General features: G+C 66.9%; 53 protein-coding genes and 1 tRNA gene (1 of these 54 running past the window's edge). 25 read left to right on the top strand and 29 right to left on the bottom strand.

What is annotated here, in order from left to right; genetic code table 11:
- Window positions 1-1,012 (top strand): ATP-binding cassette domain-containing protein (locus ABD225_RS12085; RefSeq protein ID WP_344085531.1); only part of this gene is annotated, 1,012 nt, incomplete at its 5' end.
- A 3-nt stretch (window positions 1,013-1,015) separates the two neighbouring features.
- Here ABD225_RS12085 and ABD225_RS12090 read toward each other — a convergent pair.
- The 3 genes from ABD225_RS12090 to ABD225_RS12100 form a co-directional block, all read right to left on the bottom strand.
- Window positions 1,016-1,363, bottom strand: coding sequence for a hypothetical protein (locus tag ABD225_RS12090; RefSeq protein WP_344085534.1), 348 nt, complete (start codon window positions 1,361-1,363; stop codon window positions 1,016-1,018).
- A 280-nt stretch (window positions 1,364-1,643) separates the two neighbouring features.
- On the bottom strand, window positions 1,644-1,991 hold the full coding sequence (locus tag ABD225_RS12095; RefSeq protein ID WP_344085537.1) for a hypothetical protein: 348 nt from the start codon (window positions 1,989-1,991) through the stop codon (window positions 1,644-1,646).
- A gap of 151 nt (window positions 1,992-2,142) precedes the next feature.
- Window positions 2,143-3,416, bottom strand: a protein-coding gene (locus ABD225_RS12100; RefSeq protein ID WP_344085540.1) for an IS3 family transposase whose coding sequence is annotated in 2 segments (ribosomal slippage) — window positions 2,143-3,143 and window positions 3,143-3,416 — 1,275 coding nt in all. Because the reading frame shifts where the segments join, the coding sequence is not laid out codon by codon here.
- 505 nt (window positions 3,417-3,921) lie between these two features.
- Here ABD225_RS12100 and ABD225_RS12105 point away from each other — a divergent pair.
- Genes ABD225_RS12105 through ABD225_RS12115 form a run of 3 tightly spaced genes read left to right on the top strand, consistent with a single transcriptional unit; the run spans window position 3,922 to window position 6,808 of the window.
- Window positions 3,922-5,022 carry a peptidoglycan-binding protein gene (locus tag ABD225_RS12105; RefSeq protein ID WP_344085543.1) on the top strand — a complete coding sequence of 367 codons (1,101 nt, stop codon included), beginning with the start codon at window positions 3,922-3,924 and terminating at the stop codon, window positions 5,020-5,022.
- Window positions 5,019-5,690, top strand: a complete 672-nt coding sequence (locus tag ABD225_RS12110) for an ABC transporter ATP-binding protein (RefSeq protein WP_344085548.1) — start codon at window positions 5,019-5,021, stop codon at window positions 5,688-5,690. Before ABD225_RS12105 ends, ABD225_RS12110 begins: the two co-directional genes overlap by 4 nt.
- Entirely contained in the window at window positions 5,687-6,808 is a 1,122-nt protein-coding gene (locus ABD225_RS12115; RefSeq protein ID WP_344085551.1) for an ABC transporter permease, read from the top strand. The genes ABD225_RS12110 and ABD225_RS12115 overlap by 4 nt, the downstream gene beginning before the upstream one ends.
- Window positions 6,809-6,918: 110 nt before the next feature.
- On the opposite strand, the gene ABD225_RS12120 is transcribed toward ABD225_RS12115, so the two are convergent.
- A complete protein-coding gene (locus tag ABD225_RS12120; RefSeq protein WP_344085554.1) occupies window positions 6,919-7,161 on the bottom strand; it encodes a hypothetical protein in 243 nt (80 codons plus the stop codon).
- A gap of 248 nt (window positions 7,162-7,409) precedes the next feature.
- Between ABD225_RS12120 and fgd the strand changes: the two genes are divergently transcribed.
- From fgd to ABD225_RS12140, 4 genes are all read left to right on the top strand, one after another.
- Entirely contained in the window at window positions 7,410-8,426 is a 1,017-nt protein-coding gene (fgd, locus tag ABD225_RS12125) for a glucose-6-phosphate dehydrogenase (coenzyme-F420) (RefSeq protein WP_344085557.1), read from the top strand.
- A gap of 226 nt (window positions 8,427-8,652) precedes the next feature.
- Window positions 8,653-9,609, top strand: coding sequence for an ATP-binding cassette domain-containing protein (locus ABD225_RS12130; RefSeq protein WP_344085560.1), 957 nt, complete (start codon window positions 8,653-8,655; stop codon window positions 9,607-9,609).
- A complete protein-coding gene (locus tag ABD225_RS12135; protein ID WP_344085563.1) occupies window positions 9,602-10,456 on the top strand; it encodes an ABC transporter permease in 855 nt (284 codons plus the stop codon). The genes ABD225_RS12130 and ABD225_RS12135 overlap by 8 nt, the downstream gene beginning before the upstream one ends.
- A complete protein-coding gene (locus ABD225_RS12140) occupies window positions 10,453-11,256 on the top strand; it encodes an ABC transporter permease (protein ID WP_344085567.1) in 804 nt (267 codons plus the stop codon). The genes ABD225_RS12135 and ABD225_RS12140 overlap by 4 nt, the downstream gene beginning before the upstream one ends.
- A gap of 84 nt (window positions 11,257-11,340) precedes the next feature.
- On the opposite strand, the gene ABD225_RS12145 is transcribed toward ABD225_RS12140, so the two are convergent.
- Window positions 11,341-13,092 carry a DUF429 domain-containing protein gene (locus tag ABD225_RS12145; protein ID WP_344085570.1) on the bottom strand — a complete coding sequence of 584 codons (1,752 nt, stop codon included), beginning with the start codon at window positions 13,090-13,092 and terminating at the stop codon, window positions 11,341-11,343.
- Window positions 13,093-13,199: 107 nt separating this feature from the next.
- On the opposite strand from ABD225_RS12145, the gene ABD225_RS12150 reads away from it, so the two are divergent.
- From ABD225_RS12150 to ABD225_RS12160, 3 genes are read left to right on the top strand one after another with little or no spacing between them, the layout of a single operon-like run.
- On the top strand, window positions 13,200-14,828 hold the full coding sequence (locus tag ABD225_RS12150; protein ID WP_344085573.1) for a wax ester/triacylglycerol synthase domain-containing protein: 1,629 nt from the start codon (window positions 13,200-13,202) through the stop codon (window positions 14,826-14,828).
- The gene (locus ABD225_RS12155; RefSeq protein WP_344085576.1) at window positions 14,825-16,270 is read left to right on the top strand and encodes an HAD-IB family hydrolase; all 1,446 of its coding nucleotides are present in this window, start codon (window positions 14,825-14,827) and stop codon (window positions 16,268-16,270) included. The genes ABD225_RS12150 and ABD225_RS12155 overlap by 4 nt, the downstream gene beginning before the upstream one ends.
- A gap of 5 nt (window positions 16,271-16,275) precedes the next feature.
- Window positions 16,276-18,624, top strand: coding sequence for a glycerol-3-phosphate 1-O-acyltransferase (locus tag ABD225_RS12160; protein WP_344085579.1), 2,349 nt, complete (start codon window positions 16,276-16,278; stop codon window positions 18,622-18,624).
- Here ABD225_RS12160 and ABD225_RS12165 read toward each other — a convergent pair.
- The 7 genes from ABD225_RS12165 to ABD225_RS12195 form a co-directional block, all read right to left on the bottom strand.
- Entirely contained in the window at window positions 18,615-19,811 is a 1,197-nt protein-coding gene (locus tag ABD225_RS12165; RefSeq protein ID WP_344085582.1) for a pyridoxal phosphate-dependent aminotransferase, read from the bottom strand. The two genes, ABD225_RS12160 and ABD225_RS12165, sit on opposite strands and share 10 nt — an antisense overlap.
- Window positions 19,812-19,850: 39 nt before the next feature.
- On the bottom strand, window positions 19,851-20,075 hold the full coding sequence (locus ABD225_RS12170) for a helix-turn-helix domain-containing protein (RefSeq protein ID WP_344085585.1): 225 nt from the start codon (window positions 20,073-20,075) through the stop codon (window positions 19,851-19,853).
- Window positions 20,075-20,707: a DUF2975 domain-containing protein gene (locus ABD225_RS12175; RefSeq protein ID WP_344085588.1), complete on the bottom strand. Its 633-nt coding sequence runs from the start codon at window positions 20,705-20,707 to the stop codon at window positions 20,075-20,077. Before ABD225_RS12175 ends, ABD225_RS12170 begins: the two co-directional genes overlap by 1 nt.
- Before the next feature lie 103 nt (window positions 20,708-20,810).
- Window positions 20,811-21,821, bottom strand: coding sequence for an NAD(P)H-dependent glycerol-3-phosphate dehydrogenase (locus ABD225_RS12180; protein ID WP_344085591.1), 1,011 nt, complete (start codon window positions 21,819-21,821; stop codon window positions 20,811-20,813).
- 147 nt (window positions 21,822-21,968) lie between these two features.
- Window positions 21,969-22,526: an HNH endonuclease gene (locus tag ABD225_RS12185; RefSeq protein WP_344085594.1), complete on the bottom strand. Its 558-nt coding sequence runs from the start codon at window positions 22,524-22,526 to the stop codon at window positions 21,969-21,971.
- Between the two features lie 152 nt (window positions 22,527-22,678).
- Window positions 22,679-23,281 carry a hypothetical protein gene (locus ABD225_RS12190; protein WP_344085597.1) on the bottom strand — a complete coding sequence of 201 codons (603 nt, stop codon included), beginning with the start codon at window positions 23,279-23,281 and terminating at the stop codon, window positions 22,679-22,681.
- Entirely contained in the window at window positions 23,278-24,927 is a 1,650-nt protein-coding gene (locus tag ABD225_RS12195; RefSeq protein ID WP_344085600.1) for an ABC-F family ATP-binding cassette domain-containing protein, read from the bottom strand. Before ABD225_RS12195 ends, ABD225_RS12190 begins: the two co-directional genes overlap by 4 nt.
- A gap of 256 nt (window positions 24,928-25,183) precedes the next feature.
- Between ABD225_RS12195 and ABD225_RS12200 the strand changes: the two genes are divergently transcribed.
- Complete coding sequence (locus ABD225_RS12200; RefSeq protein ID WP_344085603.1) at window positions 25,184-25,804, top strand: DedA family protein; 621 nt, start codon at window positions 25,184-25,186, stop codon at window positions 25,802-25,804.
- Between the two features lie 26 nt (window positions 25,805-25,830).
- On the opposite strand, the gene ABD225_RS12205 is transcribed toward ABD225_RS12200, so the two are convergent.
- On the bottom strand, window positions 25,831-26,124 hold the full coding sequence (locus tag ABD225_RS12205) for a DUF1905 domain-containing protein (protein WP_344085606.1): 294 nt from the start codon (window positions 26,122-26,124) through the stop codon (window positions 25,831-25,833).
- A 260-nt stretch (window positions 26,125-26,384) separates the two neighbouring features.
- On the opposite strand from ABD225_RS12205, the gene ABD225_RS12210 reads away from it, so the two are divergent.
- Window positions 26,385-27,530, top strand: coding sequence for a tyrosine-type recombinase/integrase (locus ABD225_RS12210; protein ID WP_344085609.1), 1,146 nt, complete (start codon window positions 26,385-26,387; stop codon window positions 27,528-27,530).
- Between the two features lie 195 nt (window positions 27,531-27,725).
- Here ABD225_RS12210 and ABD225_RS12215 read toward each other — a convergent pair whose 3' ends face one another.
- From ABD225_RS12215 to ABD225_RS12230, 4 genes are all read right to left on the bottom strand, one after another.
- Window positions 27,726-28,457: an NYN domain-containing protein gene (locus ABD225_RS12215; protein WP_344085612.1), complete on the bottom strand. Its 732-nt coding sequence runs from the start codon at window positions 28,455-28,457 to the stop codon at window positions 27,726-27,728.
- Between the two features lie 66 nt (window positions 28,458-28,523).
- Window positions 28,524-28,715, bottom strand: coding sequence for a helix-turn-helix domain-containing protein (locus ABD225_RS12220; protein ID WP_344085615.1), 192 nt, complete (start codon window positions 28,713-28,715; stop codon window positions 28,524-28,526).
- A gap of 164 nt (window positions 28,716-28,879) precedes the next feature.
- Entirely contained in the window at window positions 28,880-29,920 is a 1,041-nt protein-coding gene (locus ABD225_RS12225) for a restriction endonuclease (protein WP_344085618.1), read from the bottom strand.
- A 28-nt stretch (window positions 29,921-29,948) separates the two neighbouring features.
- Complete coding sequence (locus ABD225_RS12230; protein WP_344085621.1) at window positions 29,949-34,715, bottom strand: DEAD/DEAH box helicase; 4,767 nt, start codon at window positions 34,713-34,715, stop codon at window positions 29,949-29,951.
- A gap of 528 nt (window positions 34,716-35,243) precedes the next feature.
- Between ABD225_RS12230 and ABD225_RS12235 the strand changes: the two genes are divergently transcribed.
- Complete coding sequence (locus ABD225_RS12235; RefSeq protein ID WP_344085624.1) at window positions 35,244-35,684, top strand: hypothetical protein; 441 nt, start codon at window positions 35,244-35,246, stop codon at window positions 35,682-35,684.
- Window positions 35,685-35,692: 8 nt separating this feature from the next.
- Here ABD225_RS12235 and ABD225_RS18735 read toward each other — a convergent pair whose 3' ends face one another.
- Window positions 35,693-36,118 (bottom strand): helix-turn-helix domain-containing protein, encoded by a 426-nt coding sequence (locus ABD225_RS18735; RefSeq protein WP_425564410.1) that lies wholly within the window; start codon window positions 36,116-36,118, stop codon window positions 35,693-35,695.
- Between ABD225_RS18735 and ABD225_RS12240 the strand changes: the two genes are divergently transcribed.
- The 3 genes from ABD225_RS12240 to ABD225_RS12250 are packed head-to-tail and all read left to right on the top strand — an operon-like array spanning window position 36,006 to window position 38,487.
- A complete protein-coding gene (locus tag ABD225_RS12240) occupies window positions 36,006-36,422 on the top strand; it encodes a hypothetical protein (protein ID WP_344085627.1) in 417 nt (138 codons plus the stop codon). The two genes, ABD225_RS18735 and ABD225_RS12240, sit on opposite strands and share 113 nt — an antisense overlap.
- 41 nt (window positions 36,423-36,463) lie before the next feature.
- A complete protein-coding gene (locus ABD225_RS12245; RefSeq protein WP_344085630.1) occupies window positions 36,464-37,552 on the top strand; it encodes a DUF262 domain-containing protein in 1,089 nt (362 codons plus the stop codon).
- Window positions 37,552-38,487, top strand: coding sequence for a hypothetical protein (locus ABD225_RS12250; RefSeq protein WP_344085633.1), 936 nt, complete (start codon window positions 37,552-37,554; stop codon window positions 38,485-38,487). The genes ABD225_RS12245 and ABD225_RS12250 overlap by 1 nt, the downstream gene beginning before the upstream one ends.
- Window positions 38,488-39,034: 547 nt before the next feature.
- Here the strand turns inward: ABD225_RS12250 and ABD225_RS12255 are convergent.
- Window positions 39,035-39,111: transfer RNA gene (locus ABD225_RS12255), tRNA-Pro, on the bottom strand.
- Window positions 39,112-39,209: 98 nt separating this feature from the next.
- Complete coding sequence (locus ABD225_RS12260) at window positions 39,210-40,145, bottom strand: metallophosphoesterase (protein ID WP_344085636.1); 936 nt, start codon at window positions 40,143-40,145, stop codon at window positions 39,210-39,212.
- Window positions 40,146-40,308: 163 nt separating this feature from the next.
- On the opposite strand from ABD225_RS12260, the gene ABD225_RS12265 reads away from it, so the two are divergent.
- On the top strand, window positions 40,309-40,764 hold the full coding sequence (locus ABD225_RS12265) for a GatB/YqeY domain-containing protein (RefSeq protein WP_344085639.1): 456 nt from the start codon (window positions 40,309-40,311) through the stop codon (window positions 40,762-40,764).
- 606 nt (window positions 40,765-41,370) lie between these two features.
- On the opposite strand, the gene ABD225_RS12270 is transcribed toward ABD225_RS12265, so the two are convergent.
- Complete coding sequence (locus tag ABD225_RS12270) at window positions 41,371-43,821, bottom strand: transglycosylase domain-containing protein (RefSeq protein ID WP_344085642.1); 2,451 nt, start codon at window positions 43,819-43,821, stop codon at window positions 41,371-41,373.
- A gap of 153 nt (window positions 43,822-43,974) precedes the next feature.
- Here ABD225_RS12270 and ABD225_RS12275 point away from each other — a divergent pair, with 153 nt between their 5' ends.
- Window positions 43,975-44,286, top strand: coding sequence for a WhiB family transcriptional regulator (locus ABD225_RS12275; protein ID WP_344085645.1), 312 nt, complete (start codon window positions 43,975-43,977; stop codon window positions 44,284-44,286).
- A gap of 33 nt (window positions 44,287-44,319) precedes the next feature.
- Here the strand turns inward: ABD225_RS12275 and bagB are convergent, their stop codons facing one another.
- Together bagB and bagA are read right to left on the bottom strand one after the other, a co-directional pair.
- Window positions 44,320-45,471, bottom strand: coding sequence for an ArsA family ATPase (bagB, locus tag ABD225_RS12280; RefSeq protein WP_344085648.1), 1,152 nt, complete (start codon window positions 45,469-45,471; stop codon window positions 44,320-44,322).
- Window positions 45,472-45,473: 2 nt separating this feature from the next.
- Complete coding sequence (bagA, locus tag ABD225_RS12285; RefSeq protein WP_344085651.1) at window positions 45,474-46,469, bottom strand: ATPase BagA; 996 nt, start codon at window positions 46,467-46,469, stop codon at window positions 45,474-45,476.
- Between the two features lie 40 nt (window positions 46,470-46,509).
- Here bagA and sp36 point away from each other — a divergent pair, with 40 nt between their 5' ends.
- The 4 genes from sp36 (at window position 46,510) to ABD225_RS12305 (ending at window position 48,904) form a co-directional block, all read left to right on the top strand.
- A complete protein-coding gene (gene sp36, locus ABD225_RS12290) occupies window positions 46,510-46,665 on the top strand; it encodes a Sp36 family protein (RefSeq protein ID WP_344085653.1) in 156 nt (51 codons plus the stop codon).
- A gap of 72 nt (window positions 46,666-46,737) precedes the next feature.
- Entirely contained in the window at window positions 46,738-47,208 is a 471-nt protein-coding gene (locus tag ABD225_RS12295) for a RidA family protein (RefSeq protein WP_344085656.1), read from the top strand.
- Between the two features lie 8 nt (window positions 47,209-47,216).
- On the top strand, window positions 47,217-48,107 hold the full coding sequence (locus ABD225_RS12300; protein ID WP_344085659.1) for an NUDIX hydrolase: 891 nt from the start codon (window positions 47,217-47,219) through the stop codon (window positions 48,105-48,107).
- Window positions 48,104-48,904, top strand: coding sequence for an MBL fold metallo-hydrolase (locus ABD225_RS12305; protein WP_425564409.1), 801 nt, complete (start codon window positions 48,104-48,106; stop codon window positions 48,902-48,904). The genes ABD225_RS12300 and ABD225_RS12305 overlap by 4 nt, the downstream gene beginning before the upstream one ends.
- Before the next feature lie 97 nt (window positions 48,905-49,001).
- On the opposite strand, the gene ABD225_RS12310 is transcribed toward ABD225_RS12305, so the two are convergent.
- Both ABD225_RS12310 and ABD225_RS12315 read right to left on the bottom strand, forming a co-directional pair.
- Window positions 49,002-49,682, bottom strand: a complete 681-nt coding sequence (locus ABD225_RS12310) for a Crp/Fnr family transcriptional regulator (protein ID WP_344085662.1) — start codon at window positions 49,680-49,682, stop codon at window positions 49,002-49,004.
- 143 nt (window positions 49,683-49,825) lie between these two features.
- Entirely contained in the window at window positions 49,826-50,362 is a 537-nt protein-coding gene (locus ABD225_RS12315; protein WP_344085666.1) for a hypothetical protein, read from the bottom strand.
- Window positions 50,363-50,441: 79 nt separating this feature from the next.
- Here ABD225_RS12315 and nth point away from each other — a divergent pair, with 79 nt between their 5' ends.
- Complete coding sequence (nth, locus tag ABD225_RS12320; protein WP_344085669.1) at window positions 50,442-51,173, top strand: endonuclease III; 732 nt, start codon at window positions 50,442-50,444, stop codon at window positions 51,171-51,173.
- Window positions 51,170-51,814, top strand: coding sequence for an NUDIX hydrolase (locus ABD225_RS12325; RefSeq protein WP_344085672.1), 645 nt, complete (start codon window positions 51,170-51,172; stop codon window positions 51,812-51,814). Before nth ends, ABD225_RS12325 begins: the two co-directional genes overlap by 4 nt.
- Before the next feature lie 16 nt (window positions 51,815-51,830).
- On the opposite strand, the gene ABD225_RS12330 is transcribed toward ABD225_RS12325, so the two are convergent.
- From ABD225_RS12330 to acs, 4 genes are all read right to left on the bottom strand, one after another.
- Window positions 51,831-52,247 (bottom strand): phage holin family protein, encoded by a 417-nt coding sequence (locus ABD225_RS12330; protein WP_344085674.1) that lies wholly within the window; start codon window positions 52,245-52,247, stop codon window positions 51,831-51,833.
- A 5-nt stretch (window positions 52,248-52,252) separates the two neighbouring features.
- A complete protein-coding gene (gene nhaA / locus ABD225_RS12335) occupies window positions 52,253-53,614 on the bottom strand; it encodes a Na+/H+ antiporter NhaA (protein ID WP_344085677.1) in 1,362 nt (453 codons plus the stop codon).
- 354 nt (window positions 53,615-53,968) lie between these two features.
- Entirely contained in the window at window positions 53,969-54,865 is an 897-nt protein-coding gene (locus ABD225_RS12340; protein WP_344085680.1) for a phenylalanine 4-monooxygenase, read from the bottom strand.
- 184 nt (window positions 54,866-55,049) lie between these two features.
- Window positions 55,050-56,651 carry the 3' portion of an acetate--CoA ligase gene (acs, locus tag ABD225_RS12345; protein WP_425564411.1) on the bottom strand. It continues 279 nt past the right edge of the window, so 1,602 of the gene's 1,881 nt are visible here — the last part of the coding sequence; its start codon lies off the right edge, out of view; its stop codon occupies window positions 55,050-55,052.

Raw genomic sequence — 56,651 nt, forward strand, 5'->3', positions numbered from 1 at the left:
CCTGCACTCGTCAACACCGACGAGCTACAGCTGGGACCAACGAGTTGCCCGCTCAAGTTCGATGAGCCTCTATGGCGGGTCGTATAACGCCTATCTCGAGGAGCGATCGATCGCGCGGCGGCGGGCGCGCGAGAGCTTCGAGGAGTATGCCGCGCGGCGCTCCTCCCTCGAGGATCGGGCTCGGCGGCAGCGGGCCTGGATGGACAAGGGCACGCGAAATGCCTTGCGCAAGAGGAACTCTGGGTCCGAAGCGGACAAGCACATCTTGGCGAAGGCGCGGGCGAGCTTGGAGAAGCAGGCGGCCAAGGCGCGCCAGACCGAGCGGATGATCGAGCGGCTCGATGTCGTCGAGGAGCCGCGCAAGGAATGGGAGCTGCAGTTCACCATCGCCTCCGCTGGCCGCTCCGGCGAGATCGTGGCGACGGCAACGCGGGCGGTCGTGCAAAGGGGCGCTTTCACGCTGGGGCCGCTGGATCTGCAGCTGAACTTCGGGGACCGGGTCGCGATCACGGGTCCGAATGGCGGGGGCAAGACGACGCTGCTCGGGTTGCTCTTGGGGCGCCTCCAGCCGGATGACGGCTCGGCGGGGTTGCGCGCATCGGTCGTCGTCGGTGAGGTGGATCAGGCTCGGGCCGCCTTCCAGAGCGGGCTGACGCTCGGGCGGGCGATGGAGGAGGAACTGCCCGACTGGTCGCAGGCGGACGTGCGCACGCTGCTGGCGAAGTTCGGGCTGCGCGCCGACCAGGTCTCGCGGGCGGCGGCCACGCTCTCCCCCGGCGAACGGACATGGGCGGCGCTGGCGCTGCTGCAGGCTCGCGGGGTGAATCTGCTGGTGCTGGACGAGCCGACCAACCACCTCGACCTGCCCGCCATCGAGCAGTTGGAGCAGGCGCTGGATGCCTTCGACGGCACGGTGCTGCTGGTCACCCACGACCGCCGGATGCTGGAAACCGTCCGCCTCACCCGCCGCTGGCAGGTAGAGGACGGCCAGGTGCGTGAGATCGAGCCGTAGGGACTACCAGCCCGCCGGCTCCTGCGGGCATTGTTCATACAACTGGTTGATATCTTTCGGATTCTTGACCGCGCCGTAGGCATACCATTCGGGCGCTCCATTGCGCCTGGCCTGATCGAGATATTCTGCCTCCGAGGGCGCCTCAACCAATGGTGGGTAGCCTTCCTTCGTCAGGCATCCCATCAGCCAGACGTTGTGAGCGTACATTCGCCGCCAACCCTCGACATCCACCGTAGGCCGGGGGTAACTCTTGAGAAAGTCAGATGTACAGGATTTCATGTCTCCCAGGAGCTTGGATTCTTGCGCCTGGGAGACCTCATAATTGATGACATTGTTTTCATCCAACTGCACATCCCACCCCTTGTCGACCAGGCATCGCGCTTGCATACGCGTTTGTAAATCGGAGTGCTGCGCCTGACTTAAGCTAGTCCCGGGCCTAGGGATTTCAGACTCCGCTTTCGAAGCCGAACTAGATTTAGCGCCCTCCCGGCACCCCGCCATGAGGAATAAGGAAACACCAAAAAGGACACAACAAGTCGTGGCCCTACTCGCTACAGGTCTCATAACCTCCACGATCCTGAAAAACGGGAACATTCATATCCCAACCTGGGGATATGCAGTAGCGCCTCCATTAGGCTAGACAGTAGGCATACGTCTCACTCATGTAAAGATAGCCGGGATCAATCTGCACAGACCACAGCGAAACGTTAGTGAACCCATAATTGGAGTAGTCGCCATGCCTGTAGTTCTTGCTCGGAAAAAACTGACCTTTGACAGTTCCAGTTGCCGTCTTCTGCGAGTGGCCTTGCTGGCCAGGCCCGCTATCACCTTTCACAACAACATCTTCACCAGTACGGCATCCTTTAGAACCACTGTCGAAGCCACCCGTCGCCTGCGCCTGACTCACACCCGAAGCCAAAAGCGCTGCCGCACACGCCGCCAAAGCGATCCCTGCTCGCTTACCGAACATACCTACCACACTTCCTATCCTGGCTCGCATCGCAGCGGTCGCCACTACTTCACGAAAGTACTCCCCTACTACCCCAGTGGCAATACTTTCAGGCGGACAAGGATGCTGGCACCTCCGGCGGCACCGATCGATCTGAATCGGCACGGGTTCTCTGCCGCTGTCATACGGGCTGCGGCTCGGGTTTGAGGGCAGCGTAGTGGGCTTGCTCGTATTCCACTGGTGGGACCATGCCGATGCCGCTGTGGAGCCGGTCGTGGTTGTACCAGTCGACCCATGCGGCGGTGGCGAATTCGACGTCTGCGAGGGTCTTGTAGGGGCCTTGGTGGAAGATCGTGGTGCGGATGCACTCGGTCTTGTAGAGCCCGTTTCCGGACTCCATCATGGCGTTGTCGAGGGCGTCGCCGACCGACCCGATCGAGGCTGCGATCTCGGCCAGTTCGAGGTGGCCGGTGAGCCGGATCGAGGTGTACTGGGAGCCGGCATCGCTGTGATGGATCAGGGTGCCCGCTCGTACCGGGTGACCATCGCGGACGCGTTGCCACAGCGCCATCCGCAGCGGGGTCATCACAAGGTCGGTGTGTTTGGACGTCGCGGCGTGCCAGGCCACGATCCGTCGCGAGAACACATCGAGGATGAACGCGACGTACACGAACCCGGCCCAGGTCCGGACGTAGGTGAAGTCGGTGACCCACACAGTGTCCGGTGCGTCAGCAGTGAAGTTGCGTCCGAGGAGGTCGTCGGCGCGGACCCCGGCACTGGCTTGTACCGTGGTCCGGACCGTCTTGGCTCGGCGGATTCCCTTGTGGCCCAACAGGTTCAGGCAGCGAGCCAGCTGTGTGTGGCTGACCTCCAGGCCTTGGCGTCGCAGGTGGACAAGCATCTTGCGTCGCCCGTACAACAACACCGGGGTCGCGGCGTCCTTGATCCCGTCTTTCCACACGTAACACGCCGCCAGGACCGCGTTCATGACGTACGCGTCGGCCACACTCCGCGCCGACGGGCGAGCTCGGCGCCAGGCCCGGTAGGTCCGCGCGGCGACCTGGCAGCCCTGCTCACGCAGGACCCGACAGACCGACTCGACCGCGTGGCCCTGGCTGCGCATGGAGTCGATGAACCCCATGATCAGCGGGTACGGGGGTCGAGTTCCCCCGCGAAGAAAGTTGTGGCCGCCGTCAGAATGGCCACGTCCTCACGCAGGCGCGCGTTCTCGCTCTTCAGCCGCTTGATCTCGGCGTGTTCCTCACTCGAGGTCCCCGAGCGCGTCCCGGCGTCGATCTCGGCCTGCAAGGCCCAGCGGCGCACGGTCTCCGTTCCTAGACGCTCCTGCTTAGCCACCGCCGCCGCAGCCGCGGTCAACGAGGTGAACTCACCCCGCCGCTCCAACACCCGGCGAACCACCCGCTCCTTCACCGCGGGATCAATCTTCTTCGGCATGACGCCATCCTTCCTGACTCAAAAGACAGCGGCATCAAACTCGTGCCGATTCAATCTGTGCATGCCGTCCGGCAGGAGCGCAGGTCGACACCGAACGCGCGTACATGAACCCGTCTAGGTCGCAACATAGGAAACGCCCGCCCCCACAGCTCGCGCTGGCCTGTGGTGCGCTGCCGAAGGTCTGATTGGCACTTCGATTGCGCTTCACACCGAGCTCGACCCACTTCCCCATGGTGGCCGGGTTCAGATCCAACAAGACCGCGACATGAGGCCCAGCACTCGCAAGTGAACTCCCCCGACCCGAGCGATCCGGTGCATCCGAACCCGCCCGCTCGGCGAAACTTCAAGTCGCACTTCCCTCGGCCCAGTCATATGCACCCAGGACGATTCACTGACTTCGTCAAGAGCTATTAGCTCTAACCTGGGACCTCCGCAGACGCGATGGGCACGACGTGAGTGGCGACACTCCTTACCGCTTTCGTGCGTATGAACCATACTTGGCCCCATGGTTCGCAGGATTTGGCTCGTGGTGGCGTTACCCGTGGCACTCCTGCTGGGGTCAGGGCTCGGTTGGGCGGGCCGCGTCCTCCTAGCTCCCCCGACAGCCCCCGCTTCGGAGGCGGCCTTCACCCTGGTGACGGTGTCGAACGACTCGGTGGGGCGCAGCTTTTCGCTCAATGCCTCGGCCTCCTGGCGGGCTGCGAGCACGACCTCCACCTCCCGTGGCCAGGATTCCGGCAGCGCCGACTCCCCGCCTCCCACCGAGGGTCACGGTGTCGTGACCCATATCTGGCTCAAGGGCGCAACGACGGTCGAGCCCGGTGACCCGCTGTATGCCGTGAACCTCGCCCCGGTCGTGGCCGCGGAGGGCGCGGTCCCGTCATTCCGTGACCTGCAGATCGGCTCCACCGGCGCCGACGTCCGGCAGGTCCAGGAGTTGCTGCGGGCCGCCGGCCACCGGACGAGCGAGGCAACCGGGGTGTATGACCGGGCCACCGCCAACGAGGTGTATGCCTGGAAGAAGGCTCACGACATCCCTCCGGATGGCGTCTTCGAAGCGGTCCGGGTCGTCTTCATCCCGAAACTGCCGGCGCGCGTCGCCCTGGTCGACGCCGTATCGGTCGGGGCACCGGCTCCAGCGGGGGCCTCAGGTGTGCGAGTCCTTCCGAACGAACCGAGCTTCAGCATCATGCTGCCGGCCGGGCAGGCGCAGCAGGTGCGCACGGGGCAACAGGTGAGCTTGTCCATCGAGGGCGCACAGTGGGAGGCCACCATCGGCGAGCTTGGCGCACCGAGCGAGGAGGGCGAGGTCAGGGCAATTCTCGCCCCAGCCAAGGGCGAAGAAACCATCTGCGCCAAGGAATGTGACCTCATCCCGCTCTCCGGCGCCAGTGGCATCGACGCGCAGATCGTCATCGTTCCGCGCGCGAGCGGACCCGTCGTGCCGACGGCCGCGCTGCGGCTGCCCGATGGCGCCCGCACCGAAGTGGTCGATGAAGCCGGCAAGGCCATCCCCGTGACGATCAAGGCCTCGGCCGGCGGACTCGCCGTCGTGGACGGCGTGGACATCGGGACGCGGGTCAAGGTGCCGCAGGAGAAGCAGTGACTCCGGCGGCGGAGACTCCCCTGCTGCACGCGCGCAATATCGGTTTCCGGTATGGCCGTCGCGAGAGCGACTACCGCTTCGACGACTGGACGGCGAGCTTCCCGCGCGGTGCCGTCACGGCGTTGACAGGGCCATCGGGATGCGGCAAGTCGACGCGACTCTATCTGCTGGCGCTCATGCTGCGCATCAGTTCCGGCAGCATCGAACTCGATGGCGAACGCGTCGACGATCTGCCCGATGGAGCGCGAGCTGCCTTGCGCGCCAATCGATTCGGCTTCATCTTCCAGGACGCCGCCCTGGATACGAGCCGCACGGTGCTCGACAATGTCGTCGAGACGGCGCTCTATCGCGGGGAACGCAAGCGCGATCTGCATACCCGGGCGCGTGAACTGCTCGATGAACTCGGCGTCGCCGTTCCCGCCGACCGCAAGCCCGGGGAAGTCTCCGGCGGGCAGGCCCAGCGCATCGCCACCTGTCGCGCCCTGATCGGTCGCCCAGATGTCATCGTCGCCGACGAGCCCACGGGCAACCTCGACCCCGCGAGCGCGCAGGTGCTCCTCGGGGCCTTGCGACGGCATACGGACCAGGGGGCCGGGGTCATCATCGTGACCCACGACCCCGGGGTCGCGGCGTGGGCCGATCACCGGATCGAGCTGAGCGCCTCATGAGCGCGCGCACCGTGATCCTCGGGCTGGTGCGCGAGGCGCTCGCTGCCATACGGACCCAGCACGCGGTCACTGCCGTGACGGTCTTGCTGCTGGCCGCGTCCAGTTTCACCGTCGTCACCACCGCCGGGCGGGCCGCGGCGAGCCAGGCCGCGGTGCTCTCGACCATCGACGCACGCGGAACCCGCACGATCCTGGTGCAGGCCAAGGGGGCCGTGGAAGGCGTCGATGAGCAATTCCTAGCAACGCTTGCGCGCGTGGCCGATGTCGAAGCGGCGACCGGCTTCGGGCCGGTCACCGATGTTACGGCGGCGGCGAATCCGGACGGGCCGCGATTGGGTGTGCGGCAGGCGTATGGCGTCATCGGCGGCCGGTTGCTGACCCAGCCGGAGCCAGGGCCGGCCGGGGTGCTGCTGTGGACCTCGCCTGCGGCCTCCCGGGTGGTCGGTCTGCCACCGGGGGCGGGCAGCGTGCGCGCCGTGGATGGCGGCGAATACCTCATCTCCCGCTCCCTCGAGGTGCCGGACTATCTGTCCGGCTTCGAGCCGCTGGCCGTCATCCCGGCAACGCCCCGCGAACCCGGAGCAGCGCCGCGCCCGGTGTCGACGGTGGTCGTCTTGACCCGGTCGCCGGAGAGCGTCGGTGTGGTCACCACGCTGATCACCCGGCTGCTGCGCGAGGCGCCACCGGACCAGCTGACGATCCAGACGTCGGAGGGGCTCGCCGCCCTGCGCAAGGCGGTGGGTGGCGAAATCACCCGCAGCTCGCGGGGTCTCATCCTCGGCGTGCTGGGCGCTGCGGCCCTGACGAGTGCGCTGACCGTCTTCGGCTACACCATGTTGCGGCGCAAGGATTTTGGGCGCCGCCGGGCGCTGGGCGCGACCCGGATGACGATCGTCCTGCTCATCGCACTGCAGGTCATGCTCACGGCGGCATTCGCCGCGGCGCTCGGGGTGGGCGTGGCGCTGGCATACCAGGCGCTGCGGCATCAACCGGTGCCGCCGGCCGGCTTCAGCGCCGCCGTCGCCATCGCGATCACGGCGCTGGCCACGCTGGCTGCCGTGCTGCCGGCGACACTCACGGCCCGCCGCGATCCCGTGCGGGAGTTGCGCGTCCCCTGATGCGGGCGGTGCGGGGGGTTGCCCCGGCTATGGGAGAGAACCTTTGTCTCGCAACGGAAGACTTCCGTTGCGAGACAAAGAAAGTGGCATTGGGCGGAAAACCTGAGACCTCAGCCGAAGGCGGTGCGGGAGGCGAGGGCTTCTTCGAGCTTGGCCTGGGCGTCGGTGATGGAGCGGCGGACGGCGGGGGTCAGGGAGCCGTCGGCCAGGGCAGCGCGGCTCAGAGCCAGCGTGTGCTCGCTCACCATCGGCAGGGGGTATGCCAGGGCGGCGACATGGCCGAGGGCGTCCTCGCCAACGCGGGGCGCGAGGGCGGGGACCTCGGTCGTCCGACTCCAAAACCACGAACCCACCCGCGCCTACATCGAACGACGCACCACCGAAGGCCTCTCCCAACTCGACATCATCCGCTGCCTCAAGCGCTACCTCACCCGCGAACTCCTCCCCCTCATCAAAGCCGCCCTCACCACCCCCACACCCCTCCAAACAGCCGCTTGACATCAATAGGAGCATCCCAGGGCGGGAAACCCTTCCTTTGTGTCAGATTCCTTCGGCACAAAGGAAGGGTTTCTCTCCCAGACGGCTCGCTAGGCTCGGCCGTATGACGCTTAAGATCGGCTACAAGGCTTCGGCGGAGCAGTTTGGACCAGGCGAGCTCGCGGCATACGCCCAACTCGCGGAGCAGGTCGGGCTCGACTCGGTGACCGTCTCGGATCACTACCAGCCCTGGCGACTCACCGGGGGGCACGCCCCCAATGCGCTGGCGTGGATGGCGTATGTCGCCGCCCGCACCGAGCGCGTCGTCCTCGGCACCTCGGTGCTGACCCCGACTTTCCGCTACAACCCAGCCGTCATCGCGCAAGAGTTCGCGACGATGGCCTGCCTCGCGCCGGGCCGCATCTTCCTCGGCGTCGGCAGCGGCGAGGCCCTCAATGAGATCGCTGTCGGATCGGTGCAGGAGTGGCCGGAGTTCAAGGAGCGCTTCGCCCGGCTGCGCGAGGCGGTGGTGCTGATGCGGAAGCTGTGGACCGAGGACGAGGTGACCTTCGACGGCGACTACTACACGACCAAGGACGCCCGGATCTTCGACCGGCCCGAGCAGCCGGTGCCCGTCTTCATCGCCGCCGGTGGTCCGATGGTGGCGCGGTATGCCGGTCGCGCCGGCGACGGCTTCATCTGCACCTCCGGCAAAGGCCGGGAGTTGTATGCAGACGACCTGATCCCCGCCGTCGCCGAGGGCCGCGAGAAGGCCGGTCGGGCCGGTGAGCCGATCGAGCGGATGATCGAGATCAAGATCTCGTGGGATCCGGACCCCGAGCAGGCGCTGGAGAACACTCGCTTTTGGGCGCCGCTGTCGTTGACGGCCGAGCAGAAGCATTCCATCCACTCACCTGCTGAAATGGAGCGCGCCGCCGACGAACTCCCGATCGAGCAGGTCGCCAAGCGCTGGATCGTCGCCTCCGACCCGGCCGAGGCCGTGGAGCAGGTGAAGTTCTATACCGATCTCGGCTTTGACCACCTCGTCCTGCACGGCCCCGGCCACGACCAGGAGCGCTTCCTGCGCACCCTCGCCGAGCAAGTCCTCCCCGGCCTGCGCGAGCTGAGCCCGGCCGTCTGACCTGACCCGCGCCCGCCCCGCCCCCGCCCGAGCCCCCTGCCGAGCGGGGCTTCTGAACGCGAGCGGGGTTTGTGCCGAGCGGAGCGGGGTCTCTGAACGCGAGCGGCCCTATAGCCCCGCTCGCGTTCACAAGGGCCGCTCCGCTCGGCAGAAACCCCGCTCGGCTCGCCGCGCACCAGAAGAAAAGTCGGGTGAGGAGCCGGGCCTCGGGTGGCAAGATGCTGCGGTGCCCGAACGACATACAGCCCCCTTCGTCGCGGCCGGCCCCGTCATCTCGGCCCGCGGCCTGTCCAAGGTCTATGGCGAGTTGCGGGCCGTCGACGGGATCGACTTCGATATCGCCCCGGGGGAGTCCTTCGGGCTGCTCGGCCCAAACGGGGCCGGCAAGTCGACCACGATGCGGATGCTCGGCGGCACCCTCGGGCGCACGGGCGGGGAACTCACGGTCGCCGGCCTCGACCCCGAGCAAGAGGGGCCGACGGTCCGCGCCCACCTCGGCGTCGTCCCGCAGCAGGACAATCTCGACGACGAGCTCTCCGTGCGCGACAACCTCTACATCTACGGTCGCTACTTCGGCCTGCCCCGCGGCTACCTCAAGGACAAGATCCCGCAATTGCTGGAGTTCGCCCAGCTCACCGACAAGGCCAAGTCCAAGGTCGACGACCTCTCCGGCGGGATGAAGCGGCGCCTGACCATCGCCCGCTCCCTCATCAACGAGCCCAGCGTCCTGCTCCTCGACGAGCCGACCACCGGGCTCGACCCGCAGGCACGGCATACGTTGTGGGACAAGCTTTTTCGACTCAAAGAGGTCGGCGTGACGCTCGTCGTCACCACCCACTTCATGGACGAGGCGGAGCAATTGTGCGACCGGCTCATCGTCGTCGATCACGGCCGTATCAAGGCCGAAGGCAGCCCGCGCGGCCTCATCGCCGAGCACTCCACCCGCGAAGTGGTCGAGGTGCGCTTCGGCGCCGATCGCAATGCCGAACTCGCCCCGCGCATCCGTGACCTCGCCGAGCGCATCGAGGTGCTGCCGGACCGGCTGCTGCTCTACAGCGACCACGGCGAGACCGTCCTCGAAGCTCTCGCCGCGCGCGATCTGCACCCGGTCACCTCGTTGGTGCGCCGCTCCTCCCTTGAGGACGTCTTCTTGCGTTTGACGGGTCGGTCCCTCGTTGACTGAGCTCGCCGACCTCCACCGCCTGGCCCGCTCGGGCACCGCGCCCAGCCCGCAGGACCTCGCCCACCGAGTGCGCCGCCGCGGCATCCTGCTGTATGTCGAGACCTGGCTGATCGCCTCCAAAACCTGGGCGGCATCGCTGGCGATCGTCGGCATCGTCGAGCCGATCGCCTATCTCGTCGCCCTCGGATGGGGCCTCGGCACGCTCGTCGACGACGGCGGCCGCTCGCCAGGCGGTGTCCCCTACCTGATGTATGTCGGCCCGGGCCTCATCGTCGCCACCGCCGTCATGGCAGCGCACCAGGAGTCGACCTATCCGATCATGGCGGGCTTCAAATGGCGCCGCCTCTTCCACGGCCCACGCGCCACTCCGCTGACCCCGACGCAGATCGGCCTCGGCCAGATCGGCGGCACGCTGATGCGGTTGCTCGGCCAGACCAGCCTGTTCTGGCTGGTGCTGGTCGCCTTTGGTGCCACCCGCAGTGCCTGGTCGGTCCTGATCGTTCCCATTGCCGCGCTCGCCGGGCTGGCCTTCGGGGCGTGCGTGACGGCATACGCCGCGGGCCTAGAAAACGAAGGCCATCAATTCGCCTCACTCCAGCGCTTCGTCGTCATGCCGATGTTCCTCTTCGCCGGCACCTTCTTTCCGCTCAGCGAACTGCCGGGTTATCTGCACTGGATCGGCTGGCTCTCGCCGATCTGGCATGGCACCGAGCTCGCCCGCGCCGCGAGCTATGGCGCGCACCTCGCCCCCTCGTCGGTCGCCCTGCACCTCTCCGTGCTGCTGGCGTATGCCGCCCTCGGGCTGGTCGTCAGCGCCCGCCGCTTCGAACGCAGGCTGACCCGATGAGCGCTCCGAGTCGGCGGGCCGGCGTCAGCGGCCTGCGCGGGACCGGTTCGGCGCCGGTGCTCGAACGCGGACTGATTGTCTACAAACGCAACTGGATCGTCGTGATCTCCGGCTTCTTTGAGCCGCTGCTCTACCTGCTCGCCATGGGCTACGGCCTCGGCGGCCTGGTCGGGCAGGTCCCCGGCCCCGGCGGCGCCCCGATCGACTATCCCGCCTATATCGCGCCCGCCCTCCTGGCCACCTCCGCGATGAATGGCGCGATCTTCGACTCGACCTGGAATGTCTTCTTCAAGCTGCGCTTCGCGCGGCTGTATGAAGCAATGCTGCAGACCTCCCTCGGCCCCGTCGATGTCGCCCTGGGCGAAATCCTGATGGCGCTGCTGCGGGGGCTGCTGTACGCCGTGGGGTTCATGGGCGTTGTCGCCGCACTGGGGCTCGTGACGTCCTGGTGGGCGCTGGCGATGATTCCGGTTGCCCTGCTCATCGCTTTCGGTTTCGCGGCGCTGGGCATGGCGGCGACATCTTTCGCCAAGAGCTTCCAGCACATGGATGTCATCACCTTCGTGCTGCTGCCGATGTTCCTGTTTTCCTCCACGCTCTATCCGGTCAGCGTCTTTCCTGAGGTCATCCAGTGGATCGTCAAGGCGCTCCCGCTGTGGCATGGCATTGAGTTGATGCGCCAACTCGCCGTCGGCCACCTGAGCTGGGTCAGCCTCGGTCACGCGGCCTATTTCGTCGCCATGGCCCTCCTGGGCATCGCCATGACCGCCCGCCGCCTGCGCGCGCTCTTCCTGCGCTGAGCGCCGACTCTGCCGTCACCCTGGGCCGCAGTCAACGTCACCACCGACAACAGCGCCGCCACCGTCGGCCGTACGAGCTGCGCCTCAATCGGCTCTCAGCCGCTGCAGCCGAGCACCGAGCAAACCGACGCGGGCGGCATTGCCCGGCAACTCGACATACCGCTGCCCGAAGCGCGCGAGCAGCGCATCGTCCAGCCGGCGGACGGCGGCGGCGGGGAAGCGATAGCCAAGCTGGCCCGATAGCGCGCCCTCATCGACCTCGGCCAAGACCGCAGCGAGATCGGGCAGCCGGGTGATGCCGAGTTCGGCGATCAGCCCGGCCATCCAGACATAGTGATCCTCGCGGGACCATCCAGCATCGCGATAGTGCCCGGCGAGGAAGGCCGCCAGGTCGCGCCCGGTCAGCGTGCCCACCTCGGTCGACTCCGCGATCTCGACGTCCTGCTGCAATTGCTCCTGGATGGCGCTGAACTGCTCGTCGGCCAGCTCCAGCAGCCCCGCGGTCAGCGTGAAGCGCCGGTCGAGATCGCGCGCGTGCGCCGCCGGGATGCTGCCCTTGTAGCGGATGGCGTGTTCATACTCAGCCCAGGCATGCTGCAAGACCGTCCGCACCTGAACCTGCGCCTGCCGACCCGCGAGCAGCGACCGCAACTCGGCGTCCGGATCGTCGTCGGGCAGGGCGACTTGTAGGTGGCGGCTGGCATACCCGAAGCGCCCCTCACGAGCGGTCTCCCGACCCATATCCCGATCGTCGAGGAGCACCAGCTCGTCGGCGAGCAACTCAGCGACAGCGGCCACATCGCTGCGCAGATAGGTGATCACCCGCACGCCGATCTGGTCGGTGATCCCCGTCAGCGGCTCGGCATACAGCGGCGCGCCGTCCTTGCTGCGCGCGGCCTTCTCCGCGAAGGACTCGATGCTCTTGGCCCGCCCCGTCACCGAGAGATAGTTGATGCCCGCCTCGTCGAGGATGCCGCGCACGAAGTCGAGGTATGCCGCCGCCGCCCGCTGCAGATCGGCATACCCATCGCGGTAGTCCCGCACCGCCGCATCGACGATCCGGTCCCGCCCGGGGGTGCGTGCCGGACGCGGCCCCGGCAGATGATCCGCCGGCAGGGTCGGCGTGAGGATCTGCCCGCTCTCGGGCTCGCCATAGGCCGTCAGCCGCTCCGGCGCCACCGCCGCCAGGCGCGCGAGATAGGCGCAGAGCACCGCATCGACCAGATCCTCGCCGCGGCGCAAATCGGCCTTCGTGCCCGCCGCAGCGATCGATCGCACGAGGTCACGCCACACCGGCACGTCGAGGTCCACCCGCGGTGATGCCCCGGAGAGGGATTCCAATAGTTGGGTTAGTCGCAGCAGCTCGCCGCGCATCGCCACCAGCGAGCGTCCCGGCTTGTTCTTGTATTTCAGGGTCCGGCCGAGCCGGAAGAGCGAGATGCACGCCGCGTGCGGATAGACCTCGATCGCCCGTCGAGGCAGTGAGAGATCGGTCGACACCACCAGCCCCAGCGCCTCGGAAAGCCGAGCCGCGCGCGACTGCTGGCCCGCGAACTCGGGACGCGCGGTGTTCGTCGGGTGAGCACCGGCATCGAAACGCGCGAAGTCGGCGCTTAGCGCCCGCTCGGCCGGCCGGGCGCCCGAGGCATTGGTGACCACGAGCGGCGCATCGATGGCCACGACGCAGGGGCCCTCGGCATACGGCTCGAGCACGGCGAGGATCTCGACATCGTCGATGGCACCCGCGAGCGCGACCAGCGTGCCGCCCTCATCGAGGACGGCGATGCCGGTCTGGGCGCGTTCGCCCCAGGCGAGATCGATGCCGATGCTGTGCACGGGCATACCCTCCCACGGGCCACCGACAACCCCCGGTGAGCGGGCTCACCCCACCTGCTGGGACGGGAAGTTGACCGCGCGTCTACTACCAAAGGATTCTTGTCCGCATGACACCGACGGGCCAGGTCCCCATGACCACCGCCGACCACTTCCTGCATCGCAGCGAGGGCAACCCGCGCCTGCGCTCTTCCTATATGAGCGTCGAGATTCTGGACCGCGTCCCCGACTGGGAGCGCTTCCTGCAGGTCTTCGAATCGGCCTCGCGCGAGGTAGCGCGGCTGCGGCAGCGAGTCGTCTCGCCGACCGCGCCGACGACCGCCCCGCGCTGGGTGATCGATGCGGACTTCGACCTGCGCTATCACGTGCGCCGCGTCCGGCTGCCCGGCTCGGGATCGCACCGCGAACTGCTCGACTTCGCCGAGCAGTTGTCGATGACGCCCTTGGAGCTGACCCGGCCGCTGTGGCGGGTCACCCTCGTCGAGGGGCTCGACGGCGGTGCCGCGGCGATGCTGGTCCAGATGTCCCACGCGGTCAGCGATGGCATGGGCGGGATCGAGCTGTTCGGCGCCCTCTATGACCTGACCCGCGACGGCCGCGAACGCCCGGTCGTCGAATTGCCGGTCCCGCACGATCTGGAGCCGCGCGATCTGACCATCCAGGGCGTCAAGGAAGCGCCCGGCCGGGCCCTCGGGTTCGCCAAGTCGGTGCTGGGTCTGGGGATCAAGGTCGCCAGTGATCCGGTCGGGAGCGTCACCGGCGCCGCCGGGTATGCCGCCTCGCTGCGCCGGGTCTTGGGCGCGGTCGGCGAGGCCGCCCCATCGCCACTGCTCGCGGGCCGCGGCCTGCGCCGTCGCGCCATCACCCTCGAGATCGACCTGCCGACTCTCAAAGCCGCCGGCAAGGCCCTCGGCGGGTCGGTCAATGACGCCTATCTCGCCGCGATGACCGGCGGGCTGCGCCGCTACCACGAGGGCCTGGGTGTGCCGGTCGCTCACCTCCCACTGGCCATCCCGGTCAGCCTGCGTAGCGAGGGCGACACTGCTGGCGGCAATCAGTGGACCGGCCTGATCCTCCCGGCCCCGGTTGGGGAGGCCGATCCCGCGGCGCGCATCCACGCCATCCGCGAACTCGTGCAGACCCGCCGTGCCGAGCCCGCCCTAGACGTCATGGGCGTCGTCTCGACGGTCACCTCGGTGCTTCCTGATCTCATCGTGGACCCGCTGCTCGGCGTCGTCCCGCCGGCGGATGTCCAGTGCAGCAATGTCATGTCGTATCCCGGGCCGACCTTTATCGCGGGTGCGCAGATCGTCGCGCAGTACGGCCTCGGACCGGTCCCTGGCGTCGGGATGATGGCGGTGATGATCACCCGCCTCGGCCGGGCGTTCATCGGAGTTCGTTATGACACAGCGTCTTTCACCGACGACGAGTTGTTGGAGCGCTCGCTGACCGAGGGTTTCGACGAGGTCTTCGCCGCCGCCGGTGTCACCCGGCCGTTGGCCGGGTCGCGACCCGCGGCCAAGAAGGCCGCCGTCCGCCTCGCCCCTGCCGGCCGCGCCCCCGCCCGCAAGTCGGCAGCCGCCACGGCTGCTCCTAGCAAGGCCGCTCCCAGCAAGGCCGCGACGAGCTCAGCCTCGACGAAGCGGGCCGCGACGACGAAGTCGGGGACGAACAAGACGGGCACCACCAAGGCCGCGAAGACCAGCGCCGCGAAGAAGTCCGTGAGGAAGGCCCGATGAGCCCCGCACCCCGCATACCCGGGACCGTGGCGGAAGTCCTCGGCTCGCCCGAGGGCCCGGAGGTCTGCGCCTTTTTCGATGTCGACGGCACCCTGGTGGCCGGCTTCACGGTGAACATCTACACCAAGGAGGGCCTGCGCAATCGCGATATCGGGGTCCTCGACATGCTGCGGATGCTCAGCCTGTCGTTGAGCTATCAGGTCGGCGCCTCGCCATTCGAGGATGTCGTGCAAGAAGCCTCGGGCGTCTTCAAGGGGCGAACCCTCGAGGAACTGCACGAGCTCGGCGGTCAGGTCTTCGACAAGAAGGTCGCCGACCTGCTCTACACCGAGACGCGCGCCATGGTCCGTGCCCACCAAGAGCGTGGCCACCGGGTGGTCCTGTGCTCGTCGGCGACGAGTATGCAGGTCCAGCCGGTCGCCGACCATCTCGGCGTTGACGAGGTGGTCTGCAACCAGTTCGAGGTGGGCGAGGACGGTCTACTCACCGGGCGCCTCGTGGAGCCGGTGATTTGGGGCGAGGGCAAGGCAACTGCTGCGCAGCGATATGCCCGCACCCACGGCATCGACCTCTCGCGCGCCTATTTCTACGCCGACGGTGACGAGGATGTCGCCCTGATGCACATGGTCGGCAACCCCCGCCCCACCAATCCGGGACCCGGCCTGACGAAGGTTGCGAAGCGTCGCGGGTGGCCGATCACTCGGCATACCAGCCGCGGCATCGACGGCCGAGAGTCGTTGGTGCGCAACATCATCGGCGCTTCTACGCTCGGGCCGATCACCGCTGGGGCAGCCGCTTTCGGGCTGCTGACGCGCAACAAGCGCAAGGGCCTCAATGTCATCACCGGTCTGTGGCCGAGGTTGCTCATCGAAGCCCAGGGCGTCCGGCTCAAGGTAGTCGGAGAGGCAAATGCTGCGGCTCGCCCGGCGGTCTTCATCTTCAACCACCGCACCGCGATGGACACCTTCATCGTGGCCGCGGTGGTCAAGACCGACTTCACCGGGGTCGCCAAGGCGGAGCTGAAGAAGAACCCGCTCTTCGCGACGATTGGCCGGGCGATGGATATCGCCTTCGTCGATCGCGGCAACACCGAGTCCGCCGTGGCGACGATGCAAGATGTCGAGCGGCTCACCGAGAAGGGCGTCTCGATTGTCGTCTCGCCGGAGGGTCACCGCTATGACACGCAAGAGGTTGGGCCGTTCAAGAAGGGCGCCTTCCGGATGGCGAAATCCGCTGGGGTGCCAGTCATTCCGATCGTGCTGCGCAATGCCGATGAGGTCGCGGCCCGCGACTCGATGACGGTCAATCCGGGCACGGTCGACGTCGCGATCTTGCCGCCGATCTCCCTGGACGACTGGGAGTTGGACGACTTCACCGAGCGCATCGAGCAGGTGCGCCAGCAGTTCATCGACACCCTGCGTGATTGGCCGACCGAAGGATGAGTGACGTGGTCGAAACCGCTCCGACGAAGGTCGTCATCGCCGTGACGCGCACCGCCGTCGAGGACCGCCTGGTGCGCGCGAAAGTTGCCGAGGTATGGGGCTCCGGCGCCGACGCCCCCGAGGTCTTCACGGTGCCGCGTGGTTCCTCGATGTCCGGTGAGGTCGCCGCCCTCAGCGCGCGACTGGCCGGCAGTGATGCCGAGTTGATCCCGATGGGCGTGACCTGGCTGCCGTCGGAGCACACCGACGGCGAGCGCAAGGTTCGTCTCGTCGATGTCGTGCGTGGACAGAACCCTTATAAGCCAAATCCCCGCCAGCAGAACCAGATTGCGCGTCGTGAACCCGACCGTGGGCGCGTCATCGAGGGCGTTCCGGCGAGCATCGAGACCTTGCGTGCCCGCTTTGCCGAGGGCGGCAAGGATCCAGCCGTCGAGGGCGATTCGTTCGCGCGCTTCGTGGCGCGCCGGGCCCGGCTGTCGCTGCAACGAGCCGACGCGCAACTGCTCGGACCGCAGTTCAAGTCGGCCAAACTCGTCAAGGACGAGATCCTCGCGAACCGGCACTTCCAGGAGGGCTTGGCGCAGATCCGCGCCGAGCTCGGCCCGAAAGCCGTCACCGACGAAAAGGTCGATGAGATCCTCGAGGAACTCGCGACCGGCTGGGGGCGCTTCTTCATCGATGTCTTCCCACGCGTCGGCCGGGCGGTCTATCAGCGCGGCTTCGAGCAAAAGATCGACAGCCTGCCGGAGGAGATTGAGCGACTCCGTCGCACGATGGCCGAGCGACCGGTCATCTTCTTGTGGTCGCACCGGTCCAATCTCGATACCCCCGTCCTGTCAGTGTCCTTGCACGAGAACGGACTTCCGCTCCCGCACATGTTCGCGGGCATCAACATGGCGTTCGGTCCGATGGGCGCGATCATGCGTCGCGCGGGCGTCATCTTCATCCGCCGCAGCATTGGTGACCCGCTCTACAAGTTCATGCTCAAGGAGTTCGTCGGCTATCTCGCCGAGAAGCGCTTCAACCTCTCCTGGTCCATCGAGGGCACGCGCTCGCGGACCGGGAAGATGCTGCCGCCGAAGCTCGGGCTGCTCTCCTTCGCCGCGGAGCCCTATGTCGAGGGTCGCTCCGATGACATTGCGCTGCAGCCGGTCGCCATCACCTTCGACCAATTGCACGAAGTCGGGGAGTATGCCGAGTACGCCCAGGGCGGCAAGAAGACCGCCGAGGGCTTCTCATGGCTCTACAACTTCATCAAGGCCCAGGGACAAAATCACTACGGCAAGATCTACATTCGCTATCCCGAGCCGGTCTCGATGCGTTCGATCATGGGTCCGCCCAATGGGGAGATCGCGCAGGATCCCGACAAGCGCCGCTTGGCCCTGCAGAAGATGGCCTTCGAGGTGGCCTGGCGGGTCAACAAGGCCGCGCCCGTCACGCCGACCGCGCTCGTGACGGCCATCTTGCTCGGCGCGCAGGGAGTGGCGATGACGTCCGCCCAGGTGACGGCGGGCGTCGCGCCGATCCTCGACTATCTCGACGAACTCGTTGTGCCACAAGCAGATTCCGTCGCCAACTTGCGCACTGTGGCGGGCGTCGAGCAGGTGCTCTCGGCGCTCGCCGCGTCCGGGACCGTGACCCGGGTGCCGGGGTCACGGCATACGGTCTGGCAGATCACCGAGAAGCAGCAACTGGCCGCGACCTTCTATCGCAACTCGATCATTCACGTCTTCCAACTTGGCGCGATCTGCGAGATCGCGCTCGTCCTCGCCAGCCGTCAGGCGCAACCTGGCGCCGACCGGCTTGACGTCTTTTGGCGGCAGGTGGAGCGGCTTCGTGATCTGCTGAAGTTCGACTTCTACTTCCAGGAAAAGTCGGTCTACCGCAAAGAGATCGAGCAGCAGATGGCGACCGCCGATCCGGAGTGGCAAGCGCGTCTGGTCGATCCCGGCTTTGAGATCGAGACCTATCTGCGCAGCCGCGTTCCACTTGTGGCGCCGTTCACGATCCGGCCCTTCTTCGAGTCCTACGGCATCATCGCCGATGTGCTGGCGCACCAGCCGGCGGGCGGCGAACTGGACAAGGCCGCGATCACCAAAGAGGCGCTGGCCTATGGGCAGCAATTGCTCGCCCAGCGACGCATCGCCTCCGCGGAGCCGGTGTCGGCCCTGCTCTTCGCGACCGGTCTGCAACTCGCCGAGAACCAGGGCGTGCTCAAGGACGGTCCCGACCGGGCCGAGCGGGCGCTGACTTTCGAGAAGGAACTCAGCGAGATCCTCGCCGCGATGGAGTTGATCGGCCGCGTGGCCTCGACGATCTTCACCGAGCAGTTGCGCGCCTCACGTCACGACTGATCCTTCGCGAGCCGGTCCTGGAAGGCGAGGATGCGCTCGATCGCGGCAGCCACCGGGCCCGGCCCGGAGGCCAGCGAGAGGCGGACATACTCGCCACCGTGGACCCGGTCGAAGTCGACGCCGGGCGTCAGCGCGACATCCTCTTCGGCGAGTAGCGCGGCGCACCAGGCGACTGAATCGGCATACGGCCCAAGCTGATTCGCGATGCCCGCGTAGACGTAGAAGGCACCATCGGCCGGCGCCACGCCGGTCCACCCGAGCCGCGGGAGAGCCTCGAGCACGAGTCGGCGGGCTTCGGCGAAGCCGGTGACGGCGGCCTCGCACTCGGCATACGCCGCCTCGGTGAAGCCGGCGATGGCGGCGTGCTGCGCGGGGACCGGCGCGCAGAGCGCGAGGTTCCCGGCGAGCGCGTCAATGCGCGGCGCGAGGTCCTGCGGCATGAGCAGCCAGCCAAGGCGCCAGCCGGTCATACCCCAGAACTTGCTGAAGGAGGAGACGACGAGGGAGGCGTCGTCATACGACCAGGCACACGTGCCGGTGGAGCCGGTGTAGCTCACGCCGTGGTAGATCTCGTCGCTGACGACGCGCACCCCGGCGGCGTGGCACCACGCGAGCAACTCGCGCATCTGCTCCTGCGGAATCATCGTGCCGGTCGGGTTGGCGGGGCTCGCGAGGACCACGCCGGCGAGCGGGCGTTGCGCGTGGGCGCGCTGGAGCAACTCGACCGTGGGCTGGAAGCGCACCTCGGCTCCAGTGTCCAGTTCGACGACCTCGCACCCGAGCGAGCGCAGGATGTTGACATAGGCCGGGTATCCCGGCCGCGCGACCGCCACCTTGTCGCCGTGGTCGAAGGCCGCGAGGAATGCCAGGAGGAAACCACCGGAACTGCCGGTGGTCAAGCAGATGCGGTCGGGATCGAGGTCGAGGTCATACCAGCGGCGATAGTGGGAAGCAAGCGCCTCACGAAGGGGGCGTATGCCGCGAGTCTCGCTGTAGCCCAACGGAATCGCTCCGCTCATGGCGTATGCCGCCGCCTCCCGGACCGCCGTCGGCGCCCCTTGGCCCGGCTCGCCCGCGCACAGGTTAATGACATCGCGACCCTCCGCCCGCGCCGCGGCCACTGCCTGAAGCACGGTCATGACCGTGAAGGCCGGGACGTCCGAGCGGGCGGAGGGTTGGCGCGTCATAGGGCTAGGCAATCACATCGCCCCCGAGGTGCTCGCGGCTCACTCCGCCTCGACCGAGAAGAGGTCGCCGATGCCGCACTGAAGGACATCGCAGATCGCGGTCAAGGTGCTGAAGCGGACCGCCTTGGCGCGATTGTTCTTCAGGATGGAGAGGTTGACGACGGTGACGCCGACGGCATCCGCGAGGGCTGCGAGCGTCATATCTCGTTGCTGCAGAAGGTGATCGAGATGGCAGATCACGCGATGGGGCTCGTCGACCGGCATCAGATCAGCCCGTCGGCATCATCGGAGAGCTTGGCCCCGACCTTGAAGGCCTCCGCGATCAACGCAGCGACCAGCCCTATCGTCATGGGCAGCCACGGCAGGGTCATGCTTACCATCAGGTCGAGTCCGCCGAGGTCGAGGTTCGAGGCCAGCGCGCCGTCGACGGCCATCCGCGCGAATAAGGCGACTGCGGGGCCGATCATCAGCAGGAAGGCGATGGCGCGCCAGCGGCCAACCTGGCCAGCGGCGAATGGCTGACCGGAACTGATGGAGCGCATGATGCGCAGGAAGATCGCGATGCACGCGATGACGACGGCCGTCAGGAGTACACCGGGCAGGAGGTCAAGGATCCGCGCTCCGGCGCCGGGGTTCGAGTAGTCGACGGCATAGTCCGCTGGGCTGTAGAGCACGCCGGTCCGGTCGAGTTCGGGGACCGTGACCGCGCTGGAGAGCGGCAGGCTGATCGGCTCGCCCTGAATCCAGCGCAGGATCGGCAGGCCGACGCTGGCGACCAAGGTCCGGGCGCCGACCAGCCACAGCAGGATGGTCAGCCCAATCCGGTCACTGCGGTCGAAGGCCAACCAGTCCTTGCGCTCGGTGCGGCGTGCTGGTCGGCGAGTGGTGTCGTTCATGGGCGTTCCCCTTCCCCAAGACGTATCGACTGTCGATACAACGAATATCGTTATGCATATCGACTATCGATGTCAAGAGGCAGGGGTTGCGCCTCGGCGTCGGTTACCAGGATTCGCCGTGGAACTCGTGCTCAGGCGCCTCGCGCAGCAGCCCGCGGTAGGCCTTGACGACGGCCTGCCCGTGGTTGATTACCGCATCGACCTCGCGGGCGATGCGCATCTCGACACCATGCTCCCGCGCGAGTTCGACGACGACGGAGGAGGACTTCACGCCCTCGGCCACCTGCTTGAGTTCGGCGGCGATCTCGTCGAGATTCTTGCCCTGCGCGAGCATGATGCCGACGCGGCGATTGCGGCTGTGCGGGCTGGTGCAGGTCGCGATCAGGTCGCCCATGCCCGCCAGGCCGGAGAAGGTCTGCTCGTGCCCGCCCATCGCCACCCCGAGTCGGGTCAGTTCCCGAAGCGACCGGGTGATCACCATGGCGCGCGTGTTGTCGCCGGCCTCCAGGCCGTCGCCGAAGCCCGTCGCGATGGCGAAGATATTCTTCAGCGCCCCGGCGACCTCGACGCCGACGACATCGGTGGAGGTGTAGACGCGGAACATCGTCGAGCGCAGGATGCCTTGCAATGACTCGGCAAGCTGCTGGTCGGGCATCGCGAGGGTGGCCGCGGCGGCATACCCCTGCACGATCTCGCGGGCGATATTCGGGCCGTTGAGGACGCCGACCGGGTGTCCGGGCAGGACCTCGCTGACGACCTCCGTCATCCGCAGCTGGCTGCCCTGCTCGAGGCCCTTGACCAGCGAGACCACGGGCACCCACGGACGCAGGTGGTCGGCGGCCTCACCGAGGACGGCGCGGCAGGCTTGGGAGGGCACGCCGAGGACGAGAACATCCGCCTGGGCGACGGCTTGCGCGAGATCGGTGGTCGCCCGCAGCGCCGGATTGATCGGCAGGTCGCCGAGATAGCGGCTGTTGATATGCCGAGTGTTGATGTCCTCGACCGTCGCCTCGTCGCGGGCCCAGATCGTTGTCGGCGCATTGCGCGCGGCGATCGAGGCGACGGCCGTCCCCCACGATCCGCCGCCGAGGATAGTGACATGGGGACGGCGCATAGGGGCTCCTTCGGGGCGGGCGGCCACCATGCCGCCGGATTGGTCGTGCTGCAGCCTACCGAGCGCCCGACGCCACCCGCCCTCACGACCGCCCTACCGCTTGGTATCGGTCGCGAACACGACCAATATCAAGCGGTAGCGCGGTGTTTAGGCCGCGTTGATTGGGCGGCCGGTGCGCGTCTGCGGTTGCGCGAGACCCGGTGCGCCCCACGTTAGGTCGTAGACCGTGGGCACGAAGGGCTGCCAGAGCAATGGCATACCGGCCTCCTCGGGGGTCCGGTCGCCCTTGCGCCAGTTGTCGTACTCGCACGCGGCGACCGCATTAGCCCAATCGGTCGCCCCGCCACGCGATTTCGGCAACACGTGGTCCATTGTGGTCGCCGTCGGCTGGCCGCAGTAGGCACACTGCCCGTGGTCGCGCTTGATGACGCCCTCGCGGGTGTAGATCGCGAGCGGGTCGGACGCGACGACGGTGACCTTGGTGCCGTGGGCGAAGGTCGCGCGGCCGGTGCGCCGGCGGGCATACTTCCAGGCCGTCTTGACGTAGCGCGTCAGGATCAGCACCTTCGGCCGCGGCATCGGCCCGAACATCTCCGGCCCCTCCTCGAGCACCGCAGCGACCCCACGCCACAGCATCGTCATGGCGTGCCGCACCGAGACGGTGTGCAGGGGCTCGTAGGTCGTGTTGAGCACGACGACGGTCATGGGGTCACCTCCTTGGTGGGCATTCTCGACGTGGGCTGATGGTCGGGGGTTGGGGTACGCAGTGCGTGGCCACCGGGCGTCTGCCCGGTTGCGTCGGCGAGAAATGCTAGGCAGGCGCCCGGTGCTCTAACCAGTGATTTTCAGCGGGTGCGTTAGGTGGTCTCGACGGTCGTCACCACGGTTGTGACCCCGGGGGCGCGGGGCGTCGAGGAGAAGCCGAAGCGGCATGGCGGGTCGACCGGGCGCAGGTCGCCGAGTGGCTCCCCGTCCAACCGCCCGGAGACGGAGGTGATGGCGCGCACGTCGGTGGCGGCATACCACTCCCGTCGGCCGGGCCGGGCGACGCCGCGCGTCCGCACGCCGCGCAGGACGACTCGGGCGATGGGGTCGACGGCGCTCGCCCAGGCGGTGCTCGTCGCGAGTGGGCGGGGTATGCCGCGCAGCCCCCACCCCAATGGCCGTCGCCGTCCGATCGTGAGGCTCACCGAGAGTGACTCGGCCGCCAGAGACCATCGAGCGTCATTGCGCTGCAGGTCGATCGGCTCGATTCGCGTCTCGTCGAAGGTGTAGGTCTCGGCCACGAAATCCCGGACCTGCGCCGTGGGCGCGACCAGCACACGGTGGCCGTCGGCCCGCTCGATCATCACATCGGTGAACCGGCCGAACGGCGACTCCCACCAGGTGCCGATGACGAGCCGCGTCCCGCTTCTCGTCCCTAGGCCGGCGATCTGGCCGGAGAAGCGTTGTCGAATCATCGGTCCGCTGTCGTGAACGTCGCTTCGGCGCCATCGCGATGCAGCCGCCAGACGCGCGTCGGTTGGATGGTCTCGAGCAGGGCGCGGTCGTGGGTCACGATGACCAGTGTCCCGTCGAATGCCCGAAGGGCCGCCTCCAACTGCTCGATGCCCTCGACGTCTTCGTGATTCGTCGGCTCATCCAAGATCACGGTGTTCACCGCCCGACCCTGCAGGATCGCCAGCGCGGCGCGAGTTCGCTCGCCGAGGGAGAGCGAGTCGCAGCGGCGACCGACGATCTCCGCGCCAAGCCCAAACTTCGCGAGCAGCGTTCGCACGGTCGCGACGTCGGTCTCGCCGAGCGCGCGGGCAACGGCGGCAAGCAGTTCCTCATCCCCAGCCAGCATGTCCCGACCCTGATCGAGCGTGCCGAGGTGCACCCGGCTTCCCCACGAGAGCCGACCCGACGTTATCGGCACGCGTCCCAGCATCGCCTGCAGGAGAGTCGATTTGCCGCTGCCATTTGGACCCAGCAACGCCACGCGGTCGCCGCGCGCAAGGTGCGTGGAGACCGGATCCAGCCGGAAATTGGCACGCTCGACGACGACCTGATCGAGCGTCAACACGACATCCGCGGACGGGGTTGCCTGCGCAATCGTGTAGCGCAACTCCCACTCCTTGCGGGGTTGCTCGACGATGTCGAGCCGCTCGGCTGCGGCCCGAGCCCGGGCGGCCCGCTGGTCCATTCGTTTGGCCTGATCCTCGGCATACTTCTTGGCGATTCCCGCGTGCGGGCCGAGATCGGACTTCTGTGCCCGGCCCTTGGCCGCCCATTCGCTCTGCCGGCGCGCGCGAGCGGCGAGGCTGTCGCGTTCCGCGATGTAGGTGTCGTAGGCGGCCACCGCCTGTGACCGCGCCAGCGCTTTTGCCGCGCGATAGTCGGACCACCCGCCGGTGTAGTGGTGGACGGCCTGCTGGTGCAGATCCAGTTCCACCACCCCCGTCGCCACCTCGTCGAGGAAGCGCCGGTCGTGCGAGGCGACAAGCACCGGTCCGCTCACGGAGCTGAGGTATGCCGTGAGCACCCCCAACCCGGCCTGGTCCAGGTTATTGGTGGGTTCGTCCAAGAGCAGAATGTCGTGCTGGCTCAACAGGATTGACGCGAGAGAGGCGCGTGCGGCCTGGCCGCCCGACAGCTCTCCCAGCGGCCGGTCGACCGCCACGTCCAGGCCAACACGGGCCAGCGTCTCGCCCAGCCGGGCGTCCAGATCGCCGCCTCCGAGAGCGAGCCAGCGGTCTAACGCGGCGGCATACCGGTCCTCGGCGCCCTGCTCACCCGCCGTGAGTGCTGCTGTAGCGCAATCGAACTCGGCCTGGGCGGCTGCGACTCCGGTGCGGCGGGCGGAATACTCCAAGATCGTCTCGTCACCGCGCGGCGGGGACTGGGGGAGGTAGCCAACCGTCGCGTCCGTCGGGGAGGTGCGGACCGCGCCCCCGTCGGGCGCGTGCTCGCCGGCGATGATGCGCAGCAGCGTCGACTTGCCGGCGCCATTCGGGCCGACCACGGCAACGACATCGCCGGGACCGACGACCAGGTCGAGACCGGTGAACAGCGGACGCGCGCCAAAGCCGGCCGCGAGGGCAGTTAGGTGCAGGGAAGCGGGCATGGGGGACCTCGGAATCGCTCGACGGATGGGGGCGAGAGGTCAGTTCCACATGCCTCCAGGCTCGGCCACCGCCCCGCCGCCCGTCAAATCCATTGTGCCCGGCGCTTGGGCGGGCCGACCGGCTACAGAACTGCGGCGAGACCCGGACTCAGCACGCTTGGCCAAGCCCCGAGGTCCTACATATCTGTAGTCCGCAGGACCAAGACCGCGGCGGCTCAGCGAGACCTCAGGCGTATGCCGCACAATCGTCACCGCCATGGACACGGTGCTGAGCAAGATCCTCCACCAGCCCAGCTGGCTGATCTACACGATCGTCGGGATCGTCGTCTTCGTTGAGGACGCCTTCTTCGTCGGCTTCGTCGTGCCCGGAGAGACCGTCGCGGTCCTCGGGGGCGTCGCGGCGAGCCTGGGGGAAGTCAATGTCTGGGCCCTGGGACTCATCGTCGTGCTGGCGGCGATCGCCGGGGACAGCGTGGGGTACGAGATCGGGCGGATCTGGGGGAGTCGGATCATCGCGCACCCTTTCTTCGACCAGCGTCGCAAGCAGCTCGACAGCGCGCAGGACTTCCTGCGGCGCCGCGGTGGCTCGGCCGTCTTCCTCGGCCGCTGGACCGCGTTCTTCCGGGCAGTGATGCCAGCTCTCGCTGGGACGGCGCGGATGCCGTATCGCACCTTCCTGCCGTGGAACGCCGTGGGCGGATTGTGTTGGGGCGCAGCGGTTGTCGCGATCGGCTTCTTCGCCGGGCACTCCTATCAGCGGGTGGTCACGCGCTTCGGACAGGGGTCAGCCCTGGTCGTCCTCGCGATCGTTGTGCTTGCGGTGCTCTGGCACTGGACCAAGCGTCGGCGCACCCTCGCCGAGGAGGGCATGGAGTAGGCGTTACGGGGTTCCTGCCCGTCGACTTACGTCGCCCGCTCGGCCACTCGGATGCCGATGGTGACGACATCGCCGAGGCCGACGCCTTCCGCGCGCTGCACCACAACCTTCACGGGGACGAGATAGGTCCCCTGCCGCGGCATCAGTGAGGTCGTGAACTCGGTCTCACCGATGCGCGCGTGCGCCGCGATGCACCCCCAGCCGTAGCTGAGTTCCGGCCGCTCCCGCAGTTCCGCGGAGACCTCTGCCGGAGTCGGAACGAAGAGGTATGGCGAGGGCCCCCGCCACTCGATCACCTGGCCGGCGAACTTGAACTCCACCAGCGCACTCTAGAGTGCGGGGCGACGATGTGTGGGCGGACGGCGTTTCCGCAGGTCAGGGACCAAATGGTCAACTAGTCGGGGTGACAGGATTTGAACTGTTCACGCGCCAGATTCGGCTTGGTCCTCTGAACTGCACCGTAGGCATCTGACCTGCGGTGACGTAAAATCTAGCGCGTGAGAGGACCGGGCACAAGGGGACATGAGATGTCGCTAGTTATGCCCCAGTTATGTCCGCTTGTGACCCCGGGTGTCACGCAATGACGAGGGCAAAGCGCGACTTCGGCACGATTCGCAAGCGAGCCAACGGGCGCTGGCAGGCGTTCTACATGGGTCCCGACCAGGCCTTCCACCGGGCGCCGTCGACCTTCGACACGAAGATGGACGCCGAGGCGTGGCTGGTGGCCGAGCGTCGGCTGCTGCAGAACGATGAGTGGTCGCCGGCGCGGTCGCGACGGGCGAAGGTCAAGCGGTCGACCGAGATGTTCGGGCCTTATGCCGAAGCGTGGCTCGAGCAGCGTGACCTCAAACCGCGGACCCGTGCGCTCTATCGAAGCCAGCTGGATCGGTTCATCCTGCCGGCGTTCGGCGAGGTCTCGTTGCGTGACATCACGCCCCAAGCCGTTCGCAAGTGGCACATCGGGTTGGGGACGAAAACGCCGACCCAGCGTGCCCACACCTACAGCCTGCTGCGCTCGATTCTCTCGACAGCGGTGACCGACGAGATCCTGGGCTCCAACCCGTGCCGGGTCCGCGGTGCCGGGGTGACGAAGCGGGCGCGTTCGATCGAGCCGGCGACGCTTGGAGACCTGGAAGCGGTCCTCGACGGGATCCCGGACGCTTGGCGGGCCCTGGTCCTCATCGGCGCCTGGTGCGGTCTCCGGTTCGGCGAGGTCACCGAGCTCCGACGCAAGGACGTCGACCTGGCGGCTGGCGTCATCCACGTCGAGCGTGGCGTGGTGCGCGTGCATGGCGAGGTGAGCGTGGACACGCCCAAGACCGCCGCGAGCGTTCGGGCCGTGGCCATCCCGCCGCACCTCGTGCCTGCGCTGAGAGAGCATCTGAAGAAGCACGTCGCTGCGGGACGGGAGGCGCTGCTCTTCCCGTCGTTGGGCGACCTTGACATCCAGCTGCACTCGAACACCTTCCGACGGCACTGGATCAAGGCGAGGAACAGCGCCGGCCGGCCGGACCTGCGGGTCCACGACCTGAGGCACACCGGGGCTGTCATGGCCGCGCAGTCGGGCGCTACCCTCGCTGAGCTCATGGCGCGGATCGGGCACTCGACGCCGCGAGCCGCCTTGCGGTATCAACACGCTGCCCAAGGCCGTGATGCCGTCATCGCTGCCCGAATGTCCAAGGAGGCCAAGAAGTGGGCCAAGCGCCGCGGTGCGGTGGGCGGGTAGGCTCACGGCCCTCCACGCATAGCGCCCACCACATGACGAAACCCCGGCGATGTGGCCGAGGCCAGGGATCGTTCCGGGGTCTTCGGTTCGCACGTTGCCGGATGGCCGAGTCCCGGGGCTAGGGGTGCAGTGACACCGGTTGTGTGTACACTCGCTCCATACCGCCCGGCCCCTCAGGGGCCGGGTTTATTCATGTCACCATCCGACGGGCCGCGTGAGACGACCCACCGACGCGGGCATTTGGTGGATCGTGAAGTCGGTCATAGTCAGCTGGTACCACCAGTGGCCACCCACCCCGGTCGAAGGAGCAGCGTTCAGCGCGCCGGCAGGGTAGCCCTTGGTCGGGTTCACAAGCCCGAGCGGGACATGTTGTCTGACGACGTCAACCGGCATCTTCAGATCGCTGTCATTGCTCACGACGACGGCTGCGTCCACGGAGCCTCCGAGGACATCGACGAGCATGTGGCTAGCGACATTGACGTCGCTGCCCTTCTCCTCGCGGCGAGCAACGGACGCCATGAAGGTTGCCCTGGGCACATCGACGCCTTGGCCGTCTCGCACCATGAGGGGCCACCGGGCTTCAGTCAGGACAGGGCGGCCGCGGCGATCAGCCGTCGCTAGCGGGGCGGTGGCCGTCCTCGCGACGTAGGTGCCGAACTCGATGACATCCACTGCGCCATGCTGAACCAAGGCCCGGAGGTATGTGTCCTGGTCCCTTTGGCTGTCAACGTTGTCGCGACCGCGGATGCGTGCCGTGCAGAACACCACGCGACTGTCGGCGATAGTCGGCCAACCTGAGTGCGCCGAGACAACCCCCTCGAGCATCGCGCGTATGTCGAGCCACCGCCAACCGGCCGTGCCCCGACCGCAGATGCCCCGACCGCCGTAGTAGAGGTTGTACCCATCGATGTAGACCCCTACGCGCATACAGCCATTGTGGCAACTGACTGTGACAGTGGCCCAACGCTCCGCCAACGGTGTACCCGAGATCGGTCAACTGGCTGTTGGTATGCGGACCATGAGCCGGTCGACGTCGTCCGGGTCAAGGCGGATGACGCGGGGGCCGCTGCGGTAGGCACTCAGGTCACCAGCGGCGATCCTCCGTCGGAGGGTCCGGGTGCTGAGTCCAGTCCTCTCGGCGGCCTGGGCGAGTGATTCGAACTGACGACGGGGCTTCTGTGTCATGGCATGACCTCCTTCGCCTTCCCAAAGCGAGACGATCGTCGCGGAGGGTCACGTCATGCACATGAAACTCGAATACGTTGGGCCCAAGACAATCGTCCCAACACTGTTGGGACGATTGCTCAAGCGGGCCACGCCTGCGCGACGGCGCGCATCGCGTTCAGTCATTAGTCTTCGCGAAGCATCCAAACCCTCTCCATCGGGATGCGGGCTCTGACGTCCTCAGGCAGTCGGTCGTAGTTGCGTTGGACTGCGGCGATCACGTCCGACGCATCCCACACCTTGACGCGGAACCGCTGATGTTTGACCGCGTCCTTGGCTGGCTTGCTCAGGCCCGTCCAGGTCGCGAGGAGGCCATAGTCCGCGCCGTGCGTGCTCACCAAGCCATTGAGCTGTGCGACGACCTCGGAGCCGATCTGACCCGTCTTGACCTGCACGATCAGCTTCGGCGACTCGAGGCCAAGGAGGCCGCGGCCCGCGGTTATGTCGATGCCGCCGTCAGCGCCGGGCGGTGCTTCGTCGACCTCGAACCCCTCAGCTTCGAGGAGCACTGCGACGAGGTGAGCGAACGCGTGGCCCGCGAACTCCTCACCGATCCGCGCCGAGATCTGATCGGCTGCGACTTCCGCGACGTTTGGCTTGGACTCGGGGTCATCGACCGCGCTGTCCTCGACGTGGCTCTTGCTAGGCCCGTCCTTGGGGGTAACTGCCACGGATCCGGGATCCTCACCGTGGGTCAAGAGGTGGTCGAGGCGGGCGACCGCGTTGTTGCGAGACGGAGAGAAGATCGAGATGGCGCTGCCGAGGGTGTAGAGCAGGTCCTGCTTCACCACGGTTCGGGCAACTCGTCGCAGCCACTCGACCGCGACGACGTGGCGACAGTTCGGATCTTCCTCATGGGCCAGGTACTGGTATCCCGACGTCACCCGTCCAATCGCCAGTTCACGGGTCGTCTTCATCGGAAGGATCAGAAGGTCACCCACCTCGATGCGGTGGCGAAGGGCCCACATCTGGCCGGTGTAGGAAGCGACCAGGCCTGGTGAGTCCGTCCCGAACGTATCCGCTACGACCTGCTCCACGTCCTCGCGCGTGGTGAACGGCGTGAGGTCAGGGACTTCCTTCCATCCGCCGCCCGAGAACCCATTCGCGATGGCCCAGTCATCGCGTTCGCCGTAGCGGCCTGATCGGATGACCCATGCTGATTTCATCGGTCTCCTTCCCGCTGGGGTCCCAGCTTCACTCTGAATCTCCGTCGCGGATCTCAAGGTCCGGGAGAGCGTCGACGATCTTCATCGTCTCCAGGCTGACGGTGACGATGCGGGCCAGCAAGTCGATGATGTAACGGGGGTCGCCGACCTCGCGGGACCAGTCATTGGGGTCGTTGACGATGCCGGAGGACTTGTCGGTCTTCACCTGGTAGCGGTCGATGATCCACTCGATCGCTGACCGCGACCCGAGCATGTAGCGGTACGCCTCCTCGGGGATGCCGCTCACGGTGATCCGCGAGTTGTAGACCACGGTCGAGCGATCCGGTACGAGCTTTTTGGTTTCGGGGTCGCGGACCTTCGCGAACGCCATCTTGTCAACGCGGAAGTGCTCGTATGCCGCGTCGCCGGCTGGCGCTGGATCGTCAAGGCCCTCAAGCGGATATGGCGCGACGGCCTCGTAGCCGAGATGGAGGTCCGACAGCTGGCGACCGGCCTCGACGTACGGCCACGGGTCGGTGACCAGTGGGATGCGGGGCAGCATCTTCTTGAGGTCGGCCGCATACGTGTCGCGGTAGTCGGGGGAATGGAGCAGGCCGTAGACATAGAAGAAGATGTCGTCCTTGGTGATCGATTCCCCGTATCCCGCGGCGAAAGTCTCGCGCGCGTGGTCGGTGATGTTGTCGATCCGCCGGTACCCGTCAATCCCACGATCGCTGTCTGCCAGATCGAGTGCGAGCATCCCCTCTTCAGCCTCAACCTTCTCGTAACGCCAACGGGCAAAGAACTGCCCGGTGTCGAGGAGGTGAAGATCGGGAGTGAAGTTGGTAGCGATCGCACAGAAGGGATAGTGAGACGAAGGGCCCGTTAGCGTGAAGCCTGGGTTGTTGCTGCCAAAAAGTGGGAAGTAATCGCTTGTTCTGTACTGCACCTCATTAACGGGTGAGTAGAAGGCGAGCCACGCGCGCGTGAAGGGTCGATAACTGCTCTGACGGTAGTGGGAAGCGTCAGGGAGGGGCACCCTCTTGTTGCTTCGGAATCGAGAAGACAATGAACGTGACCAGTTGATGACTGACTTGTCGGTTGGCGGCAGTCCCCCCAAAGCGTAGTTATACGCGGTCAGCATGCGCTCGACATTGGTGCGCACCGCCGACCGGGAAAAGTTGTACGCCCAAGCGTCACGGTTGGTGACCACGCCCTTCGTGGTGCCGGAGAACACCCTCTCGATCGGCAGGTAAGCGCCGAAGGTGCTGCTTCGTTGGTCGATCCAGTCTCCATGACTGTTCGGCTGTAGGACTATGGAATCAACACCGGAGAAGTTCGAGGCATTAACCAACTTGACAAACTTCTCGTCACGGCTGAGATAGTCGCCGATGTCTGCGTAGTGGATCTCTGCGCGAGAGTTTCGCTTAGGGTCCCTGACGAGAATCAGTATGGCTGCAGAGGTGGTGCTGCCTCCCTCGAAGACCTTTCCGCCTTCGCGGCGCCAATCACCCTTCTGGTCGCCACGCAAGTTCAGAATGTAGGCGTCACTGAACTCGAGCTCAATGCTCCGTCGCAGCCCGTCTGCCATTCGAGATGTTAGCCAGCCTCCGTTGGTCACAAATGCAACCATTCCGCGTTCGGCTATCCTCAAGGATGCCCAACGAATGGCGCGAATATAGGAGTCATAGAGTCGAGCCAGAGACGTAGAAGAAGATCGTGCGGCGTACGACTCTCTAATTGACCTATCCAGTGTCGGGTAGGACTCGTTGGCGTTGTCGTCGTTGGCGGAGTCCTGGCCGGAGGAGTACGGCGGGTTACCCACGATGACCTGGATGTCGAGGGCTTTGAGGCGCTCGAGACGTTCGTTGTTCTGGACGAAGACGGTCGTGTCGAGGGTGTCGTTGTCCTCCCAGGACTGGAAGGTGTCAGTGAGGATCAGACCCGGGAAGGCCTCGTAGTCGCCAGGGTCGCCGAGCTCGCCGCGGAGGTCCTGATACGTCGTCTCAATGTTGACCGCAGCGATGTAGTACGCAAGCAGCAGGATCTCGTTGGCGTGCAATTCGTGGTGGTACTTGCGGGCCAGGTCCTGCGGCTCGATGAGCCCGAGCTGGAGCAGCCGAGTGATGAACGTGCCGGTGCCGACAAAACCGTCGAGCAGGTGCACCCCCTCGTCGGTCAGGCCTTGGCCGAAGTGTTGCCGCAGGACGTCATCGGCGGAGCGAAGGATGAAGTCGACGATCTCGACAGGCGTGTAGACGATGCCGAGCTTGTCGACCGTCTTCTTGAAGGCCGTGGCGAAGAAGGTGTCATAGAGCTGGACGATCAGCTTCTGCCGCCCTTCGGCAGTGTCGACACCCTGGACCCGCATCCGCACCGAGTCGTAGAACTTCTCCAACGAGTGGTTCTCGTCGTCGAGGTTGTGCTCGTCGAGAGCCGCGAGCATCCGCTCCATCGTCTGGGCGACCGGGTTGTGCGCCGCAAAGTCATAGCCGCCGAACAGGGCGTCGAACACAGGCCTGGTGATGAGGTGCTGGGCAAGCATGTCGACCGCATCGGCCCGCGAGATGCCGTCGTTGAGGTTGCCTCGCAGGCCCTGAAGGAAACGGTCGAACTCTGTTGTGACAGTGGCGTTGCCCCCGTCGAGGAGTGCTGTGATGCGTGTGACGTGACGCTGAGCGATGTCGGCGATGTCCTTGGCCCAGTCCTCCCAGTAGCGCCGCGAACCGACCTTCGCGACAACCTTCGCGTAGATCGCCTCACGCCACTCGTCGAGGAAGGCAAGCGAAAGCGTCCCCTGAGTGCCTCTCTGGTCGTCCGTCCCGTCGCGCTCCGGAGCGGGCACGCCGATGACGTTGATCTTGTCGTCACGCTGCTTGACCAGCTCGATCCGGTTGACCATCGCGTTGAACCGCTCGTCGTGCGCCCGCAGAGCCTGCAAGACCTCCCACACCGCGGCATACCGCTTGTTGTCACGCAGAGCCTGCTCCGGGGTCATCCCGGCCGGGATACCGACCGGCAAGATGATGTAGCCGTACTGCTTGCCCGGTGAACGGCGCATCACACGGCCGACGGACTGGACGATGTCGACGACCGACTTGCGCGGCGAGAGGAACATGACCGCGTCGAGCGCTGGCACGTCGACGCCCTCGGACAGGCAGCGTGCGTTGGTGAGGATGCGACACACGCCATCGGGCACATCGGCGCGGAGCCAGTCCAGTCGGGTGTTGCGCTCCAAGGCGTTGTACGACCCGTCGACATGCTGGATCTCGCAGGTCAGCAGCGGCTCGCCGCCGGCGTCATCGAGGTCGTGGGCGGCAGCGTACTGAGCGACGGTCTCCGCAAAGAGGGCCTCCACTCGCTTGGAATCCTGGATGGTCCCCGCGAACGCGACGGCTCGCCGCATCGGTGCCGGATCGGCATCGAAGGAGTGCTCCGCGGAACCGCGCTTGGCCAAACCGTTCCAACAGCCGACGATCTTCGCGGCGTCGTCGAGGCGCAACTCGTTGCCTTCATCGGCGAGCTGGAGCTGGAAGGTCCGCGACACGGCTGTCTCGTCGACCGCGAGGACGAGGACCTTGTAGTCGGCGAGCAGGCCTTGCGCCACTGCCTCCCCAAACCCGAGGCGATGGAACTCCTCCCCGAACACGGACACGTCATCCATCGACGCGAGCACTGCACTTGCCTCGCCGGCCTTGGCCTTGGAGGAGTCGTCATAGATCCGCGGCGTCGCCGTCATGTAGAGCCGCTTGCTGCCCTTGATGTAAGCCGCGTTGTGGATCCGCACGAACGCAGACTCGTCCTCGCCCGCCAGAGTCGTTCCGGTCGTGCGGTGCGCCTCGTCGCAGACGATGAGATCGAAGGCCGGTAGGTCGCCCTGACTCTGCGCCTGGTGGACGACGTCGATCGACTGGTAGGTCGCGAACACCACGGTCATTGACGCTGTGTCGCGGATGGCCTGGGTCCACCGTGACTCGAGGATCGCGATGTTGGTCGTCGAGGGGAGTGCGAGATCGACCGCGGAGATGTCCTCGCTCGTCGCCTTCGACCGCGCAGTTGCCTTGCGGTCAGAGCACACGGCCAAGGGGGACAGCGGTACCTCGGCCTCCGTGGCCCACTCCCGCAATGTTTGCGACAGCAGGCTGATCGAGGGCACGAGGAAGAGCACGCTGCCGCCCGCGCCGACGAGTTGCTCGGCCAACCGCAACGAGGTGAACGTCTTCCCCGTGCCGCACGCCATGACCAACTTGCCGCGGTCATCGGTGGCGAGCCCACGGCATACGTCCAGGATTGCCTTGGACTGGTGCGGCCGGAGCTTCTTCTTGTCGGTGACGGTCAGCGCCTCAGGGGCAGTCCAGTCGAAGGCATCCCAGTCGATCATCGAGGCCTCGAGATCGGCTAGCCCGATCCGGCGTACGGGGATCTGCTGACCCTGGATCGCGTGCTCGGCGTGAGCGTTCCATCGATCGGTCGTCGACACGACGATCCGCTGCGTGAACCCCTCCTTGCCCGATGCCGACAAGAAGGTGTCGATGTCGGGCTTGGACACAGTCGACTCGGGGTCGAAGAACTTGCACTGGATGGCCACGTGGCCACCGCTCAGCCGGTCCACCGCGACGATATCGATGCCGGTGTCGTGTTTGCCGCCGCGGCCGGGCCAGTCCTGCCACAGCCAGACGTCGCTGAACTGGTCGGCGTAGACGGGATCCGTGCGCAGATACTGCGCGATGAGCCGCTCGAGCTTGCTGCCCTTGTCTGCCTTCGAGGTGGCGCGTGCGTCCAGGTCCTCCAGCACCTCGTAGATCGACGTCGACATGGGGACGATCCTGCCCCATTAGGTGGGCTCAGTCGGCTCGGCCTCGCCGTAAGGCGACTCGGCCGCTGCGCGCATCCGATAGGCGTGTCGCCGAGGGAGCTCCACTCCCGCCCAAGCGATCGCCTCATCGAGGGTCAGACCCTCGCCGCGCGTGAGTGCGATGAGGACTTCGCCGACCCGCCTGTCCCAACGCTCAATCGCCTCCTCGCGCCTCGCGAGAGCGCGGTCCAACTTGGCTGCAAGACGGCTGACGCGTTGGTCCTTCGCTGCCTGCCTGATGCGCGCCGCCGTCGCCGCATCCAAGGCCCTTCTCCGAGCACGCTGCCTGATCGACTGCTGCGACTCCATGGCTCTGCTCTCTCCTACGCCCGACACGGACACCGGGCCCTGCTTCCTAAAGGGGAGCGGAGCGTTCTAAGGTTCACGGAGCCAAACGTTTCGATAGGCACTGATTGCGAATGCAGCGATGTCAGACACACCTCATGCACTCACGGCCTCTGTTCATTTCGTTGTGATGTAATAAACGCCATGGACCGACCGGAAGCATCGGCGAATCCGGCGTCGTCGCGGAAGTCCCCCCGCGAGCCCGGCCAGGTCTTGGCGTGCGGCTGGTGCGGAGGCCCGGTGATCGTCCAAGTGCGTGGGCGCATGCCGAAGTGGTGCTCGCCGACCTGCCGGACCAGAGCGTCGGAGCGGCGACGGGCTGCGGCCGAGGGGTTGGCGGCCGTCAAGGTCGTCGACCGGGACGTTGAGCGCGTGCGCACCGTGAAGGTCGTTCAGCACCACACCCACCAAGTCGAAGTCGAGGTTGTCCGCTGGCCTTCTGCGACGACGGACTGGGTCACGGCGCTGAGGGATCTGACGCGGCGCGTGGAGTCTGGGAGGGTCTACGACCGCGACCTCGAGGGCTTGGCGGAGGCCGTCAACGAACTCGTCGGAGCTCTGGTTCGCCGGGGTCGTCGAGGCTGACGCGAGCCCTACGAGACGAGATCTGAAGCCGAGACTCCAAGTGCGTCCGCCAGGTCGTCACGACGCTCGAAGAGGACTCCGCGTCGACCGTGCTCCAGTTCGATGAGCTGGTTACGACTGAGTCCACAGGCGAGACCCAGTGCCTTCTGGGTAAGGCCTTGCTCGAGGCGCCGACGGCGGACGTTCGCCCCCACGCGCTGCCGGCTCTCGAGCCACCGCTGTTGGCGCTCTGGGTCGACTCGGTCTCGACGCGTGGGCACGCGCCGATGCCACGCTAGTTTGGCTTGGAAGTCTGCCCTACTAGTAGTGCATAGTGCTGGTGTGGACCCAGCGGTTCGGTTCGGGATCAAGGCCAGGTATCCCGGCGCGTGTGGACTCTGCGGTGCCCCTGTTGCTGTCGGGGAGCGGATCTTCCAGTTGCCCAAGAAGCGCACGGGCGCTGGTGGGCGTTGGGTGTGCGCCGCCTGTCGCTTCCCCGACCCGGAGCGGGTCATCGACGTAGCCTTTTTGGTCAGGAAGCTCGAGCAGCGGTTGCTTCACGGGCCGTCCTACACGCCGACGATGGCCGAGGTGGACTTGATCGTCACGGTGATGGGCTATGTCGACCCACTCGAGGAGGGCGAGTTGCTCATCCTGCGTCGCCTCCAAGAGGCGCAGCTGGCACGTCGCTGCCCCACCTTCGGCCGAGCGAAAGTCGCAACACTCCTCGCGCGTATGAACGCGGCCGCGCCGCGCTGAGACCAGTCGCCTGGCCCCGCATCTTGTGCGAGGGTGGCCTCATGTCTGACATGACAGCGTCGTCGTCAATGGGTGCGGACCCCGTCCTGCAAAGCTTCATGGATGCGCAGAAGAGCGCCGTATTGGAGATCGCGGACCAAGGACTGTTGTCTCTAGCCCACCTCGTGGACTCCGGCGCCGTCGACGTATCACCCAAGTTTCAGCGTCGAGACCGATGGACCGCCGAGAAGCAGTCGTTGCTCATCGAGTCGTTCATGACCAACATTCCGGTCCCTCCCGTGTACCTTGCCGAGGACGCGGCGCGAATCGGCTCCTACTCCGTGATCGACGGGAAGCAGCGCCTTACGGCTATCTCTGTGTTCTTTGCCAACCGGCTAGCCCTGAGGGGTCTCACGCGCTTGCCTGCTCTCAACGGGCTCCGCGTCAACGACCTCCCGGAAGGGGTGCGTGTCGCCCTGGGGATGAAGAACCTACGAGTTACAACACTTCTGCGGCAGTCGAGTGAGGAGCTGAAGCACGAGGTCTTCCTCAGGCTCAACACTGGTGGCGAGATCCTGAATGCACAGGAAATTCGTAACGTTGCCTATAGAGGCCCCCTTAATGATTTGATTTACGAGCTCGCGGAGGATCAATTCCTCCGCACACAGTTCAAGGTCGTGCCAAAAGCGTCGCCTGCCTACCGCAAAATGACCGACGCTGAACTGGTTTTGCGCTTCCTGGCCCTAGAGGAGGGGTGGAGGAGCTTTCGGGGCGATCTGCGTGCAGAACTGGATCGGTTCATGATGGTCCACCGTTTCGATGACGAAGAAGAACTTTCCCGAAAGCGCAGGCTCTTCCAAGACGTCATGCACACCTGCGAGGCGATATGGGGAAGCGACGCCTTCAAGAGGTCTGGTCGAGACTTGGCTCTTGCTGGCCTCTTCGACGCCCAAGCCATTGCGGTTGCCGAGCTAACCAAGGATCAACGTCGGACTGCAATAGCAAAGAGGGCTTCGGTCGCAAGGGACTGCGCTGATCTCTTCAACGAAGACGAGTACGACGAAGCAGTTAGGCGCGCCACTAATACGCCCAGTCGATTGAAGTTCCGAACGCAACGAACATTGGACGTCCTCAAGGAACTAACGAGCTGATGGCCAGCGTTGCCCGCGACTCCTTCTTGAGCGGGATCCGTGCGCTGGAAGATCTATGCGCCGAGCCCATCGCCACTGACATGACAGCTCGAGGCAGCGTACTGAGGCGCGGACTGGTGGTGTCGGCCTACAATCTCCTTGAGACCTTCGTCATGGAGCGGACCACCGAATTGTTGCGTCACGCCGGCGCCGGGCCGACCCAGTTCACGGATCTAAATGAGGGTCAGCGTAAGAAGGCTCTGAGAAACATGTTGCAGGTCGCTAGCGCGCGCGTGTTTCGAGGGGATTGGGATCTCTCCTCTCTGGGACACCTCGCTGGCGAGTTGGGTGCCTCACTGAGTCCGTCGGGCGGTTTGGGGCTCCATCCTTACGCATTTCTCTGGGAGGGGAGCAACATGTCACCAGATGGTCTGCGTGAAACTCTCCGGATGTGGCACGTCAAGTCGCCATTTGAGCAGTTGAGGCTCTTATCCGGGGCGCTTGGTTTCGATATCCTCAAGCCGCTGGGAGGAGGGCAGATAGACCTGAAGGAGGATCTGAAGGAGCTCATGCAAATGCGCCACCGGTGTGCTCACGATTCCTCCGCAGTTGTTTCCGGTCTTGAGCTCAGAGCCATTCCTAATCGCATCTTGAGAGTTGCGGCGCCCTTCGACGTCCTAGCCTCCTCTGGTGCTCAACACCTTCGTGTGGGCACCTCCGGATACTTAGCAGATGATGACTTTGTGAGCGCACCAAGCATTGAGATCAGAGTGATCGAGGCCCGTTCGCAGGCCTGGGCACTGCTAAGAAGGAGTGGCAGTGCGGCGGAGCGTGTGATGCCCACTGTCGAACCGCTGGTCTCCTTGGCTTGCACGAGGACTCCCGACCATGGAGTGGTGGTGGTCCGAAGCCTGCAGCGGGAGGTGGTTACTTGGACAACGGTCGGTTGCGGGTGAAGGGGCCAGTCGGAAGACATGGTTATGGGAATCCCTCCCAAAGAGCCGACCTCGCGTTGATTCCAGCCCACGCCGTCCGGCCTGCCCTCCGCAGAGGAGCAGGCTGTCCGCAGACCCGCAGCCGGTGTGCGCACGACCGTGCTGTGGGCGACCCGCGCCGGTTCGGGGGTCTGGAGGTCAGTCACCGGGGGCGTCATTCGTTTTGGTGTCGCGGCTGAGGCCCTGTCCAGCGCCGCGTCAAGCATCGAGGGCTACGCCATGGACCACCGCCCGTCCCACGCCTGGGCAGGACGGGACAGGTGACGGCGGGAGGGGACCGGGTCCACGGGCAAGCCGAGCTCGACGCCCTTCACGGGCGGAGCCGCCACGGCTACCATGAGAGCCACGTCAGCACTCCTACTTGCTGTCGTCCGACCCCCGGAGGTTGCCGCCTCGCGGGGGTCTTACCTGCTCGCGGCCGGTGCTCTTATGCCCCACTTGTGCCCGGAGGCGGGAGGAGCAGAAGGGCCCTGACCACGTTTCCGCAGGTCAGGGCCCAATTCTCCACTGGTCGGGGTGACAGGATTTGAACCTGCGACCTCTTCGTCCCGAACGAAGCGCGCTACCAAGCTGCGCCACACCCCGTGGCTCGCCCGCGGCTCGCGCCACGAACTGATCGCGACCTTGCGGCAGCGACGAGACAGGATAACCCAGCGGCGGCGGGCGGCTGAAATCGGTTTCGGTCAGGCCCGCGGCACTAGGGTGATCAGGCTCGCCTCGGGCCGGCAGCCGAAGCGCACCGGCGCAAAGGGCGAGGTCCCAAGACCGGCGGAGACGTGCAAATAGGGCGCCTCGGTCGGCGCCTGAGCCGACGGTATGCCGTTGGCCCCCACCCACCACCGGCTCAGTCCCTTCGCGCGCGACCGGTCGAGGTCGCAATTGGTGACCAGCGCGCCATACCCGGGCAGGCACAGCTGCCCACCGTGGGTGTGGCCGGCGATGATCGCATCGACTCCGTCGGCGGCCATCGCGTCGAGCACCCGGACATAGGGCGCGTGCACCACGCCGAGGAAAAGGTCACTGGCACCAGCGGGGGGACCGGCCACCTCGTCATACCGATCCCGATCCAGATGCGGGTCGTCCACGCCCACGAACTCGAGGTCGAGCCCACCGATGGACAGCTTGCCGCGCGCATTGTTCAGGTCGAGCCAGCCGGCATCGCGGGTGAAGGACTCGATGAGTTTGCCCACGGGCAGGCGCCGGTCCTCGTCCATCGGTTGTCGCGAATCGGGGAGCAGGTAGCGCGCGGGGCTCTTGGCGCGCGGGGCGTAGTAGTCGTTGGAGCCGAGTGCGAAGACGCCGGGTATGCCGTACAGCGGCTCGAGTGCCCGGGCGACGGCCGGCACCGCCTCCATGTGGGCGAGATTGTCGCCCGTGTTGATCACCAGGTCCGGGCGGAAATCCGCGAGCCGGCGCACCCACTGGATCTTGCGCTCTTGGCGCGGCACGAGGTGCAGATCACTCATCTGGACGACTCGTATGCGGTCGGCGCCCCGGGGCAGGATCGGCATCGTGAAGCGGCGCAGCACGAACGCATTGCGTTCGATGAGCGAGGCGTATGCCAGCCCGCTCGCGCCGAAGGCGCCGGTCGCGGTGATCGCTCGCACGAGGGGATGCATCGAATCAGTCTTCCACGTCGTGCTCTGGCCTTTGGGAGAGAACCTGTACATACGCAACGGTAATGATCCGTTGCGTATGTCCAGGTTGTGGCAATGGGCGCGAATGTGCTCCGTCAAGAAGGCGAGCCAGAAACGGGTTGCGGGGGGTTGAGAGGATGGGCGTATGGACGTGACGAAGGCGAGTCTGCAGGCGGAGTTGACCGAGGCGATGCGGGCGCAGGACAAGGTGCGGGCGGGGACGCTGCGGATGGTATTGACGGCGATCACCGTCGAGGAGAGCGCGGGCAGCCACCATGAGCTCGGGGCCGACGAGGTCGCCAAGGTCATCGCCAAGGAGGCGAAGAAGCGGCGGGAGGCGGCGACGGCATACACCGACGCGGGCCGACCGGAACTGGCCGCGGTCGAGCAGGCTGAGCTGGCGATCTTGGAGGCCTACCTGCCCAAGCAACTCACCGAGGACGAGGTCCGCGCGATCGTGGAAGCGACGGTCGCCGAGACCGGAGCCACGGGTATGCCGCAACTCGGCCTAGTCATGAAGGCCGTCCAGGCGAAGGTGGCCGGCCGCTTCGACGGCGGGCAGGTCGCCGGCCTGGTGCGCGCCCGGCTGCAGCGGGGCTGACGGCTCGCCCCCGGGTCTCGCGTGTTCGGCCCAGGGCCAGGGCGACCTAACGCTTGAGCTACCGCCTGGTATTGGTCGCGATCAAGACCTATACCAGGCGGTAGCTCGGGCGGTAGCGCGCCTCCGGTTCTGGGGGGAGCTGGATGAGCAGCGCAAGGGCGCCGGCGATGAGGGGGCAGCGACGGCGAGCTCCTGCCACCCCTGAGGCCAACAACCGGCCCGAACGCACTGACCGTCGGCCCCGTCAGCTCCCAGCCCGAGCCGAGGATCGAGAAGGTCCCCCCAGAACAGCGTCCACAGGGCGCCGGCGCTGGAGGCGAGCGAGATTCGCGCATGAGGGCGCGGACCCGCGAGCAGCGCGAGCGCGGCCGCCAGGACGAGGGTGAACGCCCCCCAGGGGAGCGAGGGCGCGATGGTCTGGCTCACCTCGTCGGCCCGGGTCAGCGATGCGTGCCCTAGCTCACCGCCGCCGAACCCAGCCAGCAGGTCCCGACGACGGCCAGCAGGCCCCCGAGCACAACGCCAGCGATGCCAAGCACGCGCGAGCGGGTAGTCACGGGAGGAGCGTCGACTGGCTGGACCTCCACTGGCACTGCCACGTGCCCTTTAGCCCGGTGAGATGGTGCCGGTGCTCGTGGGCTTCGTCGGGGTGTTGCTCGGCTTTGTCGGGCCTGTGCTCGGGCTTGTGCTTGGGCTGGTGCTCGAGGAGCTCGGCTTGGTCGGGGGCGGCGGCGGCACATAGCCATTGGACGTGAGCAGCGCGATCGTCGAGCCGCGCGGCGCCTGACCGGCGGGGGCGGTCTGGGCGACCACGCCATACGGCAGGGTGCTCTGGACCTGACCGCCCTCGATCGCATCGAAACCCGCCGCCCGCAGGGTGAAGATCGCGTTCTGGACCGACATCCCGATAACGCTCGGGACCCCGATCAGGTCGCCATAAAGAATCTTCGAGCTCGGCGTCGGGAAGGGCTCATCAGGCATGGTGGCGGTGATCTGCTTCATGATCGTGCCCCACAACGGCGCAGCGATGGTGCCACCGAAGACATTGGGGTAATACCGGCCGCCGATGACGATGCTGTCCATCTCCCGCTGCTTGATCGGCGTCCCGACGTAGACGGCGGTCGCGAGCTGCGGCGTGTACCCGACGAACCACGACTGCTGGTGGCCCTCGTGGGTTCCGGTCTTGCCGGCCGCATTCTTGTAGAAGCCCGCTTGTCCGCGGATGCCTGCCGTGCCGGTGCCGCCCGTGATGACGCCCTTGAGCAGCTCATCGGCGCCCGCGACGATGTCCGGCTGCAGCACCTGCTTGCACTTCACGGCGGGCAGCTTCAGGCTCTTGCCGTCCGCGGTCGTGATGGACTCGATCGGGTTGACCGGGCACCATTTGCCATTCGCCGCGAGCGTCGCGTAGACGTTGGCGAGCGTCACCGGAGGCATCGAGCCGGACCCGAGGACCAGGTTCGAGGGTGTCGGGTAGACCTCCTTGCCAGCCCCGTCGACGGCCCCCAGCCGCTTCCACATCTCCTGAACCTTGCACCCGCCGAGCGAGATCATCGTCGCGGCAAAGGCGCTGTTGATCGAGTTGGCCGTGGCGTGGCGGAAGGTTTCTGTCGGGCCCCGGGTCTGGTAGTCGTTGCTGACATACCAGGCGTCCGGGCTGCCGCAGCCGTCCTTGTAGATATTCGGCGGGAAGACGTGCGCATTGGCCCGCCCGACGCCAGCCTTCGGGGCGGGGACCGAGCCATTGACCGGATAGCCATTCTCCAAGGCGGTCAGCAGGGTGAAGACCTTCGCCGTGGAGCCGATCGGGAAGCCGAGCGTGCCGCCATATGCCGTAGGCACCACCCAGCTCTGCGTGGTGAGCCCGACCGTGGACTTGTTGTCCTTGGTCTGGCCATATTCGGAGGTCTGGGCCATCGCGAGCAGCTTGCCCGTGCCGGGCTCGACCACGGCCGCGGCGGCGCCGACACCTGACGGATCGCCGGCGGGGACCCGCGAGCGCAGGTCGCGCACGATCTCTTGGTTCCAGTCCATCCGCAGCGTGGTCTTGATCCGCAGACCGCCGCGGGTGATCGCGAGGTTGCGCTCGTCGACATTCTTGCCGAGCACTGGGAGGGTCTTCAGATAGGCGATGACGTAATTGCAGAAGTAAGGTTCGGGGCTCTTGGCGCAGTTGCCGCCCTCGGATTCCCGGATGCGCAGCAGGCTCTTGACCGATGGCTTCTTGGCGGCCGCCGCCTGCTCCAGGCTGATCACGCCGACCGCCGCCATCCGGTCCAGGACCACATCGCGGCGCTCCTGGGCGGCGGTCGGGTTGTTCCGGGGGTCCGTCGCGCTCGGGCTCTGAACGACACCCGCGAGCGTGGCGGCCTGGGTCAGGTTGAGCTCGCTCGCGTGGACATTGAAGTAGTGCAGGGCCGCGGCCTCGATGCCATAGGCCTGGTCGCCGTAATAGGCGAGATTGAGATAGCCCTGCAGAATCTGCTTCTTGGTCATCTGCTTCTCGACCTGCATCGCGAGCGCCATCTCGCGCAGCTTGCGGCCGTAGTTAACGTCGACGGCATCGGCGGCGCCCTGCTCGTCGCCCTTCTTCAGCGCTTCATATTGCAAGGTCAGCTTGACGAACTGCTGGGTCAGCGAGGAGCCACCCTGCGTGGAATTGCCCGAGGCGTTGTTGAAGAAGGCGCGCGCGGTGCCGCGGACATCGAGGGCACCGTGTTCATAGAAGCGGCTGTCCTCGATCGCGATCTGCGCCTTCTGCATGATCTGGCTGACCTTGCTCAGCTTCACCACGATCCGGTTCTGGTCGTATGGCGTGGCGATCAGCTTGTTGTTCGCATCAACGATGCGCGACTGCTGCGACAAGGCGGTCGTCGAGAAGGTCTTGTCAATATTGTCGAAGGCGGTGATCGCCTTGTTGCTGGTGGAGCCAGCGACCCCGACCACAGGAATCGCCAGACCGGCCGCGAGGACCCCGAGCGCCACGCTGACGGCGAGAAAGGCCGCGACGAGGGACATCAGGTGCGGCATCGACGCGCGGTCCGGGCGAACGGGCATGAGCGTCAGGGTAACCCGCCGAGCTTGGGAGCTTCGGGAGCCGGGACGCGCGCCGAATCGGTGGAGACGAGATTTCTGCGGTACTCGGTGTATCAGAGCCTCGCGCCCCCACTCGGTAGCACTAATGGGAGGAATCGCGGAGGGATGAAGACCATGAGTGTGTTGGCGCAGATCGAGGCTGGACACGGTCCGCAAAACTGGGCTTCGCAGGGTGCCTGCGTCGCCGCCGACCCGGACGAGCTCTTCGTCCGGGGCAAGGCCCAGCACGAGGCCAAAGTCCTCTGCCGGAGGTGCCCCGTCCAGCGACAGTGCCTCGCCGATGCGCTCGACAATCGAGTGGAGTTCGGCGTATGGGGTGGGCTCACCGAGCGCGAACGCCGCGCCTTGCTCCGGCAGCACCCCGAAGTGGTCTCGTGGCAGGCCACGCTCCTGACCGCGCGTCCGAGCGTGCGACGCTCCGCCTGAGAAGGATTGCGGACGCTGGCGACGGCATACGCCTCAGCCGGCGAGGTCGGCGCCCACCGCTCGCAGGCCGTCGAGATCGTGGATATCGCGCGCGGCGGCGGGAACCTGGGTCAACGCCACCCCGGGATTGGTCGCGCGGAAACGGCCGATCTGCGCCTGGTGCCGCTCGGCGCTCGTCGCGAGGTCCGTATGCAGTCGCAACAGCCCCGCGGTCGCGCTCGACCGCGCCCCACCGGCCTCGAGCGCCTCGGCGGCGTCTTGTGCCCGAGCCCGGGTCAGGCGGCCCGCGACGAACTGGACGCGGTTGACGACGACGCCAGCGAGCGGCATACGTTCCTGCCCAAGGCGCTCGACGAAAAAGGCGGCCTCACGGAGCGCATCCCGATCGGGGGACGCGACGACGACGAAGGCGGTCTCGTCGTCTTGGAGCAGGGCATAGGTCTGATCCGCGCGCTCGCGGAAGCCGCCGAACATGGTGTCCAGCGCCGCGACGAAGGTCTGGACATCGCGCAGCAACTCGCCGCCGAGCACCTTGGTCATCACGCCCATCGCCACCGACAGCGTCGCCGTGGCCGCCTTGAGGTAGGCGCGTCCACCGGCCTTCGCCGGGGCCATGAGGATGCGGATGAATCGGCCGTCGAGGAAGGAGCCGAGCCGCTTCGGGGCATCGAGGAAGTCCAGGGCTGAGCGCGACGGGGGCGTGTCGACGATGATCAGGTCCCACTGATCATCGGTCGCAGCTTGGGCGCGCAACTGGCCGAGCTTCTCCATCGCCATGTACTCCTGGGTCCCGGCGAAGGAGGAGGAGACGGCGATATAGAAGGGATTGGCGAGGATCTGGGCGGCCTTTTCGGGGGAGGCGTGCTGCTCCACGACCTCATCGAAGGTCCGCTTCATGTCCAGCATCATCGCGGCCATGGACCCGCCGGCCGCAGTGTCGACGCCCTGGACGGGGCGAGGGGTGTTGTCCAGGGCGGTCAGGCCGAGCGACTGCGCGAGTCGCAGGGCCGGGTCGATCGTTAACACCACGACGCGACGGCCGGATTCGGCGGCGCGCAGGCCGAGGGCCGCGGCGGTGGTCGTCTTGCCCACCCCGCCGGCGCCGCAGCAGACGATGATTTTCTTGGCGTGGTCGGCGAGCAGGGCGTCGATGTCGAGCGCGCTCCCAGCGGTGGTCCGGGCCATCGTCACACCATTCCTTGGGCGCGCAGTTCGTCGGCGAGCACGGTAATGCCGCCGGAGTCGAGTCCTTCGGGCAGGGCGGGCAGATAGAACACCTTGCGACCCTGCTCCTGGATGCGCTGGTCTTGCTCGGCCTGCAGGTCGAGGCGTTCCAAGTGGGCGGCGGCCTCGTCCAGCAAGACGCCCGCGGTTTCGGCCGGGTCGGGCACGCCAGCGGCCGAGAGATCGGCTTCGATGTCGCGGCGCATGGCCGGCGCCACCCCGCCGGACAGGGCGTCGAGATCCGCATCGGACAGGATCGGATCGCGCACCTGATTGACGACGATCGCGCCGACCGGGAAGCCCTCGTCACCCAAGTGCTGGACCGCGTCGAGACACTCCTGCACGGGCATTTCCTCCAGCAGCGTCACCAGGTGCACGGCCGTGATCCGGCTCTGCAGAACCCGGGTGATGGACTCGGCCTGGGCCTTGATCGGGCCCATACGCGCCACCTCCGCGACCTCCTCATTGACTCCCAAGAATCGGGCCACGCGACCGGTCGGCGGGGCGTCGAGGACGACCGCGTCATACACCTTGGTCGCCTTCTTGCCCCGGCCCTCGGTGCGGCCGACCGCTTCATACACCTTGCCGATGAGCAGGACGTCGCGCACGCCGGGAGCGATGGTGGTCGCGAAATCGACGGCCCCGATCTTTTCCAGCAGGGAGCCGGCCCGGCCCAGCTTGTAGAACTTCTGGAGGTATTCCAGCAGCGCCGCCTTGGGTTCGACGGCGAGGCCGAAAAGCCTTCCGCCGGAAGGGTGTTCGAGGATCAGCGTCTCGGCGGACGAGAGCGGCGCAATGTCGAAGGTCTGGCTGATGCCCTGCCGGTCCTCGACCTCCGCGAGCAGGACTTTGTTGCCCTGCGCGGCGAGGGCCAGGGCCAGGGCTGCGGCGACCGTCGTCTTGCCGGTGCCACCCTTGCCCGTGACGATGTGGAGGCGCACGCCGGATGTCGAAGTCACCCGGCAACTTTAGTTGGGCACCGGCGGTAGGGTCGGCCTCATGACCCGCTGGGAGTACGCCACCATCCCCTTGATCGTCCACGCCACCAAGGCGATTCTCGACCAGTGGGGGGCCGACGGCTGGGAACTCGTCCAGGTCGTCCCGGGTCCCGACGGCAACGGCCTCGTCGCCTATCTCAAGCGTCCCGTCGAGTAGCCCCCGCCAGCCCACCGAGCCCGTCGTATGCGGGCCGCTGACCAGCACGAATAGCTCAGGAGGAGCCCAGGAATGTCCGCTGTCGAAGACCGCCTCGCCGAGGTCGGATTGACGGTGCCGGCCGTCACGCCGCCGGTTGCGGCATACGTCCCCGCCGTCCGTCATGGCGACCTCGTGTTCACCTCCGGCCAACTCCCCATGGTTGCCGGTGCGCTCGCCGCGACGGGCAAGGTCGGCGATGGTGAGGGCCTTGTCACACCCGAGCAGGCCAAAGAGTTGGCGCAGACCTGCGCGCTGAATGCGATCGCCGCCGTGAAGGCGTTGATCGGGGACCTTGACCAGGTGACCCAGGTCGTCAAGGTCGTCGGTTTCGTCGCGAGCGACCCCGCCTTCAGCGGCCAGCCGGGCGTCATCAATGGTGCGAGCGAGTTGCTGGGCAAGGCGTTCGGCGACGCGGGCGTGCACGCGCGGTCCGCCGTCGGCGTCGCGGCTCTCCCGCTGGACGCGCCCGTCGAGGTCGAGATCACCGTCGCCATCGCCTGAGCTTCGGTATGGCGCGCGACTTCCCGATCCCGACGACGCCGGAGTCAGCCGCGCACATTGCGGCGTGGGTTGACGCGCCCGGTGAGGGCGGGCCGGTCAAGCCCGCCGCCACGGTGATGCTCGTGCGCGATGGCGCCCGTGGGGTCGAAGTCTTCATGCAGCGCCGGGTCGCGAGTATGGCGTTCGCCCCCCGCCGCGCCGTCTTCCCTGGCGGGTCGGTGGATCCCGGCGACCACGAGGCGCTGCCCTGGCATGGTCCCGAGCCAACGGTGTGGGCGAAGGCACTGCGGTTGCCCGAGGGCGAGGCGGTCGCGGTCGTCGCCGCCGCCATCCGCGAACTCTTCGAGGAGGCCGGCGTCCTCCTGGCGTCTGAGCGCCCGGCCGGGGACGACCTAACCTCTGCTAGCACCACTTACGTCACTGCGGACAGGTTGCACCCTGTGTCCAGTCACCTAACTAGTGCTAGCAGAGGTTACGAAGCCCCCCGCGTGGACGCGTGGCGCGGGGAGTTGGAGCGGCGGGAGGTCACGCTGGCGGGGCTGCTACGCCGCGAGGGGCTCGTGGCGCGCGCCGACCTGCTCGGCTACCACGCCCGCTGGATCACTCCGGCGATCGAGCCACGGCGATACGACACACACTTCTTCACCGCGCTACTCCCCGCTGGCCAGCAGGCGGACGACCGCACCACCGAGGCCGAGAGCGCGGATTGGGTTGTCCCGCAAGCAATTCTCGCCGAGCCGGGAAATCGGCTCATGCCGCCGACCATCGCGTGCCTGGACGACCTTGCCGCCGCGTCCAGTGCCGCTGAGTTCGTGTGCCTGTGCCAAGACGCCCCTGTCATCGCCCCGGTGCCCGTTCGGCACGGCGACGGCTGGGCCATGCGAGCGGTGGAGCTGTGACGGCGCCCCCGGAGTCGACCGCCGCGCCCTGGTCTGGCGGCCAGATCACCGAGCACGCCACCTGCGTGCTGGCGCCCAACCCCGGCCCGATGACGCTCGATGGCACGAATACCTGGGTCCTCATGGCGCCCGGCGCCGATGAGGCGATCGTCATCGACCCGGGCCCGCTCGACGAGACGCACCTCGCCGCGGTGGCTGATTTGGTCGCGAGCCGCGGTGCCCGGGTCCGCGAGACGATTCTCACGCATGCTCACCTCGACCATTCCGAGGGCGCCGGACGATTTGCCGAACTCACCGGCTCCCGGATCCGTCCCGTCGGGACCGGCCACGACGACCTCACCGACGGCTCTCTCGTCAGCGTCCGCGGCCTAGACCTTCGCGTCGTGGCGACCCCCGGGCATACCCGTGACTCGCTGTCCTTCGCCCTCGAAGCCGACCACGCCCTGCTCACCGGGGACACGGTGCTTGGCCGGGGGACGACCGTGGTGGCGCACCCGGATGGTGAGTTGGCGGCATACCTCGACTCGCTCGCGGCGATTGCCGCCCTCACCGGCGACGGCCGGGTCACGTCGATCCTGCCCGGCCACGGCCCGGCCATTCCGGATGCCGCCGCCATGGTCGCCTACTACCGCCTCCACCGCCGCGAGCGGCTCGAGCAGGTCAAGGCGGCCCTAGCCGACGGCGCCACCGACGTCGAGGGCGTCCTGCAGCGGGTGTATGCCGAGGTGCCCGAGTCGGTCTGGCCCGCCGCGCGGCTGAGCATCGCGGCCCAGTTGGAGTACCTCCGCGGCGGCTAGGAACTGCGCTACCGCCTGGTATCGGCCGCGATCACGACCAATACCAGGCGGTAGCCCGGTCGCTAGGGTCGAAAGGTCGCGGCGCGAGGCGAGCGTCTCAGACGCCGGCGCGCTTGGTGAGCCGCTCGATGTTCTGCAGCAGCACCGCGCGGGCTTCCAGCTTCAGCCAGCCCCGCGTGGCGAAGTCGGCGAGCGCCTTGTTGACGGTCTCGCGAGAGGCGCCGACGAGTTGAGCCAACTCCTCCTGCGTCAGGTCGTGAGCCACGAGGATGCCGTCCTCGACTGGGCGGCCGAAGCGGTGCGACAGCTCCAAAAGCGCCTTGGCCACGCGGCCGGGGACATCGGTGAACACCAGGTCGGCGAGCGATTCGTTGGTGCGGCGCAGCCGGCGGGCCAGGGCCGCGAGCAAGGTGAAGGAGGCCTGCGGGCGGCTGACGAGGTAGCCGTGCAGGGATTCGGTGCCGAGGCCCACCAGTTGGGTTTCGGCGACGGCGGTGGCGGTGGCGGTGCGGGGGCCGGGGTCGAAGAGGCTGAGCTCGCCGAACATTTCGCCTGGACCGAGGATGGCCAGCAGATTCTCGCGACCGTCATAGCTCGTGCGCCCGAGCTTGACCTTGCCTTCGGTGATGACATAGAGCCGGTCACCCGGGTCGCCCTCGTGGAAAAGAATGTCGCCGCGCTCCATATGCACCGGCGTCATCGTCGAGAGCAGATCGGTCGTCGCCTGCTCATCGAGGCCGGCGAACAGGGGCGAGCGGCGCAGCACGTCGTGGTCCACGAGGGAGAGTCTGCCAGAGCCGCCGACCGCTCCGGCAGGTGTGGTGCCTTGTGCCGCGGCGTCAATCGGTGTGGCGAAGATTTTAGGCGGGGTCCCCGCGAAGTATCGCAGCGAGGGACGAGCGGAGAACTTCGTGGGGTGTCTTAGTCGCCTTGGTCGAGGCCGAGCGCGAAGAGGCGGGTGCTTTGGCCGTGCAGGCCGGCCAGCGTGATCTCGAAGCCCTCCGGGTGCGGGGAGACCTGCGAGATCACGACGCCACCCTTCTCGGCCAGCACGGCGACATGAGGCAGGGCGCCACGCACCGCGGAGCGGGCGAGGATCACGGTACCGTCGGCGAAGCCCAGCCGCGCCACACCCCTCCCAGGCGAGCGGCGGATCGTGCGCACCGGCACCCGGTGCGCCCGCAGATGCGTCAACCGGGTCAGCAGCAGTCCCGCCCGCGCACCGTCGCCTTCCGCAGCCACCGCCGCCAGCCGGGCGCGCAGCTCCTCATCGTCCGGACCGAAAAGATCCTCCCCGTGCACGTCGTATGCCGCCCGCCCACTCGCCCCGCCGCCCCGGCCCTTCCCGGAACGCCGCCGGTGGCTGGAGTCCCCGCGACCGGCGGCTCGCCGCCGGGCCACCTCGACGCTCAGCACACCGAGGGCGAGCCCCACGAGCAGCCAGCCGGTCGAGTCCATAACGCAGTCTCCCAGGACGGCCGTCCGCGCGCCCATCCGCATACTGATGGCGCCCCGAAGCGTGCCTACAGTGGACCCCATGCCGGAGACCGACCTCGCGCTGACCCGTCGGGCGCGGAAGATATATCGCGAGCTCGCCGACTTCTATCCCTATGCCCACTGCGAGCTGGATTTCGAGACTCCGCTCCAGTGGCTTGTCGCGACGATCCTGTCCGCTCAGACCACCGATGTCGGAGTTAACAAGGTCACCCCGATTCTCTTCGCTCGCTATCCCGATGCCGCGGCATATGCCGGCGCCGACCGGGCCGAGATGGAGGCCATCGTCGCCCCGACCGGCTTCTTCCGGGCCAAGACCGATTCCTTGATGAAGCTCGGCGCGGCTCTTGAGGAGCGGTATGGCGGGCAGGTCCCGGCCACGCTGGCCGACCTCGTGACCCTGCCGGGCGTGGGCCGCAAGACGGCAAATGTGGTGCTGGGCAATGCCTTCGGCGTTCCTGGCATCACTGTCGATACCCACTTCGGGCGGCTGGTGCGCCGCTTCGCGTGGACCCAGGAGGAGGATCCGGTCAAGGTGGAGTTGGCCGTCGGCGAACTCTTCCCGAAGCGCGATTGGACGATGCTCTCGCACGTCCTGATCTTCCATGGCCGCCGCATCTGTCACGCCAAACGGCCCGCGTGCGGGGGTTGCCCGGTCGCGCGATTGTGCCCCTCCTATGGCATCGGCGAGACGGACCCGGTGGCCGCGCTGAAGCTGCGCAAGTTCGAGCTCGCCCCAAGTCGGGCGGGCGCCAATCCGGACTTCGGCGTATGAGCGAGGCTCCGGCCTGGTTGCGCGAGTTGCCCGAGCGCGTGGCGCGGCTTGACCCGGCATACTTCCGGGACTTCCAGCCGCCGGCGAACGCGACGCGCCACTCGGCGGTGCTGATGCTCTTCGGTGAGGCGCCGGACGGGAGCACCGATGTGCTGCTCACCGAGCGTGGTTCGCAATTGCGCGCGCACGCCGGGCAGGTCTCCTTCCCCGGTGGCCGCGTTGACCCGGAGGATTCGGGCGCCATCGACGCCGCCTTGCGCGAGGCCGAGGAGGAAGTCGGGGTCGATCCGGCCGGCGTCGAGGTGATCGCCGCGCTGCCCTCCCTATATCTCTCACCCAGCGACAATGTCGTCACCCCCGTCGCAGCGTGGTGGCACACGCCCGTCGAGGTCTTCCCGCTCAGCACCATCGAGGTCGAGCGCGTGCGCCGGGTCCGGTTGGCCGATCTGATCGACCCCGCCAATCGCTTCCTCATCGACACCCCGATCGGCTATGTCAGCCCCGGCTTCGAGGTGGCCGACCTCTATGTCTGGGGGTTCACCGCCAAACTGCTCGACGTCACGCTCGAGTTGGCCGGCCTGATGACGCCTTGGGATGAGTCGGTGCGCCGGGACCTCCCGCCGCAGATGTGGCGCCGCTGACGGTTCGCCGCGAGGCTCAGAGGCTGGACTTGACCGCTTCGACGGTCTTCTGCGCCTCGGTGATTGCCTGCTCGGGCTTGGGCTTTGCCTTGCTGACGGCCTTCTTGCCGAGCAGGCCGAGGATCGCGGCGACGAGGAAAAGCAGGCCGGTGACGATGGCGTAGCTCGCCGACAGCGGCAGCCAGATGTCGAGGACGTAGGCCAGGGTGTGGAAGAGGAAGATCAGCCCGAGCAGCGCCACGAAGCCGGCGGCGCCGAGCATCCCGGCGCCTTTGCCGGCGACCTTGAGCCCGCCGGTGACTTCGGCCTTGGCCAGTTCGATCTCGGAGCGCACCAAGGTTGAGACGTCACGGCTCGCATCGGCGACCAACTGCCCGATCGTGCGCGCCCCGTCGATGTCCGGGCGCCGGTTGTCCAAAGGTGCGCTTCCCACGGCGCTCACGATAGCGGGTCGGGGTGGGTCGCCGGACCGGAGACGGCCAGGCCGCTGTCGGCATACACATCGGGTATGCCGTCCCCATCCTCATCGCGCGACTCCCGCGCCTCCTGTTCGCGATAGCGGGCATTGCGCGGGACGAGCACGAGGGCGGCGAGCATGGCAGCGATGAGGGAGCCCATGAGGACGGCCAGCTTGACGTGGTCGTCGCGGTCACTGCCCGCGCCATACGCCAACTCGCCGATGAGCAGGGAGACGGTGAAGCCGATGCCCGTCAGGAAGCTCAAGCCCACGACATCGAGCCAGCCAAGATCGGGGTCGAGGTCGGCCTTGGTGAAGCGGGCGGTGAGATAGGTGGCGCCTAAGACACCGACGATCTTGCCGAGGACGAGGCCGCAGATAACGCCCAGGGCGACCGGGTCGGCCCAGGTTTCGCCGAAGCCGCCGCCGACAACCCGCACGCCGGCGGCGAAGAAGGCGAACACGGGCACGGCCAGGCCGGCTGAGATGGGCCGCATCCGGTGCTCGAAGACGTGCGCGACATCGGTCTCGCGATCGTGGACGCTGATGGCGGGGACGCTGGCGCGCGGTTTGACCGGGACGACGAGTCCGAGGAGCACACCGGCCACCGTCGCGTGCACGCCGGAGGCGTGGACCAGGCCCCAGGTCGCAGCCGCGAGGGGCACGAGCAGCCAGGCGTGCGTGATCCGGCGTTGCGTCAGGAAGGCGAAGGCCGCGAGGGGGATCACGGACAGCAACAGCGGGGTGGCGTTGAAGTCGCTGGTGTAGCCGATCGCGATGATGACGATGGCGATCAGGTCGTCCACGACGGCGAGCGTCAAGAGGAAGGAGCGCAAGGCCGCGGGTAGGTGCGAGCCGAGAACCGCCAGGACGGCCAGCGCGAAGGCAATATCGGTCGCGGCCGGGATGGCCCAGCCGCGCAGGGCATCCCCGGTGCCGCCAGCCAGACGCGCGACGGTGAGGAAGACGAGCGCGGGGACGACCACTCCGCATATGGCAGCGACGATCGGCACAGCGGCGCGCTTCGGGTCGCGCAGATCCCCGACAAGGAACTCGCGTTTGAGTTCCAGCCCGGCGACGAAGAAGAAGATCGCGAGCAGGCCGTCGGCCGCCCAATGCCCGAGGCTGAGGCGCAAGTGGCCCCAATCGGTGCCGACCTTTAGGTCGCGGAGGGCGACATACGACTCGTGCCACGGGCTGTTCGCCCACAGGAGGGCAAGGACCGCGGCGCCGAGCAGCAGCGCGCCGCCGACGGTTTCGGTGCGCAGCGCGGCCTTGAGGGCGGTGGCCTCGGGCCAGGAGGGACGCGACAGGATGCGTCCGCGGCCGGGTGGGATCGTCATAGGAGTCCTTCGGGGTCGCTCGAACTGATTCGCCGACCAGGCTTCCCGGCACTCCTTGGGCTTATTTTACCGTGGGCCAGCGGGCGGTCCGACCGTCGCCGGTCCGGGGCAAACCGGGGAGGAAACCGGTAGCCCGTGTCTGGACAGGGTTCGTAGGTTGGTGCCATGTCTGTCGCTGATGCGGACAGTAGCGGTTCTCGACGAACTGCGTCGCCTGTGGAATGTGGTGTCCGAGCACGAGATTCGACCGTCCGGTCGGCTACTCGTTGACGAATTGCAGGGTCACTTCGCCAGCCCGCCACACGAAATGGCCGTGCTCACCGAGGCGCCGCCGACGAGAACTGACAAGCGGCGTCAGGCGGTGTGCGCGTGCGCCCCGAGCAGTCGATGCGCGGCGTCGTCGTCGACGGAATCGAAGAAGTCGCCGACGACATCCTCGAGTTGGTCGAGTGAGTCGGCGGCGAAGAGCACCGACTGGTAGGTCGTGATGTCGTAGGGAATGGTCGCCATCTGTTCCAGGTCGAGAGGGCGAATCTCCATGTGCGAGAAGGCATCCATCTCGCCATAGGAGGACAGGATGCCGGCGCCATAGGCCTTCAGCACGTCGGCCTCCCACATCACGCCAAACTCCATGCTGAACCAGAAGACATCCGCGACGACCTTGACGGCCTCATCGGACTCCAGCCGGCGGGTGGCGCGCCCGGCCGCCTCGGTCAGCCGGGCGAAGCGCGGCGAGGCGAGCTGATTCGCGTGCCCGATGACCTCGTGGATGATGTCTGGCTCGGGGGTGTAAAGCGGCTGGCTCGGGTGGCGGAGGTACTGCGTGGAGTGAAAAACCCGATCGCCCAGCGAGCCATAGAAGTCGCGCAGGCCGACCAAACCGGGGGCGCACACATACGACCAGCCGGTCAAGGAGTGCAGCGCCTCGGTGACCTCGCCGAGTTGGGGCACCCGGTCGGTCGGCAGGCGCAGGGCGGCCTTGCCTCGAAGGTATTCGCTGTGGGCATAGCGCTCGTGCTTTGGCGCCAGCTCGGTGCTGGCGACCGCCCACACCGCGTCCTCGGCGGGGGTATAGGTGATGAGCGGGACCGGGGTGCCGGGCTGCCAGGCGAGCGAGGCGGCGGCGATTTCCCCGCGGCGGCTGCGGTATGCCGGGTCGTTCAGCCCGGGGTGATCCGCACCCAAGTGCACCTCGACGGTGCCGTCGGCGCGGGTGGTGACGGGTGAGTACAGCTGGCCTTCTTCGAACATCTCGGCCCCCTTTCGCCTCGCGACGTCGATGTCCTGAGGTGCCTTCCAGGGAACCAGAAAGCCGCGGTTCGTGGCTAGTGTGCTCGCTTGTGTGCCGCAAATGTCGCACTATTGCGCACAGCAAAGCGGCCGAGAGTGAACATATTGCCCACTCTCGGCCGCTCTCCTGCCTGAGGCGTCCGGGTCAGTCGCCGAGGCCCTGCTTGATGGCGTTCATCACCGTCGAGTCCGCGAGCGTCGTCACATCGCCGACCTCGCGGCCCTCGGCCACGTCTTTGAGCAGGCGGCGCATGATCTTGCCGGAGCGGGTCTTGGGCAGTTCCGAGACGATCATGATCGTGCGCGGCTTGGCGATCGGGCCGATCTCCTTCGCGACGTGATTGCGCAATTCCTTGACGAGGTCGACGCCCTCGCCGAACTCGTCAGCCTCCTCGATGTGCTCCTGGCGCAGGATGACGAAAGCGACGACCGCCTGCCCGGTGGTCTCGTCGCTGGCCCCGACGACCGCCGCTTCGGCGACCTTTGGGTGGCTGACGAGCGCCGACTCGATTTCCGCGGTGGAGAGGCGGTGGCCGGAGACATTCATGACGTCATCGACCCGGCCGAGCAGCCAGATGTTGCCGTCGGCGTCATACTTCGCGCCATCGCCGGCGAAGTAGTACTTCTCGCCGAACCGGCTCCAGTAGGTGTCCTTGTAACGCTGCGGGTCGCCCCAGATGCCGCGCAGCATCGACGGCCAGGGCTTGGTGAGCACCAGGTAGCCGACCTTCTCCGGCTCGGTGAAGGGGTGCCCCTCGTCGTCGAGAATCTCGGCGCTGATGCCGGGCATGGGCTTTTGGGCTGAGCCGGGCTCCAGAGTGGTCACGCCGGGCAGCGGCGAGATCATGATCGCGCCGGTCTCGGTCTGCCACCAGGTGTCGACGATCGGGCAGCGGTCGCCGCCGATGTACTTGCGGTACCACAGCCACGCCTCGGGGTTGATCGGCTCGCCGACCGAGCCCAGCAGGCGCAGCGATGACATATCGAACTTCGCCGGGATGTCGTGCCCCCACTTCATGAAGGTGCGCACGGCGGTGGGTGCGGTGTACAGGATCGTCACCTTGTACTTTTCGATGATTTCCCACCACCGGCCCTGGTGCGGGGTGTCGGGTGTGCCCTCATACATCACCTGCGTCGCGCCATTGGCGAGCGGACCGTAGACGATGTACGAGTGGCCGGTGACCCACCCGATGTCGGCGGTGCACCAATACACATCGGACTCCGGATGCACATCGTGCACAACCGAGTTGGTGTACGCGCACTGTGTCAGGTAGCCACCGGTGGTGTGGAAGATGCCCTTCGGCTTCCCGGTCGTGCCGGAGGTGTAAAGGATGAACAGCGGGTGCTCGCTGTCGTGCGGTTGCGCCTCGTGGGTCTCACTGGCCGCGTCCAGCAGATCCGACCACCACAGGTCCCGACCCTCGTTCCACGGGGTGTCCTGGCCGGTGCGCTTGACGACGACGACCTTCTCGACGGTCGTTTCGGCGTGGTCCAGGGCCGCATCCACGGCCGGCTTGAGAGCGCTCGGGGCGCCGCGGCGATAGCCGCCGTCCGCCGTGATGACGATCTTGCAGGAGGCGTCATTGATGCGGGTGTTGAGCGCCTCGGCGGAGAAGCCGCCGAAGACGACCGAGTGCGGTGCGCCGATGCGGGCGCAAGCGAGCATCGCGACGACCGCCTCGGGGATCATCGGCAGGTAGATCGCGACCGTGTCGCCCTTGCCAACTCCCAAGGCCCCCAAGGCATT

Source organism: Nostocoides veronense (genome assembly GCF_039531185.1).
In the GTDB taxonomy this organism is placed as follows: Bacteria; Actinomycetota; Actinomycetes; order Actinomycetales; family Dermatophilaceae; genus Nostocoides_A; species Nostocoides_A veronense.

What these genes read in the sequence shown, in the direction of transcription:
- ABD225_RS12185 (WP_344085594.1), bottom strand. Translation starts at nt 22,526, where the DNA reads ATGACCGTCGTCGTGCTCAACACGACCTACGAGCCCCTGCACACCGTC.
- nhaA (WP_344085677.1), bottom strand. Translation starts at nt 53,614, where the DNA reads ATGACGATCCCACCCGGCCGCGGACGCATCCTGTCGCGTCCCTCCTGG.
- sp36 (WP_344085653.1), top strand. Translation starts at nt 46,510, where the DNA reads ATGACCCGCTGGGAGTACGCCACCATCCCCTTGATCGTCCACGCCACC.
- bagB (WP_344085648.1), bottom strand. Translation starts at nt 45,471, where the DNA reads ATGGCCCGGACCACCGCTGGGAGCGCGCTCGACATCGACGCCCTGCTC.
- ABD225_RS12155 (WP_344085576.1), top strand. Translation starts at nt 14,825, where the DNA reads ATGAGCCCCGCACCCCGCATACCCGGGACCGTGGCGGAAGTCCTCGGC.
- ABD225_RS12190 (WP_344085597.1), bottom strand. Translation starts at nt 23,281, where the DNA reads ATGATTCGACAACGCTTCTCCGGCCAGATCGCCGGCCTAGGGACGAGA.
- ABD225_RS12340 (WP_344085680.1), bottom strand. Translation starts at nt 54,865, where the DNA reads ATGTTCGAAGAAGGCCAGCTGTACTCACCCGTCACCACCCGCGCCGAC.
- ABD225_RS12260 (WP_344085636.1), bottom strand. Translation starts at nt 40,145, where the DNA reads ATGCATCCCCTCGTGCGAGCGATCACCGCGACCGGCGCCTTCGGCGCG.
- ABD225_RS12200 (WP_344085603.1), top strand. Translation starts at nt 25,184, where the DNA reads ATGGACACGGTGCTGAGCAAGATCCTCCACCAGCCCAGCTGGCTGATC.
- ABD225_RS12325 (WP_344085672.1), top strand. Translation starts at nt 51,170, where the DNA reads ATGAGCGAGGCTCCGGCCTGGTTGCGCGAGTTGCCCGAGCGCGTGGCG.
- ABD225_RS12210 (WP_344085609.1), top strand. Translation starts at nt 26,385, where the DNA reads ATGACGAGGGCAAAGCGCGACTTCGGCACGATTCGCAAGCGAGCCAAC.
- ABD225_RS12150 (WP_344085573.1), top strand. Translation starts at nt 13,200, where the DNA reads ATGACACCGACGGGCCAGGTCCCCATGACCACCGCCGACCACTTCCTG.
- ABD225_RS12300 (WP_344085659.1), top strand. Translation starts at nt 47,217, where the DNA reads ATGGCGCGCGACTTCCCGATCCCGACGACGCCGGAGTCAGCCGCGCAC.
- ABD225_RS12165 (WP_344085582.1), bottom strand. Translation starts at nt 19,811, where the DNA reads ATGACGCGCCAACCCTCCGCCCGCTCGGACGTCCCGGCCTTCACGGTC.
- ABD225_RS12230 (WP_344085621.1), bottom strand. Translation starts at nt 34,715, where the DNA reads ATGTCGACGTCGATCTACGAGGTGCTGGAGGACCTGGACGCACGCGCC.
- nth (WP_344085669.1), top strand. Translation starts at nt 50,442, where the DNA reads ATGCCGGAGACCGACCTCGCGCTGACCCGTCGGGCGCGGAAGATATAT.
- ABD225_RS12115 (WP_344085551.1), top strand. Translation starts at nt 5,687, where the DNA reads ATGAGCGCGCGCACCGTGATCCTCGGGCTGGTGCGCGAGGCGCTCGCT.
- ABD225_RS12235 (WP_344085624.1), top strand. Translation starts at nt 35,244, where the DNA reads ATGGACCGACCGGAAGCATCGGCGAATCCGGCGTCGTCGCGGAAGTCC.
- ABD225_RS12250 (WP_344085633.1), top strand. Translation starts at nt 37,552, where the DNA reads ATGGCCAGCGTTGCCCGCGACTCCTTCTTGAGCGGGATCCGTGCGCTG.
- ABD225_RS12275 (WP_344085645.1), top strand. Translation starts at nt 43,975, where the DNA reads ATGAGTGTGTTGGCGCAGATCGAGGCTGGACACGGTCCGCAAAACTGG.
- ABD225_RS12195 (WP_344085600.1), bottom strand. Translation starts at nt 24,927, where the DNA reads ATGCCCGCTTCCCTGCACCTAACTGCCCTCGCGGCCGGCTTTGGCGCG.
- fgd (WP_344085557.1), top strand. Translation starts at nt 7,410, where the DNA reads ATGACGCTTAAGATCGGCTACAAGGCTTCGGCGGAGCAGTTTGGACCA.
- ABD225_RS12140 (WP_344085567.1), top strand. Translation starts at nt 10,453, where the DNA reads ATGAGCGCTCCGAGTCGGCGGGCCGGCGTCAGCGGCCTGCGCGGGACC.
- ABD225_RS12180 (WP_344085591.1), bottom strand. Translation starts at nt 21,821, where the DNA reads ATGCGCCGTCCCCATGTCACTATCCTCGGCGGCGGATCGTGGGGGACG.
- ABD225_RS12315 (WP_344085666.1), bottom strand. Translation starts at nt 50,362, where the DNA reads ATGGACTCGACCGGCTGGCTGCTCGTGGGGCTCGCCCTCGGTGTGCTG.
- ABD225_RS12220 (WP_344085615.1), bottom strand. Translation starts at nt 28,715, where the DNA reads ATGACACAGAAGCCCCGTCGTCAGTTCGAATCACTCGCCCAGGCCGCC.
- ABD225_RS12215 (WP_344085612.1), bottom strand. Translation starts at nt 28,457, where the DNA reads ATGCGCGTAGGGGTCTACATCGATGGGTACAACCTCTACTACGGCGGT.
- ABD225_RS12265 (WP_344085639.1), top strand. Translation starts at nt 40,309, where the DNA reads ATGGACGTGACGAAGGCGAGTCTGCAGGCGGAGTTGACCGAGGCGATG.
- ABD225_RS12245 (WP_344085630.1), top strand. Translation starts at nt 36,464, where the DNA reads ATGTCTGACATGACAGCGTCGTCGTCAATGGGTGCGGACCCCGTCCTG.
- ABD225_RS12270 (WP_344085642.1), bottom strand. Translation starts at nt 43,821, where the DNA reads ATGCCCGTTCGCCCGGACCGCGCGTCGATGCCGCACCTGATGTCCCTC.
- ABD225_RS12105 (WP_344085543.1), top strand. Translation starts at nt 3,922, where the DNA reads ATGGTTCGCAGGATTTGGCTCGTGGTGGCGTTACCCGTGGCACTCCTG.
- ABD225_RS12170 (WP_344085585.1), bottom strand. Translation starts at nt 20,075, where the DNA reads ATGCCGGTCGACGAGCCCCATCGCGTGATCTGCCATCTCGATCACCTT.
- ABD225_RS12225 (WP_344085618.1), bottom strand. Translation starts at nt 29,920, where the DNA reads ATGAAATCAGCATGGGTCATCCGATCAGGCCGCTACGGCGAACGCGAT.
- ABD225_RS12175 (WP_344085588.1), bottom strand. Translation starts at nt 20,707, where the DNA reads ATGAACGACACCACTCGCCGACCAGCACGCCGCACCGAGCGCAAGGAC.
- ABD225_RS12295 (WP_344085656.1), top strand. Translation starts at nt 46,738, where the DNA reads ATGTCCGCTGTCGAAGACCGCCTCGCCGAGGTCGGATTGACGGTGCCG.